The following is a 42,180-nucleotide window of genomic DNA, read 5'->3' on the forward strand; positions in this document are numbered from 1 at the left end:
GTCCGTGATTATACAGATGTGGAAACGCCTTGCTCCATCCCGAACCAAGAAGCTAAGCACATCGTGGGTGATGATACTACGCCTTACTGGCAGGGGGAAAGTAGCTCATTGCGGACTTGTTAATTCTTCTTTATCTTATTCTTATAGATTTAAAATCTTAGTTTTTATATGTCAATCGTTGTTTTTATATTTAATTATTTTTTTATGTTTATAGGTTTAATTAGCTTGGGTTAATTTAATGGTTGTTTGAGTTGTTTAGTTTATATGTTTTTATATCTCAATTATTCTTTTATGTTTACTTGTATAGGTTTATTTATTCAATCTATTTTTATGTGTCAATTGTTCTTTATATGTCTAGTTTATATTTTATTATGTAGGTTGGGTTTATTCAATAATTGGGTTGGATTTTTAATCACTCAAGTTTATTTTATAGTGTTTATTGAGGTTTTATGGGTTGGGGGTTGTTTATGATGAAATAAATATTGCTGTAAATACATGCAAGGGTTTAGTGTTGTCTAAAAAAAGATTACTTGCTTTAAATTTATCTTTTTTTATTCAATAAAACTCTCACTTCTTAAGTGGGAGATGAATTGCTTACAGTGTTAGTTGTACGGCTCTAGTTAGGTATTTGACATAATCAGTAATTTTTATAGAATACCTATGCGGAATAATGCTAGAAACTCTTAAAAAATATGCAGAAAATCAAGGCATAGAAGATAATTACCCTAAGAAAAAATATATAACCAAAAAGAAAAAAAGCCCTAATGGAACAAAGCAATGCAAATAACCAAAGGTTTTAAATATAGAATTCTACCTAAACAAAGAACAACAAAAGCTTATTAATCATCAATGTTTCATCTATATCAAGCCTATAATATTTGTTTAAATTTACAGCAAGAGCAGTGGGATAAAAATAAGAATTTAGATAAAAAAGATAGGAGTTATTTAAAGGCAAGTAAGATAGATAATCAATAAAACTAGCCTTATAAAAGCAAGAGAATTAAGCTATAAAAGTGTTGTAACCCAACAAGCAAGGATTAATCTTCTCGTGCCTTAGAGCAAGCAATTAGAGATAAAAAAAAGGCTTTCCCAAATTTAAAAACTCTAAATTTGCAAAGCAAAGCTTTAATTGGAATAATCAAGCCTACAAAATCAAAGATAGTGATACTACTAAGTTTAAGATATTTAGACTTATGAATACATTTTTTAAAATGCGTTATCACAGAGATTTACCAAATACTTATAAGTTTAATCAAATCACTATTATCAAAAATCACAATAAATACTATTTAGCTTTTAGTATCATTTATGATGAATCAAATGTTTCTTTAATATCTAGCAAAGATTTTGATATTAAAAAAGCAGTTGACATTGATTTAAATATCAATGAGATTACCTTAAGCAGTGGAGAGTTAATAGCTACTAACTTAAAGCTACTTAGTAGAGCTGAATATTAAAAGATTGCAAAGAAAACAAAGCAGGAGAATATTAAAAACAAAAAAGGAGAAAACAAAGTTAAGCCATAATTTCAAAAAAACACAATTAAAATTAAATAAAATCTATGAAAAAAGTTCAAATATCAAAAAGGATAGTTATCACAAGATAACTTCAAAACTCATACAAGAATTTGACTTGCTAGCAGTTGAAGATTTGCAAATTAAGAATATGTGTAAAAGAGCTAAATTAAAGAATATAAAAGCTAAAAGTGGTTTAAATAAATCTATTCTTAATACTTCATTCTATCAATTCTCTCAATATCTAGAGTATAAAGCAAAGCATAATGGCAAATTCTTTATAAAAGTCAATCCACAATATACAAGCAAAACTTGTAGTGTATGTGGAAATATCAAAAAAAATCTTATGTTTAAAGATAGAGTGTATCTTTGTGAAAAATGTGGCAATACTTTACATAGAGATATTAATGCTGCAAATAATATCTTAAAGCGTGGATTAAAGTCGTTTGGGTTAGGAATTAGCCTTGAGGACTATAAACTCAAAGCCTTTCGAATTAGCTAATACTAGTTAGCTTTAGCTAGGAAGCTTCTACTTCTAAGCGTTAGCAAAGCTGGAGTGATTTGTATTAAAAATAGAGTATATTGTGAAAGATTTAGCTTAATTTATATACCAATGGTATTTTTATATGAAAAGTTTTTTCATATTGTGGAAATTTTTTAGAAGCTATGCGTATAGTTTCTAAAGCACTTTTATTTAGAAAATCATATTTTGAAGGCTTAAGTATTTTTAAATTTTCTAATTTCTTTTCTTTTGTCCAGGTAAATTCTACAAGAACCTCCCCACTCATACGCATTTTTCTAGCTTGTCTAGGGTAGATTAGGGCTTCATCGATTGCTGATTTTATTTCTTTTAAAAGCTCACTATTACTAGTTAAAGATACGCTTTGGTAAGAGCTGGCTTGTGGAGTTTGTTGCTGCATGTTTGTATCTTTTTTGGGTTGACTTATTGCCTTTGCATTTGCTGGAGGGATTATTTTTTTAGGTTTAGCGATAGGTTTTTCTTTTCTCGGTTTTATTTTTTTTATTTCTTGCACAGGTTCTTTGGGTTGCACATTCGAAGGCTCTTGTATAGTTTGTGTAGGTTGTGTCGGTTTCATATCGGAGGAATTTTGTACAAAATGTTTGATTGCCATATTAAATTTATTTTCTTTAATAGTTTCATTGGATTGTATGTGTAAAAAATCTTTAGAATAAAGAAAAACAAAAAATAAAGGTGTAAAAACAAATAAAGTGATAAAAGAAGATTGGTTTTTATGATTGCTTATAAATGTTTTCATCTTTTACTCCGTTATGATTTTATTTTTTGATTTAAATATCTTTATTTCTTAAACACATTCTATGATAAATTGTTTAAAAAGATAAATTTTGAAACAAATTTCACAGAGAAAAATAACAATCAAATAATCAAGCTTGTATCTAAAAGATATTTAATTTTTGCTATTTACTTCTCTAAAAAAACTTATATTTTTAAGAATTATAGCAAGAAAAAATAAATTTTTAATTAATACTAATTATCACAATTGATACAAAATTTATCTTAAATTAATAATTATTATCATAATATTTTGATTTCTAAATCAATATTTAACAAAAGGAGAAAAATGAAAAAAATATGTCTATCAGTTTGCGCCATTGGTCTCTTAAGCTCCAATGCCATATCGCAAAATGTAGAACTAGATAGCTCAATCGTTAGTGCTTCTGGCTTTACTCAAGATATTAAAGAAGCTCCTGCTACTATCAATGTTATCAGTAAAAAAGAATTACAAAGTAAGCCTTATAGAGATGTTGCAGAGGCTATCGCAGATATCCCAGGCGTTGATTTATATGCTAGCAAGGGAAAAACAGGTTCTTATAATATTACTATGAGAGGTATTACGGGATATACTTTGGTTTTGATTGATGGACGCCGTCAGGGTATTGGTGGGGAAGTTGGTCCTAATGGATTTAATGAAATTTCAAATTCTTTATTGCCTCCAATTTCTAGCATAGAAAGAATAGAAGTTATAAAAGGTCCTATGAGTACTTTATATGGCTCCGAAGCTTTAGGCGGGGTGGTAAATATCATTACCAAAAAAGTAAGTGATAAATGGGAAACTTCTGTAAGCTTGGACGCTCTTTTAAATGAAAATAAAGATTGGGGCAATACTTATGGAACAAGTATTTATTCTAGTGGTCCTTTGATGAATGATAAATTAGGTCTAACGCTTCGTTTTAGAGAATTTTATAGACAGCAATCTAATGTTGAATTTACAAATGGAAGCGGGCAAAGAGTTCAAGGGGATCAAGCTCAAAGTCCTACAAAGGCAAATAATTTTAACATAGGAACAAGAATTAGTTATTTAGCTAATGATTATAATACTTTTATATTTGATATAGATTTTTCAAGAAATCATTACGACAATAAACAAGGTCAATTAGGAACTATTACAAGTCCAGGTAGAACACCAGATAGTTTAACGGGCGGCTATGCGGATATTATGGAAGTTGATAAATTTGTGACTTACTTAAGTCATGAGGGTATTTATGAAAATTTTTCTATTACCTCGACTTTGCAATACAATAGAGTAAGCAATAATGGTCGCGAAGTTGTAGGACAAGCAACGCAGCCATTTTTGGGAGAAAATAGAGATATAGTCGCAGAAGATATTATCTTAGATACTAAGTCTGTCATTTCTTTAGGACAGAATCATATTTTAAGCGCAGGTGGTGAATATAGGCTTGAAAAAATGCAAGATAAAATAGCTAATCCGACCAATTTTGATCAGTATTTATTGGCAATATTTGCAGAGGATGAGTATAGTATAAAAGATAACTTAAGATTGACTTTTGGAGCAAGATACAATCATCATGAAATTTTTGGAAACAATGTTTCGCCAAGAGCTTATCTAGTTTATAATCCTACTGATGAACTTACTTTAAAAGGCGGTGTATCTACGGGTTTTAGGACTCCTTATGCAAATCGTTTGATAAATGGAGCTTATAATTATAGTGGTCAAGGTAGATTTCCTATATATGGAAATCCTGATTTAAAAGAAGAGACATCTTTAAATTATGAAATAGCAGCTATTTACAATAATGATTTGTTTTATGTTTCTGCGACAGGTTTTTTAACAAATTTTAAAGATAAAATTTCAACCCAAAGATATGACAAAAATAATATGATTCCAGGAATTGGTACTTGTAATGCTGATAGATGTTTTAGAGCGATCAATCATGGTAAGGTTGAGTACAAAGGTGTAGAGCTTGGAGCAGGGATAAGCCTTCTTGATAATTTAAATGTAAATTTTGCTTATACTTATCTTGATAGTGAGGTTAAAGAAGCACAAGATAAAAGTGTGATAGGTAAACCTGAGCAGGATAGTTTAAAACATAATATTATGTTGAAAACTGAATACAGCTTCTATAATAAAATTACCCCTTGGATAAAAGGCGAATGGCAAATAGATCGCTATATGGGTGATACTAATATAAATAGGGAATATTATAAGGATATCTTTTTAGCTTCTATGGGTGTGCGTTATGATATCAATAAGCAATGGAATATCAACGCAGCTATTTATAATCTTTTTAACAAAAGTTTTACAGATGGTTGGGAATCTTATCAAAATAGCGGTACTACTACTTGGGTCAATACTTACAATCGCATAGAAGAAGGAAGAAGAATATATATTTCCATTAATGGTAGTTTTTAAGCTTTGATAGAAAAGCCAAAGAGCTTGTAAAGGCTTCTTTGGTTTTTTGTTTATAGCATCTTGTGCTTTTAAAAAAGTTAAATTATCGAATCTATTTAAAATTTCTTATCTAATTATCACCCTGTTTACCAATCTTGAAATATATCCTATCCTTATAAAAAAGTAACTAATAAAACTTTAGTTATATAGACTAAATAAAATTAAGTATATTTTTTTATATTTATACTTGACAAAATAACACTCAATGTTGTATAATATATCTAGCAATCAAAAAATAGAGTGCTAGATATAAAGGAAAACATGATGAAAAGTCGAGATAAAAAGGATTTGATTTTAGAGTCTATTATCCAAACTTATCTTTTGGATAATGCGCCTATTGGTTCTAATGAATTAAATTCAAACCTTTGTATACCTGCTTCGACTATACGCGTTTATCTTAAAAGACTTAGCGATGAGGGTTTGATCACTCAGCTTCATATAAGTAGTGGTAGAATTCCTACTATTTTAACGATGCAAAATTATTGGCAAAGTTTTTGGGAAAAAGAACAAGATAAAAATATCCATATCAAAAACGAAAGCTTTTTGAAAGAGTTAAGTAAAGAATTTGAAATTTATTGTCTTGTTTATGGAGGTAGAAGTTTAGTACTTAAAGAAGTACTAGATCTTAATACTAAATTTATAGTGCTTGATTTTGAAGATGAAGAGCTGGTTTTAAAATACGAAAAAGAAGCGTGGAATTTTTTACAAAGTCTTATAGGGCTTGATCTTTCTAGTATAGAAAAAATAGCTTTGAGAGTTCATTTTATAGATCTTGTAGAAAAAATAGCTAGCTTAAGACAAAATTTGATTTGCTATAGAAGCAATGAAGAAAGAGCTTATCAAATTTATCAAAATGATGAATTTGTTAAGCTCTTAGATTGTCAAATTCACCGTCATTTTAAAGAAAGTCTTGAATTTGAACCTTTATTTAAAGAAGGTTTTATGGGGCTTAAGGTAGATGCGCAGTTTTTGGGCGAAGATGTAAATATTATCTTAGCAGGTAGTGTTTATACGGATTATAAAAAGATATTACAATACATAAAGGAGGCGGCATGAGCGAACAAAAGCAAGAAATTGAAAATGAAAATGCACAAAATTCTGAAAATTTGCAGGATGATTTGCAAGATAATGAAAAAAACGAAACAAATGAATTACAAAAAGAATTAGAGGAATTAAAAGATAAATATATGCGTGCAAACGCTGAATTTGAAAATATTAAAAAAAGAATGGAAAAAGAAAAGTTAAGCGCTATGGCTTATGCAAATGAAAGCTTTGCTAAGGATTTGCTCGATGTTTTAGATGCTTTAGAAGCTGCTGTTAATGTCGAATGCCAAGATGAAATTAGCTTAAAAATCAAAGAAGGAGTGCAAAATACTTTAGATTTATTTCTTAAGAAACTTGAAAAACATGGGGTGGCTCTTATCAAAAATGAAAAAGAGTTTGATCCTAATTTACACGAAGCAATGTTTCATGTAGATAGTGAAAACCATCAAAGTGGTGAAGTGGTTCAAGTGCTTCAAAAAGGTTATAAAATAGCCGATCGCGTGATCCGCCCAACCAAAGTTAGTGTAGCAAAATAAATTTTAATAAAAGGATAAAAAATGAGTAAAGTTATAGGTATAGATTTAGGAACAACCAATTCTTGTGTTGCTGTGTATGAACGCGGCGAGAGCAAAGTAATCCCAAACAAAGAAGGAAAAAACACAACTCCTTCAGTGGTAGCTTTTACAGATAAAGGCGAAGTTTTAGTAGGCGATAGTGCAAAACGCCAAGCGGTAACCAACCCTGAAAAAACCATTTATTCTATCAAAAGAATTATGGGTTTAATGATCAATGAAGATGCGGCTAAAGAAGCTAAAAATAGACTTCCTTACCACATCACCGAAAGAAATGGTGCGTGCGCAATAGAAATCGCAGGTAAAATTTATACTCCGCAAGAAATTTCAGCGAAAGTTTTAATGAAACTAAAAGAAGATGCTGAAGCTTTTTTGGGCGAGAGTGTTGTAGATGCGGTTATTACTGTGCCTGCGTATTTTAACGATGCACAAAGAAAAGCAACAAAAGAAGCAGGAACTATCGCAGGACTTAATGTATTAAGAATTATCAATGAGCCTACTTCAGCAGCTCTAGCTTACGGACTTGATAAAAAAGATAGTGAAAAAATTGTGGTTTATGATCTAGGTGGGGGAACTTTTGACGTTACTGTGCTTGAAACTGGCGATAATGTAGTAGAAGTTTTAGCAACAGGTGGTAACGCTTTCTTAGGTGGTGATGATTTTGATAATAAACTTATCGATTTTCTAGCAAGTGAATTTAAAGATGAAACAGGCATAGATCTTAAAAATGATGTTATGGCTTTGCAACGCTTGAAAGAAGCAGCAGAAAATGCTAAAAAAGAATTAAGCTCAGCTAATGAAACTGAAATTAATTTACCATTTATCACAGCTGATGCGAGTGGCCCAAAACACTTGGTTAAAAAACTTACTAGAGCTAAATTTGAAGGTATGATTGATTCTTTAGTGGCTGAAACCATCACTAAAATCAATGAAGTAGTAAGCGATGCAGGGCTTAAAAAAGATGAGATTAAAGAAATTGTTATGGTAGGGGGCTCTACTCGTGTTCCTTTAGTGCAAGAAGAAGTGAAAAAAGCCTTTAATAAAGATCTTAATAAGTCTGTAAATCCTGATGAAGTTGTGGCTATCGGTGCGGCGATTCAAGGTGCGGTTATAAAAGGTGATGTAAAAGATGTGCTTTTACTTGATGTTACACCGCTCTCTTTGGGTATAGAAACTCTAGGCGGGGTAATGACTAAGATTATCGAAAAAGGTACAACTATTCCAACTAAAAAAGAGCAAGTTTTCTCAACCGCTGAAGATAATCAAAGTGCTGTAACTATCAATGTTTTACAAGGGGAAAGAGAATTTAGTCGTGATAATAAATCTTTAGGAAATTTTAATCTTGAAGGAATTCCACCAGCACCACGCGGTATGCCACAAATCGAAGTTACTTTTGATATCGATGCAAATGGTATTTTAACTGTTAGTGCAAAAGATAAAGCAACAGGTAAGGCTCAAGAGATCAAAATCACAGGTTCAAGCGGACTTAGCGAGGAAGAGATTAATAACATGGTAAAAGATGCTGAACTTCACAAAGAAGAAGACAAAAAACGCAAAGAAGCTGTAGATGCTAGAAATGCAGCTGATAGCTTGGCGCATCAAGTAGAAAAATCTTTAAGTGAGTTGGGTGAAAAAGTTGCCGCTGCTGATAAAGAAAATATTCAAAAAGCTCTTGATGATTTGCGTGAGACTTTGAAAAATCAAAATGCAAGCAAAGAAGAGATTGAAAGCAAAATGAAAGCTTTAAGTGAAGTTTCTCACAAACTAGCTGAAAATATGTATAAAAAAGATGAGCCAAACACAGCAAATGATAAAAAGAAAAAAGATGACGATGTAATCGACGCTGAAGTTGAGTAATCTTAAAATCTCTATTCAAGCCTTTTTAAAAGGCTTGAAAATTTTTTAAAATTTTAAATAAATGACAAAATCTGTAAAGTATAATTCTTTTATTAGCTTGCTACCTAATTTTTCATTGATTTTTTAACCAATTCTTTTTGAAGTTCTAATTTAAATCAGACAATTCATTTTAGTGTAAGCAAACTAAAAAATTAGCAATAAAATAAAATTAATCTAAAAACTTTTTAGATATAATCTTAATAAACATAAAAGGAAAAATTTGAATTTATCATTTAAAACCTTTGATATTTCCAATACACAACGATCAAAAGCTAAAAAAGTGCAGGGTAAAAAATATGAAATTTTTCTTAATGAAAATGAGCACAGTCTTATAACTCCTAAAGTGTCTTTTAAAGAAATTTTGAGGTATTATTATCTTTATCCAAAAAATGCCATCCCTTCTTTTAAGTTACCTTTTTTCAAGCCTGATTTGAGTGGTTTTAGCACTCCGCATATTACTTGGCTTGGACATTCTTCGCTTTTTATAAGTTTTAAAGAATATAAAATTTTGATCGATCCTGTTTTTAACACTCATGCTTCGCCTATTTCTTTTATTAACAAGGCTTTTAAAAATGCTCCTGTTTATAATGTAAATGATTTTAATGAAATTTTTGCTGTGATTATCACGCATTCACATTTTGATCATTTAGATGCTAAGAGTGTCAAAGCTTTAAAAGAAAAAGCACGATTTTTTATCACACCTTTAAAAGTGGGAAATTATCTAAAAAGCTATGGGGTGAGTGAGAAAAAAATCATAGAGCTTGATTGGTGGAGCGGCATAGAATTTGGTGATTTAAAAATCATTGCAACACCTGCACAACACAGTTCAAGCAGGGGAGATGGTAAAAACAAAACCCTTTGGGCTTCTTTTGTGATGGAATTTTTAAGTGTAGATAAGAGAGTGTTTTTTAGCGCAGATGGAGGGTATTTTACACATTTTAAAAAAATAGGTGAGTATTTTGGAGATTTTGACTTAGCTTGTCTTGAAAGCGGACAATTTAATATCGCCTGGCCATATTCACACTCTTTTCCTGAGCAAATTTTAAAAGAAGCAAAAGATCTTAATGCAAAAGCTGTCATGCCTATACATTGGGGGAGATTTTTAGCAGGAACTCATGCATGGAATGAGGTGGTAAAATTTCTTTATGAAAATTTAGATTTACCCCTTATCACACCAAAAATGGGCGAGGCTTATGAAGTAGGAGTTAAATTTAAACAGGATTTTTGGTGGAAAGAAGAATAAATTAACACAAGTTTATAATTTATATTTTGGCTTTTGCTATAGTTTTATAAAACTAAAAAAGGAGATTTTGTGAAAATCATTCAATGGAATGGAGCGGAATTTAGCCCAAAAGAAGTGAAAATCAATGTTTTAATTGATAATGAAAAAGGTAAAGAAATTCAAATTTTATTAGCTAAAGATAGCGTGATGAAAGAGCATAAAGCTCCTTTTGCTATACATGTTCAAGTTTTAAGCGGTAAAATTTGGTTTGAAGTGGAAAAGGAAAAATTTGAATTAAATGTTTTAGATATGATAGGCCTAGAGGCAAATGTAGCGCATTCTTTAGGTGGATTGGAAAATTCTATAATAAGATTGAGTTTAAATAAATCAGATAGTGTTCAAAGGGTAAATGCTGTGTTTAAAAAGCCTTAAAGTAATTTTAAGGCTTTAGGGCTTAATAAGAAGCAATGAAATTTGCTATTCTTTCTAAACCTTTTTTGATAAGCTCATCGCTTGTGGCATAAGAAAGCCTAAAATATCCATCCATTCCAAAACCTATACCTGGAACAACGGCAACTTTTTCTTGTTCAAGCAATTTTTGGCAAAACTTCATAGAATCTTTTTCTATTTTTTGTATATTTACAAAAAGATAAAAAGCACCTTCTGGTTTATAAACACTGATATTTGGGATTTGTTTAAGTATGTCTAAGGCTAAGTTACGGCGTTTTTCAAAGGCTTGACGCATTTTTTCTATATCTTTATCACATTCTCCATTTAAAGCAGGAATGGCTGCATGTTGAGTGATGGAGCAAATATTTGAAGTGCTTTGTCCTTGAAGTCTTTTAACGGCTGAAATTAGGGCTTTATTTTTGCTTGCCATATAGCCAAAACGCCATCCTGGCATAGCTCCACATTTGCTAAGTCCGTTAATAGTTACAGTGCGTTTTAAAGCATCTTTGCTTACACTTGCAAAAGCTACAAAATCAAAACCATCATAGCGAAGTTTTTCATACATTTCATCACTTAAAACAGTGATTTGCGTTCCTTCTAAAACTTTAGCAATTTGAGTTAATTCTTCTTTAGAATAAATCGATCCCACAGGATTTGAAGGAGAATTTAACATTAAAACCTTGGTTTTAGCTGTGATAGCTTTTTTTAATTGTTCAGCGGTAATTTTAAAGCCATTTTCTTCTAAGCCTTCTATAAATACAGGTTTTCCACCTGCAAATTTTACCATTTCAGGATAGCTTACCCAGTAAGGACTAGGGATAATCACTTCATCATCTTTTTCTACTAAGCATTCTATACATTCAAAAAGAGAGTGTTTTGCGCCTACATTGCTGATGATTTCATTTGTTTCATAATCAAGATTATTATCTTTTTTAAATTTGGTTTGAATAGCTTTTAATACTTCAGGAATTCCTGCAACAGCAGTGTATTTTCCACATCCTTTTTCAATAGCACTTATAGCAGCATTTTTGATAGTTTGTGGTGTGTCAAAATCAGGTTCACCCGCTGAAAAACTAATGATATCCTCGCCTTTGGCTTTAAGTTCATTGGCAAGTGCAGTGATAGCTAAAGTGATAGATTCTTCTAAAACTTGAGATCTTTTTGTAAGCATTTTTCAATCCTTAATAATTTTTGTTTAATTTTAGCAGAAAATTGCATTTTTACAATAAATTTAATTTAAAAATGAGTTATAAATTTCAATAAATGTGAAAATTTGTATTAATTTTTAGGAAAAATTAATACGCATAATAATACATATAATTTTATGTATTATAAAAAATTATTATTTTTGTGATTCAGGTTGTTTTAATATAAGATTTTCAAGTTCTAAAATTTTCTTTTCTAACTTTTCTAGTTTGTCATCGCAATTTGCATCTATGGCTCTAATGTTTTTATTTTTACGCTCTTCGACAATATAAGCAGGAATTCCAACAGCAGTTAAATTTGCACCTACATCTTTAACCACTACAGCATTTGAGCCTATTTTGGCATTTTCTCCTATGGTGATATTGCCAAGTACTTTTGCGCCTGAGCCTATGATCACTCCTTTTTTTATGGTTGGATGGCGTTTAGTACCTTTTTCAAGGCTTGTTCCACCTAAAGTAACGCCTTGATAAATTAAAACATCATCTTCTATAATTGCTGTTTGACCTATAACCACTCCATTGGCATGATCTATAAAAATACGCCTTCCAAGTTCTGCTCCAGGGTGCAAATCTACCCCAGTTAAGAATTGTGAAATTCCGCTAATCATTCTAGCAATGCGTTTAAAATTTCTTATGTAAAAAAAATGTGCAAAGCGGTAATTTACTACAGCCCATACTCCAGGGTAATTAAAAAAAAGTTCTATACAAGAATTAAAAGCTGGATCTTGTGCCTTTGGCTGAGAAAAATCTTCTTTTATAATACCCCAAAAATTCATCTAAACTCCTATGCTTTTTAAATAACCATTATCATTTAAGAAAAGATAAAGTTCGCCTAAAATATGCTTTTTTTGCTTATCATTTACAAGCTTAGAATTACTTATGCGTTCATTAAGTATATCCATGATAGCGTGTATATCATAGTCTAAATCTTCTAAGGTATCAAGTATGGATTGCGCTTCTATAATCCCCTCGACTTCATAGCCTTTTTCATTGATGCTTATAATAGCTTCAGTAGGATGAGTAAAAAGATTGTGTTTCATTCCAAGTACTTCTTGATAGGCACCTACAAGAAAAAACCCTAGAAAATAATTTTCTTTTTCTACATCTACATCGTGCAAAAATAAAGGTTTATCTTTAGAGTATGAAATTTCTCCATCGCTATCGCAGGTTATATCCCAAATACTTGCACTTCGTGTCGGTTCTTCATCTAAGCGATCAAGTGGCATGATGGGGAAATTCTGTTCTAAACCCCAAAAATCGGGTATGCTTTGAAAGAGTGAAAAATTTACCAAATACCTTTCTTGCACTTCATCTTGTATGGCAAGTAAATCCGCAGGATTTTGCTTATCGCCTAAAAGCAAGATGGCTTTTTTTGTAATCAAATGAGTTAAAATTTCAGCATTGGAACGATCTTGTAAATCCACATAGCCCAAATCAAAAAGAGTTAAAATACTCTCTAAATGATCTATGCTATCGTGCAAGTATTCTAAAGCATTGGAAGGTTTTATACTTTTATAAAGATCATAAAGCTCATCGATAAGTTTTGGATTTTGTTTTTTAAGTATGAGTTTGTTTTCTGCGTATTCTTGAGAAAAAAGTTCTAATACAGGAGCGATTAAAACAGCGTGATTGGCTGCTACAAAACGTCCACTTTCTATGAAAATATCAGGCTCTAAATCTTTTTTTTGTTCGGCTATGTTTTTTAGGATAAAAACTACATCGTTAGCGTATTCTCTTAGGGTGTAATTTCTACTTTTTTCATTTTTAAATTGTGAGTATTCCACAGCTAAACCGCCACCAAGATTGATAGCTTTTAGATTTTTAGCTCCCATTTTTCTAAGTTCTGTATAGATATTTCCTGCTTCATTTAAGGCTTTTTTCAAGGGGTGAATTTCGGTAATTTGTGAGCCTAGATGAAAGTGAATCATGGTAAATTGTTCTAAAAGTTTGTTTTCTTTGAGTAAATTTACCGCTTCTATGAGTTCAGTGGATGTAAGTCCAAATTTAGAATTAATCCCACCGCTTTTTGCCCAAATTCCAACTCCAGCAGAATGCAAACGTACACGTAAGCCTATATTTGGTTTAGGTTTAAAGCGTTCTTTAGCTATGTCTATGATAGCTTCAAGTTCATTAAGTCCTTCTATGGTTAAAGTGATATTATGTCCCATTTCAGCTGCGATAAAGCCTATGTTGATAAGTTCTCTATCTTTAAAGCCATTTACGGTAATAGGTGCGCCTTCGTTATTATAAGCCATAGCGAGTAAAAGCTCTGCCTTAGAACCTGCTTCAAGTCCATAGTTATAGTCTTTTCCAAGTTTTACAAGATTTTTTACAAAACCAGGGTATTGATTGACCTTTAAAGGATAAACAGCGTTAAATCCTCCTTTATAGCCAAATTCCTTTCTTGCTTTATTGAAATTTCCGTAAATATTTTCAATTTGTTTTTGGATAAGATGAGGAAATCTTAAAAGTAAAGGCCCCTTGTATCCATCATCTCTTAATTCTTTAACTATATCAATAATAGCAGGTTTTTTCTCGTAATTGATACAAACTTTACCATTTTTGATAATGAAATTTTCATTTCCCCAAATATCAATACCATAATCCATCATAAAACCTTCTTTAAGTCTGAAATTTTAATCATTTTTTCTTCTTTTTTTGCTAAATTTTTATAAAACAAACTTTCATTTTGTGCTTCATTTTCTCCCATGCAAAGAAAAATTTCAGTATTATTTTTATCCGCGTTTTCAAGATGTTTGGCTAGTTTTCTTGCTTCATAGCTTAAAAGTACTTTATATTCTTTTCTTAAATTTGTAGCGATATGCAAAAGTTTTTGGATATAAATTTCATCCATAGCACAAAGATAAATTCCTTCTCTTTGAATCTTTTCTTCTTTTTGTTCTAAAATAGTTATAATTCTTTCTATACCCATGGCAAAACCTATACCATAGCCACTTTTTCCACCTAAATACTCTATAAGTCTATCGTAGCGTCCTCCACCTGCGATAGCAGCCTTTGCTCCTATTTCATCGCTTATAAATTCAAAAGCCGTTTTAGAATAATAATCCAAACCCCTCACAAGTTTTGAATCTAACTCAAATTTAACTCCATTATCCTTTAAAATTTGTTGCAGTGTTTCAAAGTCTTTTTGGCAAGAGGTGCATAAATTATTGATCAAAAGCGGAGCATTTTCAAGCAAATTTTGACAATGCTCATTTTTACAATCTAAGACACGAATAGGATTTAAATTTTTTCTACGCAAACAATCTTCACAAAAACCTTCTTTGGAATCTAAGAATTCAACGAGCCTATCGCGGTATTTTGGCAAGCATTGTAAGCAGCCTAAAGAATTAAGTTGAAGTTTAAAATCAATACCAAGGCGTGAGAAAATTTCTACTAGCATTAAAATAATGCTTGCATCTTCATAAACATTAGGTATGCCAAGGCTTTCAACTCCAAATTGATGAAATTCTCTTAAGCGACCCTTTTGAGGTCTTTCATAACGAAACATAGAACCATGATAAAACCATCTTTTCACACTAGTGTTTTTATCGAGTTTTTTTTCTATATAGGCACGCACCACCCCAGCAGTTCCTTCAGGACGCATGCAAACATGATTTTCGCCTTTATCGATAAATTCATACATTTCTTTACCTACTATATCAGAACTTTCTCCTACGCTTCTTTTAAAAAGGGTGCAAAGTTCTAAATGCGGTGTATTGATAAAAGTAAAGCCATAGTTTTTAGCTACTTCTTCGCAGGTTTTAATCACTTTTTCATAATAATATGCATCTTTATCTAATAAATCTTTCATTCCTTTTAAAGCGTTAATCATTGTAAAAATTCCTTTATTTGTTGGTGTAATTTTTCTTTACTTTCTTTTGCGTCAAGTGTTAAAATTTCTACAGAAATTTTTTCTTTTAAAAAATGAAGCACTTTTTCGAGTTTGTCCTGTACACTTAAAAAATACTCAATGCCACGTTTTTCTATACTATCTAGTTCTTTTTGACTGAGGCGTTCTTGGATAAGGTTTGCATCTCCTTTTAAAAAGATAATTTTTTGTGGAAAAAAATTTTCTAAAGCAAAACTATTTAAAGCAAAAAGCAAATCGTTTTCAAAATCTTTGGCATAAGCCATGCCTGAAATAAAACTTCTATCGCTAATAATGAGTTTGTTTTGATTGGTTTTTAAGATTTCTTCAAAATGTTGAGCACGATCAGCTAAAAAAAGCAAGAGTTCAGCTCTTTTGTTAATAGGATGAGTTTTATTAAGTAAAATTTCTCTTAAATGTTTTCCAAGTTCTGTTCCGCCAGGTTCGAGTGTGAAAATGGCATCTTTGTAAATTTCTTTTAAAAGTGAAATTTGCGTACTTTTTCCTACGCAGTCAATACCTTCAAAAACTACATACAAGATTGATCCTTTAAAAAAGGTAGAATTTCTTTTGGAACAAGAGAACTTACATCACCCCCATGTGCTACTATAGAACGCACAATAGAACTTGAAATAAAAGCATGTTTTAGACTTGGCATAAGATAAATGGTTTCCATATCTTCCCAAAGTGCGTGATTTGCATAGCCAATTTGCAATTCGTATTCAAAATCACTCACTGCTCTAAGTCCACGGATTATAGTATTAACTTTTAATTCTTTGGCTAAATCTACAAGTAAATTATCAAAAGCAATGATTTTAACATTTTTTAAATTTTGTGTTGCGAGCAGGGCTAGTTCTTTGCGTTTTTCTAAATCATAGCAAGGTTTTTTATGTTCACTTTTTGCTATGGCAACGATGACTTCATCAAAAATTTTTAAAGCCCGTTTTATAACATCTAAATGCCCGTTGGTAATAGGATCAAAAGTCCCAGGATATAAACAAGTCATTTTTGCTCCAATTTTTTTTAAAAATATAACAAATTTAAACTAAAAATTTTGCCATTTTTCATATAAATTGTGTTTTATTTCTAAAAGATCTAACCATTTACCTGCGATAAAATTTTCCATTTGCTCTAGATTGTTTGCTTTAGAATAGCTTGCGATAATAGGAGGGGCGATAATAACTCCCATTTGGCTAAGTTTTAACATATGTTCTAAATTTAAAGTAGAAAAAGGCATTTCGCGTACGCCTAAGATAAGTTTTTTTCTTTCTTTTAAGGCCACTGCTGCAGCACGCATTAAAAGAGTGTCTGCAAAACCAGCGTGAATTTTTGCTAAACTTGAAATTGAACAAGGAGCAATGATGGTTTTTTCTATTCCAAAAGATCCACTTGCTACACTTAGACTTAAATTTTTATCATCTAAAAAATAAGTGTATTTAAAATTTTCTTGACAAATTTCTTCTAAATTTGCTTGATTTTCAGTTTTGAAGCTAAGTTTTGCACCTTGGGTTAAAATGCAATAAAGTTCGCATTGGTTTTCTAGATTTTTTAATAATTTTAAGCCTAAATTGACACTGCTTGAACCAGAAATTCCTAATAAAACCTTCATTGTATAATCATCCTATTTTTACCCACTACGATGCCTTGCATAACTTTACCTTCTTTGTTTTTTGCACGAATCCTTTCGCCCATATTTGCACTTTGCAAAGCCACAAGTTCGATTAAAACATCAACATTTGCTTCGCTTAAAATCCCGATTATAGGATCATTTCGGCGTATTAAAGCTGTGGTTTTAAACATATTTGCTCTTAAAATGGCGTTTTTGTTAATATTGCTTTTAGCTACAAGATTATCTACATCATCTAAGGTTAAGGCATTTAAAGGAACTTTATCAAAATCAATCAATACGCTTTTATAGTCAAAAGCTCCAAGTTTATCTCCTCTTTTTATAGCGCGTTCGCTTTTTAAAACTTCTAAATTTGCTTGAATGAAATATCTAAAAAATACATTTTTTTGTATATTTTGCGGAGTTTTAAATTCAGCCCTTAAAAAGCCTTGTGCTTGATTAAAACGCCCATTAGCGATTCTTAGAAATTCATATTGATCAAAATCTTTAGGCAATGATGTTATTTTTAAATCAATTTGAGAAATTATAATTTTAGGAAAATTATTTCTAAATTCTTTAGCTAGTGCTGTTTTGATTTCTTCTAAACTAGCTGCTTGGATATAATTTATCACAATAAAAAAAGTTAAAAAAATAATTTTCATTTTTATCCTAAGAATTATAATGCAATAAATAGTATTTTAGCTTTTATAAGTTTAACAAAGCCTTTAGAAGGCTTTGTATAGAGTTAAAAAGTAGGGATAACAGAGCCTTTGTATTTTTCTATGATAAAATTTTTAATTTTATCGCTTATTAAAATTTCTTTAATAACAAGACTTTTTTGACTTGTTTCTTCACCTTTTCTTGTAGCTAAAACAATAGCATATAAACTATCTTTATCTTCCATAAAAATACCATCTTTTAAAGGGTTTAAGCCTGCTCCAAGAGCATAGTTTGTGGTAATAATAGCCAAATCAGTATCATTTAGGGCTCTTGGAAGTTGTGCGGCTTTAAGCTCTATAAATTTAAGTTTTTTTGGATTTTTACTTATGTCAATAGGGGTTTTAAGGGTGCTTTGACTTTTAAATTCTATTAAATTTGCTTTAGCTAGTAAATCAAGGGCTCTGCTTTCATTGGTAGCATCATTAGGTATAGCGATTTTAGCACCATTAGGAATGTCTTTTATATCTTTTATGGAGTTAGAATATATAGCCATAGGAACTAAAACAATAGCACCTAAAGAACTTAAATTTGTTCCTTTGTGGGTATTAAAATCATCTAAAAAAGGTTTATGCTGATATAAATTTGCATCTAAATCTTTCTCATTTAAAGCGATATTAGGTATATTATAGTCATTAAATTCCTTAACTATCAACCTCCAACCTTTTTCTTGAAATAAGGGTTTAGAGAAATTTAAAATTTCAGCATAAGGCGTTGGTGTTGCACCTATGATTATGGTTTTATCTGCCCCAAAACTAAGGCTAATTGTAAATAAAACACTTAAAAATATTTTTTTAATATTCATGCTATACTCCTAAAAAGCTGGGATTAATATATCTTTATAATGTTCATTAATGATGGCTTTAAATTTATCGCTTCTTAAAATTTCATCAATTACTTTGGTTTTTTCGCTATTTTTATCTTCTGAGCGTACCACAACATAATTTACATAAGGGCTATTTTTATCTTCCCTAAAAATAGTATCTTTACTTGGATTCAGACCAGCTCCAAGTGCGAAATTAGAATTAATTATAGCAATATCAACATCATCCAAAGCCCTTGGAAGTTGTGCGGCTTTAAGCTCTATAAATTTAAGTTTTTTTGGATTTTTGTTTATGTCCAATGGGGTTTTTAGAGTATTTTTGTTAAGCTCTATTAATTTTGCTTTCTCTAAAAGCTCTAAAGCTCTGCTTTCATTGGTCGCATCATTAGGTATAGCAACTCTAGCACCTTCTTTAAGATTTTCTAAATTTTTGATTTTTTTACTATAAACTCCTACTGGAGCTATAAGTACAGGCGTTGTTGCAATTAAATTTGAACCTTTTTTTAGGTTGTATTCTTCTAAAAAAGGTTTGTGTTGATATAAATTTGCATCAAGTTCTTTTTCCTCTAATGCACGATTGGGCAAAATATAGTCTGAAAATTCTACTATTTTAAGCTCATACCCTTTGTTTTTAAAATCATCTTTCATTAGTTCTAGTAAGCTACCAAAAGGATTTGGAGTGGCTCCTATAGTAATGTTTTGTGCAAATAGGCTAGATAAATTTAGAGTGCAAGCGAGTATAATAATTTTAAATAAATTCATAAAAACTCCTTTGTATTTAAGAAAAAAGTCCCTAGGTAAGGGACAAAATTAAAAAGCAGGTAAAACAGATCCGTTGTATTTTTCTATGATAAATTGTTTGATTTTATCACTTTGTAGAGCTTGGATTAAGGCTTTGATTTTTGGATCGTTTTCATGTCCCACTCTTACAACAAGAATGTTTGCATACGGGCTTTCTTTATCTTCGATAAATACGCTATCTTTTGCAGGATTTAGATTTGCAGAGAGAGCGTAGTTGGAATTAATTACAGCAAAATCAACATCATCCAAAGCTCTTGGAAGTTGTGCGGGCTTTAATTCTACAAATTTAATTTTTTTAGGATTGTCTATAATATCAAGAGGTGTTTTTAAAGCCTTATCTTTAAATTTTACCAAACCTTTTTTTGCAATAATATCTAAAGCTCTACTTTCATTGGTTGGATCATTTGGAATGGCGATTTTAACCCCTTCTTTAATATCATCTAGACTTTTGTATTTTTTGGAGTAAACAGCCATAGGTTCTATGTGTATGGCAGCTACTTTGATAAGTTTGGTGCCTTTGTTTTTATTAAATTCTTCCAAATAAGGAGTATGTTGGAAAAAATTTGCATCGGCTTCTCCGTTATCAACAGCTAGATTAGGTAAAACATAATCCGTAAATTCTTTGATTTCAAGTTTATAGCCTTGTTTTTCTAAATCAGGTTTTACTTGCTCTAGGATTTCAGCATGAGGGACGGGAGTTGCTGCAACTGTGATGGTTTCTAATGCATTTGCATTAAGACTTAATGTTAAAATACTTGCTATAAATAAAGATTTGATTTTCATTTTTTTCCTTTTTAGTCATTTTGTGCTTGCTTTAATCTTAATAAATTCACTCTGACTATCAGGAAGAAGCATATAAAAACTTGTTGATAGTCAGATTAACGCATCTGATACATCATTTTAATTCCTTTAATTTTTTGTTTAAATTTTACTTAAAAAAACTTATACTTATCTTAAAAGGAGATATAATCTCCTTATTTTTTGAAACCTTTATAAAGCAAACTTCCTAAAAATAAGATAAAAACAATTGCTTGCCAAAAGAAATTTTCATCATTGTTTATATTGATAACTATGCTAATTCCAAGTAAAATCAATAGAGTGGCGATGATATATGTAGTTTTACTATTTTTAGCCCAAGTATAAAATAAATTACCTAGAATTTGAACTAACTGAACTAATATAAGTAAAATAACTACAGTTTGAATCATAACTTCTTTGTTAAATCTTTCATAACCATAGCGAATAGCGACATCTCCCAAACCTCCACCACCGACAGTTCCAGCAAGAGCAGAAAAACCAATGGTAAAGATCAAAGTTAGAGTAATTCCGCTAATTATAGCAGGAAGGGCCTCACTAAAGATAACCTTGAAGATAATTTGAATATTGCTAGCACCATAACTTTTTGCTGCTTCTATGATTCCTTTGTCTATTTCTTTAAAAGCGCTTTCAAGCATCTTTGCCAAATAAGGAGCTATTCCGATAGCTAAAGGAACTATGGCAGCATTTGTACCTATGCTTGTGCCTACTATGATTTTAGAAAGTGGTAAAAGAACAACTATAAGAATTAAAAATGGAAAGGCACGCAGTATATTTGTAATAAAATCTAAAATACTATAAGCGATTTTATTTTCTTTAATTCCGTTTTTATCCCAAATAGCAAGTAAAATTCCAGGAATGATAGCCAATAAAAATCCAAATAGTACAGCCATTAAACTCATATAAATTGTTTCATTAAGCGCAGGTTTTAAAATGTTTTCATAATTTTCACTGAAACTTGTAATAGAACTTAAACTCACTTCTTTAATATCCTGCCAAGAAAATTCATTAAAAAATTGAGAAATTCTACTAAAAAAAGCACTGATGATAGAGATGTTTTCTTCATTCATGATGCCACCTCCCATAATACTCCACTTTTTTCTATGTAATCAAGAACCTTGTCTTTATCCTTTTCATTTATATTTATAACTAAATTTCCCAAGGCTTTTCCATTAAGTTTTTCTATTTTACCCCAAACTATGTTAAAGTCTATATTTAGAGTTCTTGCCATATGAGTGATGACACTATTTTGGGCAACTTCTTTTGGAAAGTAAAGTTTGATATTAAGTCCGTGCTCAGGCAAGAAGTCGCTTTCTCCTAAAAATTCTTTCATTTTGGCATTAGGCCTTAAAAAAAGCTCATCAATTGCTCCACTTCCTATGATTTGTCCATGTTCAAGTAATAAAGCTTTTTGAGCTATGTCTTTTACTACATCCATTTCGTGAGTTACTAAAACAACAGTAATCCCAAATTCAGCATTGATTTTAGATATAAGCTCTAAAATATTTTTTGTAGTGTTTGGATCAAGAGCCGAAGTAGCTTCGTCACTAAGTAAAATTTTTGGGTTTAAAGCTAAGGCTCTAGCAATAGCAACGCGTTGTTTTTGTCCCCCACTCAGTTCTCTTGGATAGGATTTGTTTTTATGATCAAGTCCTACGATTTCAAGTAAGGAATTGACTTTTTGGGCAATTTCTTTTTCGCTCATGTATTCTTTATTAAAAAGCTTGGCATGAAATTTACACTGAGTATAGTGTGTTCTTAAAGGCATAGCAACATTTTCAAATACATTTTTGCGCTCCATTAGGGCAAAATTTTGAAAAATCATCCCTATATCTTTTCTAAGCACTCTTAGCTCTTTTGATTTTTTTTGACTTAAATCTTTAATTTCCTGATCAAAGACTTTTAAGCTTCCTTCTTGATAATTCTCAAGTCCATTGATACATCTTAAAAGAGTGGATTTTCCAGCTCCACTATGACCTACTATGGCGTAAATTTCACCCTTTTTAATCTCCAAAGAAACATCGTTTATCACGAGTTCCTTGCCATAATATTTTTTTAAATTTTTTATTTTTATCAAATTTTTAACCTCTTAGATTTTGAAGTTCAACTGATATTTTTTCAAGTTGAATTTTTAAATTTTCTAGAGCTTCTTTATTTTGCTCAACCACCTCTTTAGGTGCGTTAGCGATGAATTTTTCATTACAGAGCATAGAATTAAGCTTAGCACTTTCTTTTTCAAGCTTATTTTTTTGATTTTCAAGTCTTGTTAAAATACCACTTAAATCAACATTTTCAAGCGTAATAAAAATTTCTAAATTCTCGCTAACATCACATATTGCCTTTGGTAATTTTTCTTCACTAAATTCTATTTGCTCGCACTTTGCGAGCATCATGATAAAATTCATATAAGCTTTGATTTCATCTTTGATTTTTTTATCGTTAAATTTGATATAAGCTTTTTCTATTTTAGAATTTCCAAGATCGATTAAACTTTTAGCACGGCGGATACCAACTATGCTTTCTATGAGTAAAGAAAAGATTTTTTCTATATTTTTATCTTGTTCTTTAAATTTTGGATATTTGCTTATCATAATAGAAGGGCTTGTTTTAAGTTCTGTATCGCTTAGTTTGTGGTATAAATACTCGCTGATAAAAGGCATAAAAGGATTTAAGAGTTTTAAAGCTTCTTTGAAAATACTACCAAGTTCTTTAACGCTCGATTTTTCTGCTTTGCTAAGCTCTATACCCCAATCGCAAAAATCATCCCAAAAGAATTTATATAGAGTATTGGCTGCATCATTAAAGCGATAATTGTCTAAATTTTCTCTTACATCCTTAACACAAGTTTGAAATTTGGTATAGATATATTTTGCTAATTCTGAATGAAGTGTGATATTTTCCAAATCTTCAAATTTACTTTCATTTAAAAGCAGATAATTTGTAGCATTATAAATTTTATTTGTAAAATTTCTAACTTGTAAAAGTTTATCATTGCTAAGTTTAATATCGCGTCCTTGTATAGCAAGAAGTGCTAAAGTAAAGCGTAAAATATCAGCACTATATTCTTTAATACTTTCATTTGGATCGATGACATTTCCAAGACTTTTACTCATTTTTCTACCTTGCTCATCTTTCACAAGAGCATGTAAATAAATATCTTTAAAAGGAAGTTGATGTAAAGCATTGGTGCTTTGAAACATCATTCTAGCCACCCAGAAAAATAAAATATCAAAACCTGTAATGAGTAAAGAATTAGGATAAAAATCTTTTAAATCATTTTCAGACCAAATTTTATCTTTGCCCCAATTTTCATTCCCCCAGCCTAAAGTGCTCATAGCCCAAAGTCCTGAAGAAAACCAAGTATCAAGTACATCTTCATCTTGTTTGAAATTTTGACTTTGACATTTTGGACAAGTTTTAGGCGTATGTTGGCTTGCCCATTCATGAGAGCATTCGCAATAATAAACAGGAATTTGATGCCCCCACCAAAGTTGTCTTGAAATACACCAATCTCTTAAATCTTTCATCCAAGCATTAAAGCTATTTATCCAGTGATTTGGATAAAATTTGCTTTCGCCAAGTGCAACTTTTTCTATACTTTCTTGGGCGATTTCTTTTTTTACAAACCATTGCTTGGAGATATAAGGTTCAACTACATTGTTGCAACGATAACAATATCCTATTTGATTGTTATGTTCTTCTATTTTTTCTATAAAGCCAAGATTTTCAAGTTTGGCTACGATTTTTTCTCTTGCTTCTAAGCGTTCTAAACCTTGAAACTCTAAACAATGTTCGTTTAAAATTCCTTTTTCATTAAAAACGCTTATAAATTCTAAATTATGTCTAAGTCCTACTTCATAGTCATTCATGTCATGAGCGGGAGTAACTTTTACAACTCCTGTTCCAAATTCTTTTTCTACATGCTCATCAGCTATGATTTTAATGGCTTTTTTGCTTATAGGCAAAATCACTTCTTTGCCCACAAATTTAGTATAGCGTTCATCATCGGGATGTACCATAACTGCAGTATCGCCAAAAAAAGTTTCAGGACGCGTTGTGGCTACTACTAAAAATTCATCGCTGTCTTTTAAAAAGTATTTAATATGATAAAGTTTTCCTTTGTTTTCTTTGTATTCAACTTCTATATCACTTAAAGCGCCATCGTGAGTACACCAATTTATCATGTAGTTTCCACGTACAATAAGTCTTTTATCATAAAGTTCCACAAAGGCTTTTTTTACGGCATTAACCAAACCTTCATCCATAGTAAAACGCAAGCGACTCCATGCAGGAGTGATGCCTAGTGTTCTCATTTGGTCTAAAATTTTTCCACCGCTTTGCTCTTTCCATTCCCAGACTTTTTCTATAAATTTTTCTCTACCTAGCTCTTCTTTTTTAATGCCTTGAGCAAGGAGTTGTTTTTCTACAACATTTTGAGTGGCAATACCTGCGTGATCAAGTCCTGGTTGATAAAGAACCTTATAACCGTCCATTCTTTTATAACGCGTCATAATGTCTTGCAGAGTAAAAGTTAAAGCATGTCCTATGTGTAAAACTCCCGTGACATTAGGAGGAGGCATCATAATGCAGAAATTTTTATCTTTTTCTTGTATGGTTTTATTGCCATCGATCTCAAAATATCCGCGTTCTTCGCAAATTTGATAATACTCTTTTTCTAAATTTTTATCATACATTATTTGCCTTTATTGTTTTAGCTTATTTAATAGAGCTAATTTCTATAATTTCACAAAACGGGAAGAAATATTGTGCTGTATTGAGTCCAGTTTTCAAACTTTTGATATGTTTAGAAAAATCACTTCCTTTGCCGTCTTTTTTAATTTGAAGTTTAAGTCTTTCTAAAATTTCTTCACGTGCTACATGTTCATTTAATTCTTTTGGATTGTTTAAATATGGGCTTAATCTATCTAAACTAATATATTTATAAGCTTTTTTCATATCTGAAAAGATAATTTCTTTGTTATAGATAGTTAATTTCATTTCCCCTTTTGGTAGCATTTTAACAAAAATACTTAGATAATAATCTTTTGCATTATCTTGTATAACGCTTAGCATATCTTTTAACAGATTGATTCTGTATTGGCTTAAAAATTTTCCATCTAAAATGTAAACTTTCATATTTTCTGTGCTAAGCTCAGGTTCTAAACGACTGTTTTTTCCTATGCTTAGATATTCTCTAGCGGTATTTAGATATTTATTTTTGTTTGATTTGTTTGATTGAAGTTCTTTTTTTACGGCTCTTTCTCTTTCTAAGATCTTTTGTTGTTTGCTGATTTCTTTTTTAAGAGCTTCTATTTTGGCTTGTTTATTTTCTTGTTTTAATTTTCCTTTATCCGTATCTAAAATTTGCTTATTTTCATTTGTATTAATATTATTACTTGTATTATTGGTATCATTATTTAAGCTTTGATTGTTTTCGCTTATTGATGTATTAAATGTATCGTTATTTAAGCTTTGATTTTCATCTAATAGGTTTGTTTCTTGCTTTTGGATGGTATTGTTATTAATATTTATATCTGATGAACTATTGTTGGTTTGGATCGAGGGTGAAATCGAGGGTGAATAGGAATTATCGTAGTTATTGGTATACGATTTTTGTTCGGTGTAAGTGTTGGTATTTAAGGTGTAATTCTTTGGTTTTGAATATTCAAAAAGATAATAATATGCCCCACCTAATATCACAATAACAGCAATTAATATGCCAACAATAATAGAAAAAATTTTCAAATTCATTTGCTATCCCTTAAAAACAGAAAGTTAAATAATTTTAGCATTGTACTATAATCTAATATAAAGTAATTTTAAATTTTTATATTTTTAAGTAATTTTTTTTTATAATTTTAACTTTTATAAGGAAAATAATGCCACTTTCAAAATTAAATAATGAACAATATCTTGCTGCTACTGCTGATTTTGGACACAATCTTGTTATTGCAAGTGCAGGGACGGGAAAAACTTCTACTATTGTTGCAAGAATTTCTTATCTTTTAAGCAAGGGAGTGGCACCGCAAAAAATCATGCTTTTAACTTTCACAAACAAAGCCAGCAAAGAAATGATAGGGCGTTTAGGGAAATTTTTTGATAAAAATATTACCAGTAAAATACTTGCAGGAACTTTTCATAGTACGGCTTATACCTTACTTAGAAATGCGGATAAAAATATAGCCTTAAAGCAAGCAAGCGAGTTAAAAACTCTACTTAAAAGTGTCTATGAAAAAAGAACTTTTAGACATTTAAGTGATATAAAACCTTATCAATCAAGTTATTTATATGATCTTTATTCTTTGTTTCAAAACAAAGCGCACAATCAAGATTTTTATACTTGGTTTTGCCAAAACTACGAAGATCAAAGTATTTATGCTGAAATTTATGAAGATATTTTAAAAGAATATGATAATGAAAAAAAGCGTTTTAATTATGTAGATTTTAATGACTTGCTTATCAATCTAAAAGATCTTTTAAAAGAAGAAAAATATGAATTTGATGAAATTTTAGTAGATGAATATCAAGACACAAATACTTTGCAAAGTTCCTTAATAGAGGCTTTTCATAGTAAAAGTTTGTTTTGCGTAGGGGATTATGATCAAAGTATTTATGCTTTTAATGGAGCGGATATTAATATCATAGGTGGGTTTAAAGATCGTTTTAAAGATGCAAAAATTTTTTCTTTAAATAAAAACTACCGTTCATCAAGAAGTATTTTAGCTTTGGCTAATAAAGTGATTTTAAATAACGAAAGATTATATCCAAAAGAACTTATTGTTACAAGAAATGATGAGTTTAAAGCCCCATCTTTGCTTACTTTTGAAGAATTATTTGATCAGTATCAAAATATAGCCAAAATGATACTTACAAGCGGAGTAAGTTTGGAAGAAATTGCTGTGATTTTTCGCAACAACTCAAGTGCTGATGGGGTTGAAGTAGCTTTAAGGGAGCAGGGCATTGCAAGTGTGAGAAAGGGAAGTGGAAGTTTTTTTGAAAGTTTGGAAGTTAAAGCTTTTAGTGCTATGCTTGCGCTTGTGGTAAATCCTAAGGATATTATGGCTTTTATTCATTTGGTTCAATATACCAAAGGTGTGGGTGGAGTTTTAGCAAAAGAAATTTTTGACGCACTTTTAAAATTAGGGCATGGAAATTTAATAAAAGGTTTTTTAGATCCTGATAAAAATGTAAATTTGCAAAATCATCAAAAAAGAAATTATCAACTTGGGCTTTTTGCAGATTTGGAAGAATTAGCCAGCGAAACTCGTTTTAAATTTGAGAGTGAATTTGATGCACATCCTATTTTAAGACTTTCAAAAATCAATGATTTGTGTGCTAGAAATTTGGAAAAAATCTATCTTTTTTTAAAAAAAGCTATGGAAATAAAACACTCTTTGGCTTTGGTAAATTTAATTTGCGAAAATTCTTTTTATAGAGAAATTTGTGAAGAACTTGCAACCAAAAGAGCGACAAATAAAGCAGGGCAGGTGGATTTATTAAGAAAGAGTGAAAATTTAGAAAAAATAGAAACAAAATTCAATGTCTTAAAAGAGCTTACAAAAAATTATAGCGATATTTACAAGTATTATAATTTTCTAACTTTAGGTGCAAGCGAAATGAGTAGTGGCAAAGGAGTTAATTTGCTTAGTGTGCATGCGAGTAAAGGCTTGGAATTTGATCTTGTTTTTGTGATTGATCTTGCGCAAGGTCGCTTTCCTAATCAAAAGCTTATGGGAATGGGTGGAAGCTTAGAAGAAGAAAGAAGACTTTTTTATGTTGCGGTAACTAGGGCAAAAAATATACTTTATTTAAGTTATGCTAAATATGATAAAAACAAAAAAACTTCTTTTGCTCCTTCTCGTTTTCTTATAGAAGCAGGGCTTTGCAAGGGAGAGTTAACTATAGATTGATAAAATTTCCTTTCAAGTAAGTTATATTATTAAAGAAAGGTTTATTTTATGAAAAAAATATTAATTTTAAGTTTAGTAGCAGCAAGTTTTTTAAATGCTGAAATTTTAGTTTATGGTCCAGGTGGTCCTGCTCCTGTACTAAAAGAGCTTGCTTTAAAATTTGAAGAAAAAACAAAAGAAAAGGTGATTGTAACCGCAGGTCCAACTCCAGCTTGGATAGATAAAGCAAAAGAAAATGCAGATTTGATTTTTTCAGGCAATACTTCAATGATGGATGATTTTGCTAAAAAAATTTCAAGTTTAAGTTTGGAAAATTTAAGCGTTTTAAATGTGCGTCCATCAGGTATTATCGTGCGTCCAAATAATCCAAAAAATATTAAAAATTTTGAAGACATTTTAAAAGATGGCGTAAATGTTATGGTGGTTGATGGTGCAGGACAAGTTGGACTTTATGAAGATATGGCTTTAAAAAGTGCAAAAAGAGAAAATTTGGTAAAATTACGTAAAAATATAAAAATTTATGCTAAAAATTCCAAAGCTGCTGTAGATGAGTGGAATAACAATCCAAATATTGATGCTTTAATCATTTGGTCTCATTGGGCAAAGGCTTTAGGCGATGATAAAGCTTTATTTATCAAAGATAAAAATGCGGTGATTTATCGTGCAGCTGAAATAGCTCCTACAAAAAAAGGTTTAGAAAACAAAAAAGCTTTAGAATTTGTAGATTTTATTAAGAGTAAGGAAGCTCAAAAAGTGTGGAAAAAATATACTTGGAAAGAAGTAAAATAATTTTCAGTGAAATTAAAAATAATTAATATTTATAGGATATAATCACTCCTAAAACATTAATTGTAATAATGTTTAAAATATCAAAAAAGGAAATTAAATGAGTACAGTAAATTTTAAAGGAAATCCTGTAAAACTTAAAGGAAATTCGGTAGAAGTTGGAGCAGATGCTCCTAAGGTAAATCTTAAAGCTAAAGATTTAAGCGTGATTGAAATCGGTGCAGCGGGTAAAACTCAAATCATTTTAAGTGTTCCAAGCTTAGATACACCAGTTTGTGCTACAGAGGCTAGAGAATTTAATAAAAAAGTAGCCAGTTACAATGGTGCTGAAGTGATTGTAGTAAGTATGGACTTGCCTTTTGCTATGGGAAGATTTTGCAGTACAGAAGGTATTGAAAATTTAAGTGTTGCAAGTGATTTTGTAGCAAAAGAATTTGGTGAAAAATATGGTGTTTTGATAAATGAAGGTGCTTTAGAAGGGCTTTTAGCTCGTGCCGTATTTGTGATTAAAGAGGGTAAAGTGGCATATAAAGAACTTGTAAATGAAATCACAGAAATGCCAGATATTGCAAAACTTGATGCATTCTTTGGTGGTTCTAGCTGCTGCGGTGGTTGTGGTTGCCATTAATTTTGATTAAGCCCATTCTTAGGGCTTAATTTTTATATCTTCATTTTTTTATTATTTTAAGTTGATTATATTTTAATTGTTAAGTTGATTATTTTTAATATTTATTTTGTGTAAGAAAAATATAAAAAGGACAATAAAACTCCTATAAAATAGAGCTTTAAAATTATTATTTTTATTAAAATTTCAAGAGATTTTTATACTCCATTTTTTATAATAAGATGATTTTTTTATTTTGGAGGAATAAGGATGAATAGAAGGGATTTTATTAAAAATACCGCTATTGCAAGTGCTGCTAGTGTTGCAGGGCTTAGTGTTCCAAGCTCTATGCTTGGCGCGCAAGAAGAAGATTGGAAATGGGATAAAGCTGTTTGTAGATTTTGTGGAACTGGCTGTGGAATTATGATAGCTAGAAAAGATGGCAAAATCGTAGCAACAAAAGGTGATCCTGCAGCACCCGTAAATCGCGGACTTAATTGTATCAAAGGTTATTTTAATGCTAAGATCATGTATGGTGAAGATCGTCTTGTTATGCCTTTGCTTCGCATGAATGAAAAAGGCGAATTTGATAAAAAAGGCAAATTTCAACAAGTTTCTTGGCAAAGAGCCTTTGATGAAATGGAAAAACAATTTAAAAAAGCCTACAATGAACTCGGCGTTACAGGTATAGGGATTTTTGGTAGTGGGCAATACACTATCCAAGAAGGTTATGCTGCTTTAAAGCTTGCAAAAGCGGGTTTTAGAACAAATAATATCGATCCAAATGCAAGACATTGCATGGCCTCTGCAGTGGTTGGTTTTATGCAAACTTTTGGTGTAGATGAGCCATCAGGCTGTTATGATGATATAGAACTTACAGATACTATCATCACTTGGGGAGCTAATATGGCTGAAATGCACCCAATCCTTTGGTCAAGAGTAAGTGATAGAAAACTAAGTAATCTTGATAAGGTCAAAGTTGTTAATCTAAGCACTTTTTCTAACCGTACTTCAAATATTGCTGATATTGAAATTATTTTTAAACCAAATACAGATTTGGCTATTTGGAACTACATAGCAAGAGAGATTGTTTATAATCATCCAGAGGCTATGGATATGAAATTTATCAAAGATCACTGCGTATTTGCAACTGGTTATGCTGATATTGGTTATGGTATGAGAAATAATCCAAATCATCCAAAATTTAAAGAAAGTGAAAAAGATACGGTTGAAAAAGAAAATGTAATCACTTTAGACGATGAAGAGGCTACTTCTTTATCTTATCTTGGCGTTAAAGCGGGTGATAAATTTGAAATGAAACATCAAGGTGTGGCTGATAAAAACTGGGAAATTTCTTTTGAAGAATTTAAAAAAGGTTTAGCCCCTTATACTTTGGAATACACTGCAAAAGTAGCCAAAGGTGATGATAATGAGTCTTTGGAAGATTTTAAGAAAAAACTTCAAGAATTAGCTAATCTTTACATAGAGAAAAATCGCAAAGTCGTAAGTTTTTGGACTATGGGCTTTAATCAACACACAAGAGGTTCTTGGGTAAATGAACAAGCTTATATGGTGCATTTTTTACTAGGAAAGCAAGCTAAACCAGGTAGCGGAGCCTTTTCTTTAACAGGACAGCCAAGTGCCTGTGGAACAGCTAGGGAAGTAGGAACTTTCTCGCATCGTTTGCCTGCAGATATGGTTGTAGCCAATCCAAAACACAGAGAAATTTCTGAAAAAATTTGGAAAGTTCCTGCAAAGACCATCAACCCAAAACCAGGTTCTCCTTATCTTAATATCATGAGAGATTTAGAAGATGGAAAAATTAAATTTGCATGGGTGCAAGTGAATAATCCATGGCAAAACACTGCAAATGCAAATCACTGGATCGCAGCAGCAAGAGAAATGGATAATTTTATTGTTGTAAGTGATTGTTATCCTGGAATTTCAGCAAAAGTAGCTGATCTTATTTTACCAAGTGCTATGATTTATGAAAAATGGGGTGCTTATGGTAATGCTGAAAGAAGAACTCAACATTGGAAACAACAAGTTTTACCTGTAGGTGCTGCCATGAGTGATACTTGGCAAATTTTAGAATTTGCAAAACGCTTTAAGCTTAAAGAAGTTTGGAAAGAGCAAAAAGTGGATAATAAGCTTACCTTGCCAAGTGTTTTAGAAGAGGCAAAAGCTATGGGTTATAGTGAAGATGATACACTTTTTGATGTGCTATTTGCCAATAAAGAAGCAAAAAGCTTTAATCCAAACGATGCTATCGCAAAAGGCTTTGATAATACTGATGTTAAAGGTGATGAGAGAAAAATTCAAGGCAGTGATGGAAAAGAATTTACAGGTTATGGCTTTTTCGTTCAAAAATACCTTTGGGAAGAATATCGTAAATTTGGCTTAGGACACGGACATGATTTAGCGGATTTTGATACCTATCATAAAGTAAGGGGTTTAAGATGGCCCGTGGTTAATGGCAAGGAAACACAATGGAGATTTAATACTAAATTTGATTATTATGCTAAAAAAGCGGCTCCAAATTCAGATTTTGCTTTTTATGGTGATTTTAACAAAATGCTTACAAATGGGGATTTAATAGCTCCTAAAGATGAAAAAGAGCACAGTATTAAAAATAAGGCTAAAATTTTCTTTAGGCCATTTATGAAAGCACCTGAAAGACCAAGTAAAGAGTATCCATTCTGGCTTGCAACAGGAAGGGTTTTAGAGCATTGGCATAGTGGAACTATGACTATGCGTGTGCCTGAGCTTTACCGCGCTGTGCCTGAAGCACTTTGCTATATGAGCGAGAAAGATGGAGAGAAATTAGGCTTAAATCAAGGTGATTTGGTTTGGGTGGAATCTCGTCGTGGTAAAGTAAAAGCAAGAGTGGATATGCGTGGAAGAAACAAACCGCCTGTAGGACTTGTGTATGTGCCGTGGTTTGATGAGAATGTATATATCAATAAAGTTACTTTGGATGCGACTTGTCCGCTTTCAAAACAAACTGACTTTAAAAAATGTGCTGTAAAAATTTATAAGGCTTGATTTAGGGTTTTGATTAAATGAAAGGTAGAAGAGAATTTTTCGTTAGTGCCTTTAAGGCTGCATGTTTATGTACAGGAGGTGGATTTTTGGCTAATTTGGCTTTAAAAGCCGATGATAATTATGCCTTGCGTCCTCCTGGGGCTGAAGATGAAGCTAGATTTTTAAGCAAATGTATTCGTTGTGGGCTTTGTGTAAAAGCCTGTCCTTATGATACTTTAAAGCTTGCTAGCTTGTTAGATAGTCCAAAAAATGGTACACCTTTTTTTAAGGCAAGAGAAATTCCTTGTTATCTTTGTAAGGATATTCCTTGCATTAGAGAATGTCCAACTGATGCTTTAGATAAAAAGCATTTAGAACAGGGTATAGAATCTTTGAAAATGGGTATTGCTATTGTTGATAGTGCTTCTTGTGTGGCACACTGGGGAATTCAATGTGATGCTTGTTATAGAGCTTGTCCTTTGATAGATAGGGCTTTAAAACTTGAGCTTAAACGCAATGAACGCACCGCCAAGCACGCTTTTTTACTACCTAGTGTGGATCATGAAGTGTGTGTAGGTTGTGGGCTTTGTGAACTTGCTTGTATTACTGAAAAACCAGCCATTCGTGTTTTGCCAAGGGAGTATGTATTGGGAAAAGCAGGATCTCATTATGTAAAAGGCTGGGATGAAAAAGATGAAGGACGTATAAAAAATGCAGATACTTCAAAACATTTTGATGCTAAAAAAGCAACCAATTATTTAAATGATGGAGAACTGTGATGAAGTATTTAATTGCTAGACGCATCGTTCAGCTTGGAATTTTAGCGCTTTTTAGTTTTAAAGCTACAGATTTTATCCTGCAGGGAAATTTAAGTTCTTCTAGACTTTTTAATACCATACCTTTAAGCGATCCTTTTGCGGTTTTGCAAATCATTTTAGCAAGCTGGAGTATAGATTTAATGGCTTTAATAGGAGCTTTGATTATATTTTTTATCTATGGTTTGCTTTTAGGAAGGGTTTTTTGCTCTTGGGTTTGTCCTGTTAATTTAATCACAGATTTTGCTGCTTTTGTGCGAAATAAATTAACCCTTAATAATAAATTTTTAATTTTACCTAAAAATTTACGCTATTTTGTGTTGGTCTTGGTTTTAGTCCTTTCTTTTGTATTTTCATTGCCTGTGTTTGAAAGTTTTTCTTATATAGGAATGATACATAGAGGGATTATTTTTGCTACAAGTTCTTGGATTTTTGTAGCCTTTATACTTTTTTGTATCGATACTTTTTTAAGCCCTAGGGCAATTTGTTCACATTTTTGTCCACTAGGAGCTTTTTATGCTTTTATTTCTCGTTTTGCTTTGCTTAAAATAAAGCATGATAGTGATAAATGCACTAAATGTTATGAATGTATCCGTATTTGTCCTGAAAAACAGGTTTTGTGGATGGTTGGAAAAGAAAGTACTAGCGTGAAATCAGGAGAGTGTATAAGGTGTGCAAGATGTATAGAAGTTTGTAATGATGATGCTTTGAATTTTAATATTTTTGATTTAAGGAATAAATGATGAAGAAGAAATTGGTTTTATTAGGAAGTGCTGCAGTGGTATTTTTTGCCGCTTGTGCAATGAATAGTGGGGTAAGTTCGGAACAAATTGGACTTAGAAAAGCAAGTTTAGAAAATGAAAATAAAGTAAATTTAGTGGAAGCAAATTTCACAACTTTACAACCTGGGGAATCTACTCGTTTTGAGCGTTCTTATGAAAATGCACCACCATTAATTCCGCATGCTATTGAAGATTTGTTACCTATAACTAAAGATAACAATATGTGCTTAAGCTGCCATGATAAGGCTATAGCAGCAGATGCTGGTGCAACTCCACTTCCTGCTAGTCATTATTATGATTTTAGACACAATAAAACCACAGGAGATATGATTAGCGATAGTCGTTTTAATTGTACTCAGTGTCATGTTCCACAAAGCGATGCAAAACCTTTAGTGGGAAATAGCTTTAAACCTGAATTTAAAAATGAACAATTAAAAAGTCGTTCAAATTTAATTGATGTGATTAATGAGGGTGTAAAGTAAATAAATGAAAAAATTTCTTTTTATTTTGAGTCTTTTTTGTGTTTTGTCTTATGCTTATGAGCTGAAATTAAATGCCAATATAACAGCTTTAAAGCTTGATAAGCAAAACTTATATATAGGCACTGATAAAGGTGAAATTTTACAATATAACATTAAAGATAAAAGTTTAAAAGAACTTTTATCTTTGCCAAAGATTAAAAATTATTATGGTGATGATTTTGCTAAAATTTACAACATTGATGTTTTTAAACATACACTTTTAATACTTAGCGAGGGTGATTTTGGTGCTAAAAATTTAAGTTTTTATAAGGAAAATTTACAAATCAAAAAGCTCGAAGAAAATAGCATAATAAAAGCATTTTTTATCAATGAAAATACTTATCTTTTGATTTCTATTGGTTCTGAAATAGAATTGATTGATAAAAGTTTAAAAAATATAAAAAAATTTAATTTTTCCCATTCTAGTCTTAATGATGCAGTTTTAAATGAAGATAAGAGTAGACTAGTTGCAGGTTTTGAGAGTGGCGAAGTAGAACTTTTTGATTTGAAAAATTGGAAGATGTTAAAAAACTATGATAAAATGCATAAAGATAATATCTATCAAGTAGATTTTAAAAATAATGTTATTTTAAGTTGTGGAACGGATAGGCGTATAGGAGTTGTAAAAAATGAAGAGCAAAATTTTTTGCAAAAAGATTTTTTGATATATGCTTGCGCTTTAAGTCCTAATGGAGAATTGGCTGTTTATAGCGATAATGAAGCTGGAGTTAGTGAAGTTTTTAGCACAAGTGATTTTAAGCCTGTTGAAACTTTTAATAATGAAAATTTGATGAGTGAGTTTATTATTTTTTTAAACAATAAAGATTTTATCGTTTCAGGTTTTGGTGATAGTATAATGTTTAGGAGTATTGATGAATAATCTTTCTAGTGTTTTGATTTTAGCAAAAGAAGAATATGTAAATGATTTAAAAAAGGCTATATCTGAAATTCCTTTTTGTTCTGTAGAACTTTGTGAAAATGAAAAGATTATAGTTGTGATTGAAAGTGAAAATTTAGAAGATGAGTTAAACTCTTATAAAATGCTTGAGAAATTGCCAAATATTATCAGTATTAATATGGTTTTTTCTTATCAAGATTTAAATGATGATATCCAAAAAGCAATCAATAGTGGCGCAATAGAAACGATAGAAAAAAATGAAAATGCTGAGAATGTTCGCTACTATGGTAGTGTGTTTAATCAATTTTCTTAAAGTGTAAAGTATATGGTATTTTTAATCCCATTGCTTATTATAATTGGTGTTATTTTTGGAATTGATTATGTGTATTTTAAAAATCAAGATTTAAAAGCGCAAGTTAAAAAAGAACAAAAAGAATTAAATTCTAGCTTAGAGAAAGAAAAAAAAGAATATATAGAAAAATTGTTTAAAACAAAATAGACATTAAAAAACATCTTATTTTCTTAAAGATAAATTAAAAAGCTTTTTGCTAGAATTAAAGAAAAATTTTAGGAAACAGTGATGAAAAATACAGTCACTGAAGCTTCTATCTATGAGGCTCAAGGGTTAAAAGACGAAGCTTTAGAAATTTATAAAAATATCTTAAAAGAAGATCCAGATAACCAAAACGCTATCGATGCGGTTCGTCGTCTTAGTGGTTTTAGATCCAAGCATAAAGATTTAAACACTCAAATGTTGGATTTTTTTATTAATATGAAAAGCGATGAAGAAATTAATGAATTTAAAAGGTGGTTGATAAAAATATGAATTTGGAAGATTTAGCTAAAAAAACCATTAGCGAAGTTAGCTCTATCATGGAAGAGCAAAGAAGACAAAATGAAATTTTAAAAGAACAAGAATTAAATAGAAAAACTGAAATAAAAGATGAATTACCGCCTATGGAGTTTGTATGCGAAGAGCTCGATACTCCGCAAGACTTAGAAGATAAAATTTCTATGGCAAAATTTGAAGAAGAGCAAAAAATACAAAATAATATTGAAATTTCTACTCAGGAAAATAAAGAGTTTAAAAAAGAAGAGCCTTTTTTACAAAGTGAAATTTTAAATCCTAGTGTTATAACAGAGGTTCAAACGCTTAATGAGGATATTTTTTTAAAACATCTTAGAGAGAGAATTTTAGTTCTTTTTGAAGGTTTAAATAGTATAAAAAAAGATGATCTTGAAAATAGGTTAAACTTGACCATAAATTTTTTAGAGTTTTTACTTGCAAATATCGAAGATAAGCTTAAAAAATAATTCCGATTTACAGTTTATTGCTGAGTTTTTAAAGCCTTATACTAAACGAGCGTATTTGGTTGGAGGTAGTGTTAGGGATTTGTTTTTAGGTTTAAAAATTTGTGACTATGATATAGAGCTTTATGATATAAAACTTAAAGATTTTGAAAAGATTATGCAAAAATTGGGCGCACAAGGCTTTGGAAAAAGTTTTTTTGTGTATAAGTTTAAAAATTATGATTTAGCCCTTGCTAGAACCGAAAACAAAATAAGCTATGGACATAAAGGTTTTGAAGTTCAAATTTGCAATGATGAAAAACTTGGCGCCAAAAGACGCGATTTTACCATAAATTCTATGATGATTAATCTTTTTAACGATGAGTTTTTAGATTTTTATGGAGGATTAAAAGATCTAGGAGCAGGCTTTTTAAGGCATATTGATAAACAAAGCTTTCAAGAGGATAGTTTAAGAGTATTAAGAGCGGTAGTATTTGCTTCAAGGTTTAACTTTAAGATAACTAGCGAAAGCTTGAAATTGATGCAAAGTATGGATATAACTGATCTTAGCAAAGATAGGATCAATGCGGAGCTTTATAAATTCTTTAAAAGCCCTAGACTTGATGTCGGCTATAGATATTTACAAGAACTTGGCTTAGAGAAACAGGTTTTCGGCTTTGAGAGTGTTTTTAAGAGTTTGGAATTTCAAAATTTACTCAGACAAAGTAGAGAATTTGTAAAAAGCGATGCTTTATTCTTGTATTTGTATTTGAATTTTTTTAATTTAGAAAAAGATATATTTTTTAAAAGAACTAAACTTAAAAAAGAATACCTAAAATACGCAAATCAAGCTTTTTATCTTGATGATATAAGTGATTTTGAACTAGCAAAAATTGCTTTTGAAATGCCTTTGAAGGAATGGCTTGGACTTTGGAGTAAAAAGCGTATTGAGCAAGCTAAAAGATTAGGGCTTTATGAGAATAAGTTTGAAAGTAAAATTTTAGCAAAAGATTTCATAAATGCTGGATTTTGTGGTAAAATTCTTGGTCTAAAGCTTCAAGAAGCAAGAGAGAATGAATTAAAAGAATATATAAAAGGTTTAGTTAAATGATTTCTGTATTAAAAATTTGCACCAAAGATCAAAAAGGTTTAATTTATAGAATTGCTGATGTTATTTTTAAATATCATATCAATATAGTAAAAAACGATGAATTTGTAGGCGAAGGAATGTTTTTTTTTCGTGCTCTTTTAGAAGGTGAATTTGATAAAGAAGCTTTTATAGGAACGCTTGAGGCTATGCTTGGACAAGAAGCCTTGATAGAGCTTTGCGAGAAGAGAAAAAAAGATATTGTTGTTTTTGCTACTAAAGAAAGTCATTGTTTGGGAGATTTACTAATAAAGCATTATAGTAACGAACTTGAAGCAAATATCAAAGCTGTGATTTCAAATCACAACTCTTTAAAGGATTTAGTTGAGAAATTTGAAATTCCTTATCATTTTATCAGCGCTGAAAATTTAGATCGAAAAGAGCAAGAAAATCAGATTTTAAAATGTCTTGAACAATATAAATTTGATTATTTGGTTTTGGCAAAATATATGAGAATTTTATCTCCTGATTTTGTTAGGCATTTTGAAGGTAAGATTATAAATATTCACCATTCTTTCTTACCTGCATTTATAGGAGCAAATCCTTATAAACAAGCCTTTGAAAGAGGGGTTAAAATAATTGGAGCTACGGCACATTTTGTAAATAATAATCTTGATGAAGGTCCTATTATCACTCAAGCTGTTTTACCTGTAAACCATGAATTTACTTGGCAAGATATGCAGCAAGCAGGTAGAAATATAGAAAAAGATGTTCTTTCAAAAGCACTTGATTTGGCTTTTGAAGATAGAATTTTTATACATAATAATAAAACTATAATATTTTAATGCGATAATTTTACTATAGTTTTATTTAAAGCATTAAAAAAATAATCAATATCCTCTTTTTCATGCGTATAATGCAAGCTTATTCTTAACCAACCTGGTTTTGTTTTAAGTTTTTGATTATCTTTTAAGCCTAGTAAATCATGACCATAAGGCCCAGCACAAGCACATCCAGCGCGTGTTTCTATGTGGTATTTTTTACTAAGTTCGTAAGCGATATCAAAAGGAGAAATTCCTTTGATATTGAAAGCAAAAATAGGCAATCGGGTTTTTAATTTCTTTGCGTATAAAATTAAATTAGGTATAGTTTTTAGTTTTTCAAAAAAATAATCTTTTAGAATTTCTTCTTTTTTTTCTATATTTTTAATCCCTATAGAATCTTTGATTTTAAAAGCTAAGCTAGCGCGAATGAGTTGTAAAATTCCAGGTGTTCCTCCTTCTTCTAAAGCTTCTTCATTGCAAAGGTAGCATTGTGAAGTGCGAGAAACATAGCCCACAGTTCCACCTGCTGCAAAGCTAGGCTTGTTTCCACAAAGATCTTTTTTGATGGCTAAAAGTCCAGAACCACCAATACCACCGATTAATTTATGAGAACTTATAAACAACGCATCATAGTATTGGCAAGATATGTTTTTATAGGGAATGAAACTAGATGCATCAAAAGCAACTATCCCTTTAAATTTACGAACCATTTCAGAAATGCGTTTGTAATCACTTAATATCCCAGTAACATTTGAAGCCAAAGAAAAGCTAGCGATTATTTTTCTTTTTTTGTTTTTTTGTAAAGTTTTTTCTAGAAAATCAAAATCAATTTCCCCATTTTTATCTAAGGGAATTCTAATGCATTCACACAAGCCTTCTCGAAATGAAAGTTCATTAGAATGATGCTCATAAGGCCCTACGATAACTAAAGGTAAGGTATTTTTATCAATTTGCGTAAAATATCTTTCTTTTACAAGAGGAGGAATGTAAATGCCGATCAATTCTTGAAATTTTTTAATAGCACTGCTTGATCCTGTTCCGCAGGCTATAAGGGCAAAATTTTCATCTAATGATAAACTTTTTTTTATATCTTTTCTTGCTTGTTCGTAAATTTGTTGAGTTTTAAAAGAATTCAAAGAGCTATCAGAATGTGTGTTTGCATAGGTTGGAAGAAATTTTGAAATTTCTTTTTCTACACATTTTAGAGCTAAAGCACTTGCTGTGAAGTCAAAATGCAAAATACCTTTTTTTAAGATCAATTCTTTTTTTAAATCTGAAATTTGCAAATACAATCCTTATAAAAATTTGCTAAAATTATACTATAAAAATGCTTTATAAAAGGAAAAATATAAAATTTAAGAACTTTGTAGATTTGCATAAGAATTTGTCTTTAAGTAAGCTTTTTGATTTTTATAGTGTGTTTGAAGGTTTTGAAAAATTAAACATTTTAAATTTTGAAGACGATGTATTTACAAATATAGAGCGAATTTTGCTTGATGATTATCTAAAAATTAAAAGTTATTTCGCCTTGGATGAAACAAGTTCTTACGCTCTTACTTTACTAGCTAAAAACAATCGCAAGCGTTTTTCTATCAATAGAAAAATTCAGCATTTTAAAGCTTTATCTACACTTAAATATCTTTTAGAAACAGGTATAATAAAACTTGAGTATAGTAAGGAAGCTAAAAAAATAAAAGATAAAAGACAAAAAATCAAAAAAGAACTAAGATCTTATGTTGTCCAAGATAAGATTATATTTAGCAGCCATTTTACTCGTTTCTTTTTTTATTTTTTAAAGCCCAATGAAAAGCTTATTTTGCAAAATCGTTATAAAGAAGTTTTAGAATGCATTAAAGAAAAATTTGAACTTTATCAAAGTTTTTGTTTTGAACAGCTTTCTAGAGAATTGCTTGAGAAAAAATTCAATATCAATGGAGTGCAAAGTTACTGGGATAAGAATTTAGAACTTGATCTTTATTATCAAGATGAAAATTTGTGTTTTGTCGGAGAGGTTAAATTTAAAAATAAAAAAATTTGTAAAAATATTTTAAATCTTTTAAAATCAAAAGCAAAGTCTTTAAATTTGGCTCCAAATTATTACATTATAATCTCAAAAAATGGTTTTAGCAAGGAATTTGATAAAATATGTGAACAGAATTTGCTTTTACTTGATTTGAATGATTTTAAGATTTTATTAGAGGAATGATAAATGAATGAAAGTATTTTAAAAAGTTTAGACTCAAATGAAAAAGAAACCCTACAAAAAGGCTTAGAAAGTCTTATAGAACAAACTTATGTAATAGAAAATGAATACAAAACTTTAAATGAAAACTATAATTCCTTACGCGCAATGGTTGATGAGATTATAGAGGTGTTGCCTAGTGCACTTTGGATTTTAGATAAAGAAAAAAATATTATTTTACAAAATCAAGAAGCCTTGAAAAATCCAAAATTACTTAGTATCATTAGTCTGGATAAAATTCGTGATGAGCTTGAATTTGAAGGTAGGTTTTATGCGGTAAAAATCATAGCACATAATGAAAAAACTATAGTTTCAGCTATAGATATTAGCGATGAAAAACGCAATGAAAGGCTTGCAAGTATGGGTAGTGTAGCGGCTCATTTGGCACATGAGATAAGAAATCCTATTGGATCTATATCTTTACTTGCTTCAACTCTTTTTGCTCGTAGTGAGCTTAAAAATAAGCATATAGTTCTTGAAATCCAAAAGGCTATTGCTAGAGTAGAGCGTATCGTAAATTCAACTTTACTTTTTACTAAGGGTGTGCACATCAATGCTTTAAATTTTAATCTTTTAGAGTTAAAAGAAGAGTGTGAAAGTGCCATTAACTCTTATAATTTTACTTCTCAAATAGACTTTGAAATATCTTTTTTGGATAAGCAGATTTGTGCTGATAAAGCTCTTCTTGGTTTGGTTTTGCAAAATTTGATTTATAATGCTATTGATGCGATAGAAGAAAGCGAATGTGAAAAGCCTATGATTAAAATTTTAGCAAGTTGTGATAATGAAAAAATATGCATCAGAGTGTATGATAATGGTTGTGAAATAAAAGATGAGAAATTGGTTTTTGAAGCTTTTAAAACAACAAAACTTAAAGGCAATGGGCTTGGCTTGTCTCTTTCTAAAGAAATCATAAACGCTCATAAGGGAGAGTTAAGTTTTCAAAGCGATCCTAAGAATTTTTATTTTACCTTACCTTTGGTGTGATAAATATTTTCTTTTCACCCCAAAACGGAACAGATTTTGCTTGTATTAGTTATATAAATATATTTAGGTTGAAGGCAGAAAAATCTAAATTAAGGAATTAATATGAGTATCTTTAGTATCAATGATAACTCAAACTATGGTT

Annotated in this window: 41 protein-coding genes, 1 rRNA gene and 1 pseudogene; 26 read left to right on the top strand and 17 right to left on the bottom strand. The window is 30.7% G+C overall.

Features of this window, described 5'->3' with window-relative positions:
* The 4 genes and pseudogenes from rrf (at position 1) to SR62_RS00610 (ending at position 2,016) form a co-directional block, all read left to right on the top strand.
* Positions 1-117, top strand: a 5S ribosomal RNA gene (gene rrf / locus SR62_RS00590).
* Between the two features lie 553 nt (positions 118-670).
* Positions 671-765 (top strand): annotated as a pseudogene (locus SR62_RS00600) (hypothetical protein).
* Between the two features lie 428 nt (positions 766-1,193).
* Positions 1,194-1,457 carry a hypothetical protein gene (locus SR62_RS09260; RefSeq protein ID WP_032591225.1) on the top strand — a complete coding sequence of 88 codons (264 nt, stop codon included), beginning with the start codon at positions 1,194-1,196 and terminating at the stop codon, positions 1,455-1,457.
* Positions 1,458-1,461: 4 nt separating this feature from the next.
* Positions 1,462-2,016, top strand: a complete 555-nt coding sequence (locus SR62_RS00610; RefSeq protein WP_002780048.1) for an RNA-guided endonuclease InsQ/TnpB family protein — start codon at positions 1,462-1,464, stop codon at positions 2,014-2,016.
* Positions 2,017-2,107: 91 nt separating this feature from the next.
* On the opposite strand, the gene SR62_RS00615 is transcribed toward SR62_RS00610, so the two are convergent.
* Entirely contained in the window at positions 2,108-2,791 is a 684-nt protein-coding gene (locus tag SR62_RS00615; protein WP_052800046.1) for an energy transducer TonB, read from the bottom strand.
* Positions 2,792-3,115: 324 nt separating this feature from the next.
* Here SR62_RS00615 and cfrA point away from each other — a divergent pair, with 324 nt between their 5' ends.
* The 6 genes from cfrA (at position 3,116) to SR62_RS00645 (ending at position 10,411) form a co-directional block, all read left to right on the top strand.
* A complete protein-coding gene (gene cfrA / locus SR62_RS00620; protein ID WP_052775152.1) occupies positions 3,116-5,206 on the top strand; it encodes a TonB-dependent ferric enterobactin receptor CfrA in 2,091 nt (696 codons plus the stop codon).
* Between the two features lie 300 nt (positions 5,207-5,506).
* On the top strand, positions 5,507-6,301 hold the full coding sequence (locus SR62_RS00625) for an HrcA family transcriptional regulator (RefSeq protein WP_011049776.1): 795 nt from the start codon (positions 5,507-5,509) through the stop codon (positions 6,299-6,301).
* Positions 6,298-6,825, top strand: a complete 528-nt coding sequence (grpE, locus tag SR62_RS00630) for a nucleotide exchange factor GrpE (RefSeq protein WP_002914514.1) — start codon at positions 6,298-6,300, stop codon at positions 6,823-6,825. Before SR62_RS00625 ends, grpE begins: the two co-directional genes overlap by 4 nt.
* Positions 6,826-6,846: 21 nt before the next feature.
* A complete protein-coding gene (gene dnaK, locus SR62_RS00635) occupies positions 6,847-8,718 on the top strand; it encodes a molecular chaperone DnaK (protein ID WP_002869842.1) in 1,872 nt (623 codons plus the stop codon).
* 259 nt (positions 8,719-8,977) lie between these two features.
* Positions 8,978-10,000 (top strand): MBL fold metallo-hydrolase, encoded by a 1,023-nt coding sequence (locus SR62_RS00640; RefSeq protein WP_052775151.1) that lies wholly within the window; start codon positions 8,978-8,980, stop codon positions 9,998-10,000.
* Between the two features lie 69 nt (positions 10,001-10,069).
* Positions 10,070-10,411, top strand: coding sequence for a cupin domain-containing protein (locus SR62_RS00645; RefSeq protein WP_147502222.1), 342 nt, complete (start codon positions 10,070-10,072; stop codon positions 10,409-10,411).
* A 22-nt stretch (positions 10,412-10,433) separates the two neighbouring features.
* On the opposite strand, the gene SR62_RS00650 is transcribed toward SR62_RS00645, so the two are convergent.
* The 15 genes from SR62_RS00650 to SR62_RS00720 all read right to left on the bottom strand — a co-directional run bounded on the left by SR62_RS00650 (position 10,434) and on the right by SR62_RS00720 (position 26,019).
* Complete coding sequence (locus SR62_RS00650; RefSeq protein WP_032592245.1) at positions 10,434-11,600, bottom strand: pyridoxal phosphate-dependent aminotransferase; 1,167 nt, start codon at positions 11,598-11,600, stop codon at positions 10,434-10,436.
* 171 nt (positions 11,601-11,771) lie between these two features.
* Positions 11,772-12,410 carry a serine O-acetyltransferase gene (cysE, locus tag SR62_RS00655; RefSeq protein ID WP_052775149.1) on the bottom strand — a complete coding sequence of 213 codons (639 nt, stop codon included), beginning with the start codon at positions 12,408-12,410 and terminating at the stop codon, positions 11,772-11,774.
* A complete protein-coding gene (gene speA, locus SR62_RS00660; RefSeq protein ID WP_032584612.1) occupies positions 12,411-14,246 on the bottom strand; it encodes a biosynthetic arginine decarboxylase in 1,836 nt (611 codons plus the stop codon).
* On the bottom strand, positions 14,243-15,469 hold the full coding sequence (gene hisS, locus SR62_RS00665; protein WP_002860747.1) for a histidine--tRNA ligase: 1,227 nt from the start codon (positions 15,467-15,469) through the stop codon (positions 14,243-14,245). Before hisS ends, speA begins: the two co-directional genes overlap by 4 nt.
* Positions 15,466-16,044 (bottom strand): dTMP kinase, encoded by a 579-nt coding sequence (tmk, locus tag SR62_RS00670; RefSeq protein WP_002852526.1) that lies wholly within the window; start codon positions 16,042-16,044, stop codon positions 15,466-15,468. Before tmk ends, hisS begins: the two co-directional genes overlap by 4 nt.
* Positions 16,035-16,511 (bottom strand): pantetheine-phosphate adenylyltransferase, encoded by a 477-nt coding sequence (gene coaD / locus SR62_RS00675; protein ID WP_002852633.1) that lies wholly within the window; start codon positions 16,509-16,511, stop codon positions 16,035-16,037. The genes tmk and coaD overlap by 10 nt, the downstream gene beginning before the upstream one ends.
* Positions 16,512-16,550: 39 nt before the next feature.
* Complete coding sequence (locus SR62_RS00680; RefSeq protein WP_002860748.1) at positions 16,551-17,114, bottom strand: UbiX family flavin prenyltransferase; 564 nt, start codon at positions 17,112-17,114, stop codon at positions 16,551-16,553.
* Positions 17,111-17,773, bottom strand: a complete 663-nt coding sequence (flgA, locus tag SR62_RS00685) for a flagellar basal body P-ring formation chaperone FlgA (RefSeq protein WP_002876101.1) — start codon at positions 17,771-17,773, stop codon at positions 17,111-17,113. The genes SR62_RS00680 and flgA overlap by 4 nt, the downstream gene beginning before the upstream one ends.
* Before the next feature lie 83 nt (positions 17,774-17,856).
* Complete coding sequence (locus tag SR62_RS00690) at positions 17,857-18,633, bottom strand: MetQ/NlpA family ABC transporter substrate-binding protein (RefSeq protein WP_147502223.1); 777 nt, start codon at positions 18,631-18,633, stop codon at positions 17,857-17,859.
* 9 nt (positions 18,634-18,642) lie between these two features.
* Positions 18,643-19,413: a MetQ/NlpA family ABC transporter substrate-binding protein gene (locus tag SR62_RS00695; protein WP_002860750.1), complete on the bottom strand. Its 771-nt coding sequence runs from the start codon at positions 19,411-19,413 to the stop codon at positions 18,643-18,645.
* A gap of 48 nt (positions 19,414-19,461) precedes the next feature.
* Positions 19,462-20,235, bottom strand: a complete 774-nt coding sequence (locus SR62_RS00700; RefSeq protein ID WP_002872575.1) for a MetQ/NlpA family ABC transporter substrate-binding protein — start codon at positions 20,233-20,235, stop codon at positions 19,462-19,464.
* Positions 20,236-20,426: 191 nt separating this feature from the next.
* Positions 20,427-21,338 carry a methionine ABC transporter permease gene (locus SR62_RS00705; protein ID WP_002893142.1) on the bottom strand — a complete coding sequence of 304 codons (912 nt, stop codon included), beginning with the start codon at positions 21,336-21,338 and terminating at the stop codon, positions 20,427-20,429.
* Positions 21,335-22,345: a methionine ABC transporter ATP-binding protein gene (locus SR62_RS00710; RefSeq protein ID WP_002893140.1), complete on the bottom strand. Its 1,011-nt coding sequence runs from the start codon at positions 22,343-22,345 to the stop codon at positions 21,335-21,337. Before SR62_RS00710 ends, SR62_RS00705 begins: the two co-directional genes overlap by 4 nt.
* Positions 22,346-22,349: 4 nt before the next feature.
* Complete coding sequence (locus tag SR62_RS00715) at positions 22,350-24,962, bottom strand: valine--tRNA ligase (RefSeq protein WP_002893138.1); 2,613 nt, start codon at positions 24,960-24,962, stop codon at positions 22,350-22,352.
* 22 nt (positions 24,963-24,984) lie between these two features.
* Complete coding sequence (locus SR62_RS00720) at positions 24,985-26,019, bottom strand: hypothetical protein (RefSeq protein WP_002893137.1); 1,035 nt, start codon at positions 26,017-26,019, stop codon at positions 24,985-24,987.
* 128 nt (positions 26,020-26,147) lie between these two features.
* Here SR62_RS00720 and SR62_RS00725 point away from each other — a divergent pair, with 128 nt between their 5' ends.
* The 14 genes from SR62_RS00725 to purU all read left to right on the top strand — a co-directional run bounded on the left by SR62_RS00725 (position 26,148) and on the right by purU (position 38,830).
* On the top strand, positions 26,148-28,178 hold the full coding sequence (locus SR62_RS00725) for an ATP-dependent helicase (protein WP_002893136.1): 2,031 nt from the start codon (positions 26,148-26,150) through the stop codon (positions 28,176-28,178).
* A gap of 48 nt (positions 28,179-28,226) precedes the next feature.
* A complete protein-coding gene (peb2, locus tag SR62_RS00730) occupies positions 28,227-28,967 on the top strand; it encodes an AcfC family adhesin PEB2 (protein ID WP_074484176.1) in 741 nt (246 codons plus the stop codon).
* Between the two features lie 97 nt (positions 28,968-29,064).
* On the top strand, positions 29,065-29,592 hold the full coding sequence (gene tpx / locus SR62_RS00735; RefSeq protein WP_002856712.1) for a thiol peroxidase: 528 nt from the start codon (positions 29,065-29,067) through the stop codon (positions 29,590-29,592).
* Positions 29,593-29,838: 246 nt separating this feature from the next.
* Positions 29,839-32,613, top strand: coding sequence for a periplasmic nitrate reductase subunit alpha (napA, locus tag SR62_RS00740; RefSeq protein ID WP_002861425.1), 2,775 nt, complete (start codon positions 29,839-29,841; stop codon positions 32,611-32,613).
* Between the two features lie 17 nt (positions 32,614-32,630).
* The gene (gene napG / locus SR62_RS00745; RefSeq protein ID WP_002866909.1) at positions 32,631-33,371 is read left to right on the top strand and encodes a ferredoxin-type protein NapG; all 741 of its coding nucleotides are present in this window, start codon (positions 32,631-32,633) and stop codon (positions 33,369-33,371) included.
* A complete protein-coding gene (gene napH / locus SR62_RS00750; protein ID WP_010891886.1) occupies positions 33,368-34,150 on the top strand; it encodes a quinol dehydrogenase ferredoxin subunit NapH in 783 nt (260 codons plus the stop codon). The genes napG and napH overlap by 4 nt, the downstream gene beginning before the upstream one ends.
* Positions 34,147-34,671, top strand: a complete 525-nt coding sequence (locus SR62_RS00755) for a nitrate reductase cytochrome c-type subunit (RefSeq protein WP_010891887.1) — start codon at positions 34,147-34,149, stop codon at positions 34,669-34,671. Before napH ends, SR62_RS00755 begins: the two co-directional genes overlap by 4 nt.
* Positions 34,672-34,675: 4 nt before the next feature.
* Positions 34,676-35,590 (top strand): WD40 repeat domain-containing protein, encoded by a 915-nt coding sequence (locus tag SR62_RS00760; protein ID WP_002893134.1) that lies wholly within the window; start codon positions 34,676-34,678, stop codon positions 35,588-35,590.
* Positions 35,583-35,921, top strand: coding sequence for a chaperone NapD (locus SR62_RS00765; RefSeq protein WP_041160086.1), 339 nt, complete (start codon positions 35,583-35,585; stop codon positions 35,919-35,921). The genes SR62_RS00760 and SR62_RS00765 overlap by 8 nt, the downstream gene beginning before the upstream one ends.
* 12 nt (positions 35,922-35,933) lie before the next feature.
* On the top strand, positions 35,934-36,107 hold the full coding sequence (gene tatA2 / locus SR62_RS00770) for a Sec-independent protein translocase subunit TatA2 (RefSeq protein ID WP_002859817.1): 174 nt from the start codon (positions 35,934-35,936) through the stop codon (positions 36,105-36,107).
* A 78-nt stretch (positions 36,108-36,185) separates the two neighbouring features.
* Positions 36,186-36,434, top strand: coding sequence for a tetratricopeptide repeat protein (locus SR62_RS00775; protein ID WP_002859818.1), 249 nt, complete (start codon positions 36,186-36,188; stop codon positions 36,432-36,434).
* Complete coding sequence (locus tag SR62_RS00780; RefSeq protein ID WP_002866913.1) at positions 36,431-36,922, top strand: CiaD-like domain-containing protein; 492 nt, start codon at positions 36,431-36,433, stop codon at positions 36,920-36,922. Before SR62_RS00775 ends, SR62_RS00780 begins: the two co-directional genes overlap by 4 nt.
* Entirely contained in the window at positions 36,891-38,009 is a 1,119-nt protein-coding gene (locus SR62_RS00785; RefSeq protein WP_002893128.1) for a CCA tRNA nucleotidyltransferase, read from the top strand. The genes SR62_RS00780 and SR62_RS00785 overlap by 32 nt, the downstream gene beginning before the upstream one ends.
* Entirely contained in the window at positions 38,006-38,830 is an 825-nt protein-coding gene (gene purU, locus SR62_RS00790; RefSeq protein WP_002893126.1) for a formyltetrahydrofolate deformylase, read from the top strand. Before SR62_RS00785 ends, purU begins: the two co-directional genes overlap by 4 nt.
* On the opposite strand, the gene SR62_RS00795 is transcribed toward purU, so the two are convergent.
* The gene (locus tag SR62_RS00795; RefSeq protein WP_074484177.1) at positions 38,827-40,101 is read right to left on the bottom strand and encodes an aminotransferase class V-fold PLP-dependent enzyme; all 1,275 of its coding nucleotides are present in this window, start codon (positions 40,099-40,101) and stop codon (positions 38,827-38,829) included. The two genes, purU and SR62_RS00795, sit on opposite strands and share 4 nt — an antisense overlap.
* Positions 40,102-40,136: 35 nt before the next feature.
* Between SR62_RS00795 and SR62_RS00800 the strand changes: the two genes are divergently transcribed.
* Both SR62_RS00800 and flgS read left to right on the top strand, forming a co-directional pair.
* Complete coding sequence (locus SR62_RS00800) at positions 40,137-41,015, top strand: DUF234 domain-containing protein (RefSeq protein WP_074484178.1); 879 nt, start codon at positions 40,137-40,139, stop codon at positions 41,013-41,015.
* A gap of 3 nt (positions 41,016-41,018) precedes the next feature.
* On the top strand, positions 41,019-42,038 hold the full coding sequence (flgS, locus tag SR62_RS00805) for a fla regulon two-component system sensor histidine kinase FlgS (protein ID WP_002881726.1): 1,020 nt from the start codon (positions 41,019-41,021) through the stop codon (positions 42,036-42,038).
* Positions 42,039-42,180: the final 142 nt, after the last annotated feature.

This window comes from Campylobacter sp. 2014D-0258, from assembly GCF_008000495.1.
GTDB lineage: Bacteria > Campylobacterota > Campylobacteria > Campylobacterales > Campylobacteraceae > Campylobacter_D > Campylobacter_D jejuni.

Coding starts and splice junctions, on each gene's coding strand:
- napA (WP_002861425.1), top strand. CDS start 29,839: ATGAATAGAAGGGATTTTATTAAAAATACCGCTATTGCAAGTGCTGCT.
- SR62_RS00690 (WP_147502223.1), bottom strand. CDS start 18,633: ATGAATATTAAAAAAATATTTTTAAGTGTTTTATTTACAATTAGCCTT.
- SR62_RS00650 (WP_032592245.1), bottom strand. CDS start 11,600: ATGCTTACAAAAAGATCTCAAGTTTTAGAAGAATCTATCACTTTAGCT.
- SR62_RS00720 (WP_002893137.1), bottom strand. CDS start 26,019: ATGAATTTGAAAATTTTTTCTATTATTGTTGGCATATTAATTGCTGTT.
- SR62_RS00755 (WP_010891887.1), top strand. CDS start 34,147: ATGATGAAGAAGAAATTGGTTTTATTAGGAAGTGCTGCAGTGGTATTT.
- SR62_RS00695 (WP_002860750.1), bottom strand. CDS start 19,413: ATGAATTTATTTAAAATTATTATACTCGCTTGCACTCTAAATTTATCT.
- napG (WP_002866909.1), top strand. CDS start 32,631: ATGAAAGGTAGAAGAGAATTTTTCGTTAGTGCCTTTAAGGCTGCATGT.
- SR62_RS00765 (WP_041160086.1), top strand. CDS start 35,583: ATGAATAATCTTTCTAGTGTTTTGATTTTAGCAAAAGAAGAATATGTA.
- tatA2 (WP_002859817.1), top strand. CDS start 35,934: ATGGTATTTTTAATCCCATTGCTTATTATAATTGGTGTTATTTTTGGA.
- dnaK (WP_002869842.1), top strand. CDS start 6,847: ATGAGTAAAGTTATAGGTATAGATTTAGGAACAACCAATTCTTGTGTT.
- purU (WP_002893126.1), top strand. CDS start 38,006: ATGATTTCTGTATTAAAAATTTGCACCAAAGATCAAAAAGGTTTAATT.
- SR62_RS00725 (WP_002893136.1), top strand. CDS start 26,148: ATGCCACTTTCAAAATTAAATAATGAACAATATCTTGCTGCTACTGCT.
- SR62_RS00680 (WP_002860748.1), bottom strand. CDS start 17,114: ATGAAGGTTTTATTAGGAATTTCTGGTTCAAGCAGTGTCAATTTAGGC.
- SR62_RS09260 (WP_032591225.1), top strand. CDS start 1,194: ATGAATACATTTTTTAAAATGCGTTATCACAGAGATTTACCAAATACT.
- SR62_RS00715 (WP_002893138.1), bottom strand. CDS start 24,962: ATGTATGATAAAAATTTAGAAAAAGAGTATTATCAAATTTGCGAAGAA.
- flgA (WP_002876101.1), bottom strand. CDS start 17,773: ATGAAAATTATTTTTTTAACTTTTTTTATTGTGATAAATTATATCCAA.
- peb2 (WP_074484176.1), top strand. CDS start 28,227: ATGAAAAAAATATTAATTTTAAGTTTAGTAGCAGCAAGTTTTTTAAAT.
- SR62_RS00780 (WP_002866913.1), top strand. CDS start 36,431: ATGAATTTGGAAGATTTAGCTAAAAAAACCATTAGCGAAGTTAGCTCT.
- tpx (WP_002856712.1), top strand. CDS start 29,065: ATGAGTACAGTAAATTTTAAAGGAAATCCTGTAAAACTTAAAGGAAAT.
- SR62_RS00760 (WP_002893134.1), top strand. CDS start 34,676: ATGAAAAAATTTCTTTTTATTTTGAGTCTTTTTTGTGTTTTGTCTTAT.
- cysE (WP_052775149.1), bottom strand. CDS start 12,410: ATGAATTTTTGGGGTATTATAAAAGAAGATTTTTCTCAGCCAAAGGCA.
- SR62_RS00800 (WP_074484178.1), top strand. CDS start 40,137: ATGCTTTATAAAAGGAAAAATATAAAATTTAAGAACTTTGTAGATTTG.
- SR62_RS00615 (WP_052800046.1), bottom strand. CDS start 2,791: ATGAAAACATTTATAAGCAATCATAAAAACCAATCTTCTTTTATCACT.
- flgS (WP_002881726.1), top strand. CDS start 41,019: ATGAATGAAAGTATTTTAAAAAGTTTAGACTCAAATGAAAAAGAAACC.
- hisS (WP_002860747.1), bottom strand. CDS start 15,469: ATGATTAACGCTTTAAAAGGAATGAAAGATTTATTAGATAAAGATGCA.
- coaD (WP_002852633.1), bottom strand. CDS start 16,511: ATGACTTGTTTATATCCTGGGACTTTTGATCCTATTACCAACGGGCAT.
- SR62_RS00700 (WP_002872575.1), bottom strand. CDS start 20,235: ATGAAAATCAAATCTTTATTTATAGCAAGTATTTTAACATTAAGTCTT.
- cfrA (WP_052775152.1), top strand. CDS start 3,116: ATGAAAAAAATATGTCTATCAGTTTGCGCCATTGGTCTCTTAAGCTCC.
- speA (WP_032584612.1), bottom strand. CDS start 14,246: ATGATGGATTATGGTATTGATATTTGGGGAAATGAAAATTTCATTATC.
- SR62_RS00705 (WP_002893142.1), bottom strand. CDS start 21,338: ATGAATGAAGAAAACATCTCTATCATCAGTGCTTTTTTTAGTAGAATT.
- SR62_RS00625 (WP_011049776.1), top strand. CDS start 5,507: ATGATGAAAAGTCGAGATAAAAAGGATTTGATTTTAGAGTCTATTATC.
- grpE (WP_002914514.1), top strand. CDS start 6,298: ATGAGCGAACAAAAGCAAGAAATTGAAAATGAAAATGCACAAAATTCT.